Raw genomic sequence first — 46,903 nt, 5'->3', positions numbered from 1 at the left:
ACCACGCGGTTCATCTCTTCAAGGAAGATCTCCTTGCGGGTCTTCTTGGGCAGGGGATCGAACCCCAGCATCTGCTGCTGCTTGTGCGTCATGCTCGCCATCTTGCCTGCGGCTCGCTTCACGCGCCAGTCAGCGGCGGGGTTTTGCAGACCTTCCCTAAGACTGGGACGAAACCCAGGACCAACTCATTGCCGGCCAACAAACTGCGTTGGGTGTGAGCATTCAGGGCATCAGCCTCGCGCAAATGGAAGCCCTCAAAACTCGGATGGAAGCCACCAAGCAGGAGCTGCAGCAAGCCCAGACCGCCCCGCAAGACCAACGGGCCACCATCCTGGCAGGCACGACGGGCGAGAACCTGACGGGCGACCTGCTCACCGCCACGGTCGGGGGCTACTTCGCCAGCCTGCAAAGCCACGGCGCCATTGCATCCAGCCAGGCCCAGACCTTTGACCTGCCCGCCCTCAGCTACGGTCTCTTCCACGCCCAGGTCAAGCCCAACAAGCTCTACGGTATAGTCGCCACCGGAATCAGCTTCCAGGGCCTGAACATGGACATCGGGCACCTGCGGCACATCCGCTGGGTGAAAGACGACAACCCCAGCTCCCCCATTAGCACCAAAGCAGAACTCACAACCAACGGCAGGCCCGCAGCGCAGAACACTGGATTGCCTACAACAAGATGCGAGAGCAGCGCGCCAGCGCCATGGAACACGCCGTGCCAGAGCAATACTGGGTGGACAAAACCCAGTGCCAGTACCAGGATGAGAACGGCTAGACACAGAATCCGGCCAAAGAGGATTGCAAGCAAGGCATCAGCGCAGTGAAGGCCATTGCCATCGCACAGAGCCAGGGGCAGAAGATCAACACCGTCAACGAAAACAACCGGGACACGGCTTTACCCCAGCTCACCGTAAGCGGAGCCGGGGAAGAGATCAGAAGCGCCATCCAGGCGGGCAAAGAGGTCACCTTCCATGAGCCTTGGCAGGCTTCATCGACGACCTGCTGCCCAGCAAGGACGCCAGGTGATGGTGCGCATCCTCGTGCTCAAGCTCCTGTACCGGTGTGGCCGGGGCGATCTGTACAACAGAGGCTCACTACAGCGACGTCCGCAACCGCCAGATCTCCGGGAACAGCACCACGTCCAGCATCTTGCGCAGGTAGCTCACCCCGCCCGTGCCGCCGGTGCCGCGTTTGAAACCGATCACGCGCTCCACGGTGGTCACGTGGCGGAAGCGCCAGAGGCGGAAGGCGTCCTCCAGGTCGGTGAGTTCCTCGCCCAGCTGGTAGAGGTCCCAGTGCGTCTGCGGGTCGCGGTATACGGTCAGCCAGGCCTGCTTGACGGCGTCGCTCTCCGCATACGCCTGCGTCCAGTCGCGCTCGGTGTGGCTGGCAGGCACCGCGATGCCGCGCCGGGCCAGCAGGCGCAGGGCCTCGTCGTAGAGCGAGGGCGCGGCGTAGGCGGCCTGCACCTGTTCCAGCAGGTCGCTGCGGTGCTCGTGGGGTTTGAGCATGGCGCGGTTCTTGTTGCCGAGCGAAAACTCGATGCTGCGGTATTGATAGCTCTGGAAGCCGCTCGACTGGCCCAGGTAGGGCCGCATGGCGCTGTATTCGGGCGGCGTCATGGTGGCCAGCACGTCCCAGGCGTGCACCAGCTGTTCCATGATCTTGGAGACACGTGCCAGCATCTTGAAGGCCGGCTGCAGCTCGTCGCGCGCCACGTGGGCGATGGCCGCGCGCAGCTCGTGCAGCATGAGCTTCATCCAGAGTTCGCTGGTCTGGTGCTGCACGATGAAGAGCAGCTCGTCGTGCGCGGGCGAGAGCGGCTTTTGCGCGGTGAGGATGGCGTCGAGCTGCAGGTAGTCGCCATAGCTCATGCTGCGGCTGAAGTCGAGCTGGGCGCGTTCCTCGTGCACCACCGATTCCGGCGAGCCGGCAGGCGGGAGTGGCGCGGCAGTGGCCGAGGCGGCCGATGCGGCAGGGGTGGGGGCGTGCGGGTACATGCTCAGGTCACCGCATGCTGGCGGTTGAATTCGGGGCGCTGCCATTCGGCCGTCTCCAGCACCTGGCGCAGGTGCTCGACCGCATTCCACACGTCCTCGAAGCCGATGTAGAGCGGCGTGAAGCCGAAGCGCAGGATGTCCTTGTGCCGCCCGGCGCCGCCATCGCTGTCGCCCTTGCGAAAATCGCCAATCACCTTGCGGGCGATCAGCGCCTGCACGATGGCATAGGCACCGGTGTCGCGCGCCAGGCACACCTGCGATCCGCGGGTGGCGTGCTCTCGCGGGGTGGCCAGCTCCAGCCCGTGGCCGCCGCAGCGCTCCTCCACCAGCGCGATGAACAGGTCGGTCAGCGCCAGCGACTTGGCGCGCAGCGCGGCCATGCCGCCCAGGCTCTGCGCCGCCGTGAACACATCCAGCCCGCACTGCAGGGCCGACAGGCTGATGATGGGCTGCGTGCCGCAGAGGTAACGCGCCACGCCGGGAGCGGGCTGGTAGTCGGGCGTGAACTGGAACGGCGCCGCATGGCCCCACCAGCCCGACAGCGGCTGCCAGAAGCGTTCGGCATGGCGCGGGTGCACCCAGACGAAGGCTGGGGCACCCGGGCCGCCGTTGAGGTACTTATAGCCGCAGCCGATGGAAAAGTCGGCGCCTGCGCCGTTCAGGTCGACCGGCACCGCGCCGGCGCTGTGCGCCAGGTCCCAGACGCACAGAATGCCGGCCGCATGGGCCTGTGCGGTGACGGCCGCCATGTCGTGCATGGCGCCCGTGCGGTAGTTGACATGGGTCAGCATCAGCACCGCCACCTCTGGGGTCAGCGCGGCGCCGATCTGCTCGGGTTCCACCAGCACCAGCTCCAGCCCGCGCTCCTTGCACAGGCCTTCGGCGATGTAGAGGTCGGTGGGGAAGTTGCTGCGCTCGCTGACGATGCGACGGCGACCGGGCGCGTCGGCGCGGGCGATGTTCAGCGCGGCGGAGAGCACCTTGTAGAGGTTGATCGACGTGCTGTCGGTGCAAACCACCTCGCCCGCCCGCGCGCCGATGAGCGGCGCCAGCTGATCGCCCAGCCGCTGGGGCAGGTCGAACCAGCTGGCGCTGTTCCACGACTGGATCAGGTCCTGGCCCCATTCGCGCGTGACCACGTCGGCGATGCGGCCAGCCGCGGCGCGGGGCAGCACGCCCAGCGAATTGCCGTCCAGGTAGATGACGCCGGGCGGCAGCGTGAAGTGGTCGCGCAGGCCGCGCAGCGGGTCGGCGTCGTCGCGTGCCTGGCAGGCCTGCAGGGTGATGGGTTCGGTCATGGTGATTTCTCTTTTGCTATTGATTTTGTAGCTGTCTGCGCTAGTCAATCAAGCGCTGCAGGCATAAATGATTCGGAAGGTTAAGGCAGACCCTCAGCCCAGCGACCGCAGCACGGCGCGCACCGGCGAGGCGTCGGCGGTGGTCAGCTTCAAGGGCAGGGCGATGAGTTCGTAGTCGCCCTCGGGCACGTCGTCGAGCACCAGGTTCTCCAGCACGCGCAGCCCCCTGCGGCGAATCACCTGGTGGCTGGGGAGCTGCTTGCTGTCGGCCGGGTCGATGCTGGCCGTGTCGATGCCGACCAGCACCACGCCTTCATCGGCCAAGCGTTCGATGGTGGCGGGCGCAAAGGCCGCCAGCTGCCCGTCCCAGCGGTCCACCGGCATGCGTTCGTAGGTGCGCACCAGCACGCGGGGCGGAAAGCGCGCTTCGCCGGTGCGCCCGGGCTGCACCGCGTGGGCGATGTGGTCCCAGGTGATGAGCGGCCCCTGGCCGATGGCGTGGATCACGCGGCAGAGCCCGATGAACGCATCGAGCGGCACGGCACCGATGGCCTCGCCCCCGGCGTCGTAGTGCAGCGGCGCGTCGGCATGCGTGCCCACATGCGGCGACAGCGTGATGGCGCTCACGTTCACCGGGCAGCCGGGGCCGATGGTGGCGCACCACTGCTGCGTGTAGGCCGTGTCGCCGGGGAAGACCGGGGCGGCGCTGTGGACGGGGGCGGAGATGTCCCAGAGGCGGGATGGTGGTGGCAAGGTCATGCGGCAGGCTTTCGCAGCGGAGCGAGCGTGTCGGCGGCTGGGCGATGGCGGTATTTCAGCGCATACACCACCGACAGCACGGCCAGGAAGGGAATGCCCGTCAGCAGCGTGAGCCGGAATGCGGGCGTGAACAAGGTGGTCAGCATGGCGGCCAGCATCAGGCCAGCGCCCAGCAGCGTCAGTGCCGGAAATCCCCACATGCGGAACACCAGCCGCTGCCCGCCTTCGCGGTTCCACCGCCGGCGGAAGAAGAGATGCGTCACGAAGATCATGAACCACGTGAACATGGCGCCGAACATGGAGACGGCAATCATCCACATGAAGGATTCCTCAGGCCTCCAGAGGTTCAGGCCCGTCGCCAGCGCGATGCCCGCGCACGACAGCACCAGCGCCGGCAGCGGCACACCGCGCGCGTCCAGGCGCCCCAGTGCGGTGGGCGCATGGCCGGCGCGCGAGAGGCTGAACATCATGCGTGTGGTGATGTAGAGCTGGCTGTTCATGGCCGAGAGCGCCGCCACCAGCACGACGAAGTTGATGACGCCGGCAGCGCCTGGAATGCCGATGATCTCCATCACCGCGACGAACGGGCTCTTGTCGGTGCCCGCCTGCTGCCAGGGCACGATGGCCAGCATCAGCGTGATGGTGAGCAGGTAGAACACCACGAGCCGCACCATGGTCGAGCGGAAGGCGCTGGTGATGGCGCGTTGCGGGTCGCGCGCTTCGCCAGCCGCGACGGCGATCATCTCGATGCTGAGATAGCTGAAGATGGCGATGATGACCGCCGTCCAGGTGCCCCAGAGGCCCTTGGGGAAGAAGCCGCCATCCGCCACGTACAGATGAAAGCCGACGCCCGGCTGGCGCGCGCCGAACACCACGAAGGAGCCTATCAGGATGAAGGCCACGATCGCCGCCACCTTGATCGCCGAGAAGCCGTACTCGACGGCCCCGAAGGTTTTCACGCTCGTCGCGTTCACGCCCACCAGCACCGCCGAGAAGACCAGCACCCAGATCCAGCGCGGCACTTCGGGAAACCAGTAGCCCATGTAGACGCCCACGGCAGTCACCTCGGTTCCCACCGCCAGCACGATGGCCGCCCAGTAGGCATAGCGGACCAGAAAGCCTGCCCAGGGTGCGATGTAGTGCTCGGCATAGGCGCCGAACGAGCCCGAAGTGGGATGGGCCACGGTCATCTCGGCCAGGCAGCCGATCAGCAGCAGGGATATGAGCGCGCCGATCGCGTAGCTCACCAGCACGCTGGGCCCGGCGAAGCTGATGGCGAAGCCGCTGCCCAGAAAGAGCCCGGTACCGATCGCCCCGCCTATGGCGATCATGCCCATCTGGGCGGCGCTCAGATGGCGATGCAGGCCTTGCTCACGTTGAACGATGTCATCGAATGCCATGGTGGTCCCTGGTGGTGGAGTGGTGTGTTCGGCGCGCCATGCTATGCAAGAGCATGCTTCAAAGACCGCTGGTTATCCCTCGATTGCGACTAAATTGAATAAACCATTCTGAAAATGCCAAAAGGAGAAAAAATCATGCACGCAGATCTCGATAGAACCGATCGGCAACTCGTCCAGGCGCTGCAGGACAACGCGCGCCTCACCTCGGCAGAGCTGGCGCAGATGGCGCACCTGTCGCAGTCGCCCTGCTGGCGGCGCGTGCGCAGACTGGAGACGGAAGGCGTCATCAGCGGCTACCACGCGGCGCTGGACCGCCGTGCGCTGGGCTGGGGCGTACTGGCTTTTGTGATGGTGGGCATAGACCACCAGACCGAAAGCCTGTCGGTCGCCTTCGAGGAAGCGGTCTGCGCCATTCCCGAGGTCGTGATGTTCCACGGCATCTCCGGCCCCGAGGACTTCATGCTCGTCGTGGTGGCGAAAGACTTGGACGACTATTCCGCGCTGCTGCAGCGACGGCTGCACCGCCTGCCTGGCGTGCGCCATGTGCACACCTATTTTTCGCTACAGGAATTCAAGGGCCAGGTAGGCGGGCTGCCAGTGCCCGCACCGCATACCTTGCGCGATCAGGCCAGCGTGGCTGCGTCGCCTTCCAGCGGCGGCAGCTGATGGCGCCGGCGCGCGCGCTGGCAGGCCTCGCTGCCGGCGGCGAACTCGCGGCAGGGCGAGGGGCGCCACTCGTAGATGCCGCAAGCGGCCCGCGTGCCGATGCGGCCCGTCAGCGCCGCGCAGCGCGGCTGGGCATGGTCGGTGCCGCGCATGCGGGCCGTGTGATCGGTCACCTCCACCGCCAAGCCATCAGGCACGTCGCCGCCGCCAGCCTGCGTTTCATGCACCGAGAAATCGACGCGGAAGCTGGCGCAGCAGGCGCCGCAGGACAGGCAGGGATGCTGGGGCGGGGCGGTGGTCACGGTCGGTGCGGAGGTCTGGCGGGCCGGATCGGCGGGGCTGCAGCATAAGCCAGCCGGCGACCCGCGATGACCCATGTCAGCGGTCGGCCTTCGCTGCGCCGTAAAATGAGAATTAATATCATTTCAAACAGGTTCCCATGACAACCTCCCAGGACGGCCTTTCGGCCCCCCTGGCGCCGGCCGCCGCATGCGCGCCGTCCGTCGGACTCGATACGCTTGCGCGCCAGACGCCCGCCGTCGTCACCGGCCTGCGCACGGCCAGCGACGCCACCCAGCGCGACATGGTGCTGCGCCTGATGGAGATCGGCTTCCTGCCCGGAGAGCCCGTGCGCGTGGTGGCCAGCGGCCTGCCCGGCGGCGACCCCATCGCCGTGCGCGTGGGCCAGGCCACGTTCGCCCTGCGCCGCCATGAGGCCGCCCTGGTGCAGGTGCGGCCCGAAGGAGCCCGCGCATGAATACAGCCAACACGGCCAACACTGCCACCACGGCCACCACGGCCACCACGGCAGACACGACTGGCACGACTGGCACGGCGCGCACCTCAGCGCCGCCGCCCTCCGGTCAGCCGCTGCGCATCGCACTGCTGGGCAACCCCAACTGCGGCAAGACGGCGCTGTTCAACCTGCTGACCGGCGCCCGCCAGAAGGTCGCCAACTACGCGGGCGTGACCGTCGAGCGCAAGGAAGGCTCGCTCGTCACCGGCAGCGGCCGGCGCGTGCGCGTGCTCGACCTTCCTGGTGCCTACAGCCTGCATGCCCAGAGCGCGGACGAGGCCGTCACGCGCGACATCGTCACCGGCCGCCGCGCGGGCGAGCCCGCTCCCGAGCTGCTGGTCTGCGTGACCGATGCCACCCACCTTCGGCTGAACCTGCGACTGGTGCTGGAGGCGCGCTCCCTCGGCTTGCCGATGGTGCTGGTGCTGAACATGACCGACATGGCCGAACGCCAGGGCATCGCCATCGACCGCGACATGCTGGCGCGCGAGCTGGGGATGCCGGTGATCGCCACCGTTGGCGTGAAGAGCGGCGGGGCGCATGAGCTCGTGCGCTGGCTGGACACCGTGCAGCCGGCCCTGCTGGCCTCGCTGGCCCCGCGCGCTGCGGCATCCACGCTGGCCGGGGCCGATCCGCAGCAGCAGGTGCTGCAGCTGCACCAGGAAGTGCGCCGCGTGATGGACCTGGCGGTGCGCGAGCCGCAGACCAGCCTGCGCCGCGACGACCGCATCGACGCGGTGGTGCTGCACCCGGTCTGGGGCCTGCTGCTGCTGGCCGGCACCCTGTTCCTGATGTTCCAGGCGGTGTTCAGCTGGGCCGCCACGCCCATGGACTGGATCAAGGCCGCGACCGAAGCGGCGGCCGCGACGGTGAACGGCGCGATGGCCGAGGGCCCGCTGCGCAGCCTGCTGACGGACGGCGTCATCGCCGGCGCGGGCGGCGTGATCGTCTTCCTGCCGCAGATCCTGATCCTGTTCTTTTTCATCCTGGTGCTGGAAGACTCGGGCTACCTGCCGCGCGCGGCCTTTCTGCTCGACCGCGTCATGGGAACGGTGGGCCTGTCGGGCCGCTCGTTCATCCCGCTGCTCTCCAGCTTTGCCTGCGCCATTCCCGGCATCATGGCCACGCGGTCGATTCCGCACTGGCGCGACCGGCTGGTGACGATCATGATCGCGCCGCTCATGACCTGCTCGGCCCGCCTGCCGGTCTATGCGCTGCTGATCGCAGCCTTCATTCCGGAGCAGACGGTGGCCGGCTTCTTCAACCTGCAGGGCCTGGTGCTGTTCGCGCTGTACGTGGGCGGCATCGTGAGCGCCATGGGCGTGGCGTGGGTGGCCAAGCTGCTGCGCAGCGGCGGCGGCGTCACCCCGCTGCTGATGGAGCTGCCCACCTACCGCTGGCCCAGCGCACGCGGCCTGGCCATCGGCCTCTGGGAGCGCGCGCTGATCTTCCTGCGCCGCGTGGGCGGCATCATCCTGGCGGTCACGGTGCTGCTGTGGTTCCTGTCCTCGTTCCCGGGCGCGCCCGAGGGCGCCACCGGGCCGGCCATCGAGTACAGCTTCGCGGGCACCATCGGCCGCGCGCTCGAAGTGATCTTCGCGCCCATCGGCTTCAACTGGCAGATCTCCATCGCGCTGGTGCCGGGCATGGCGGCACGCGAAGTGGCGGTGGGGGCGCTGGGCACCGTCTATGCGCTGTCGGCCACCGGCGAGGAAACCGCCGCGCAGCTGGGCCCGCTGATCGCGCAGAGCTGGTCGCTGGCCACGGCGCTGTCGCTGCTGGTGTGGTTCATCTTCGCGCCCCAGTGCATCTCCACCATCGCCGCCGTGCGTCGGGAGACCAACAGCTGGCGCTGGCCGCTGGTCATGACGTCATATCTTTTCGGGCTGGCGTACCTGGCCAGCTTCATCACCTACCGCGTGGCGCTGGCGTTCGGCGCCGGAGGATGAACCCATGGCGCAGAACCTCATCGTCGGGCTGATCGTGGCGGTGGCCGCGCTGTACGTGCTGTGGCGCTACCTGCCACAGCGCTGGCGCGGCCGGCTGGGGCGCGTGCATGCCAGCCTCGCGAAGTCGCCCGGATGCGGCAGTGGCAGCGACGGCGCATGCGCGAGCTGTGGTTCGTGCGGCAGCGCGGGCGGTGCGCCGCTGCCCGATACCAGGGAAAAGCCGGTGGCGATGCCGTCGTCCCACCGGTCAGGAGGTTGAATGCCTCCCCGATCGCTATGTAATCCATAGCTCATTGCGCCGAGGGATCGAGCGCGGCAGCCCAGGGGCTCCCAGGCTGCGGCCGGCGGAACGGCGAAGGCCGTGCGACGGTCTCAGGTCGAACGGCTCCCCCCTTGGGGCGGGTAGGTCATGCCACCCGGCCGAGCAGCAGGTACTCCATGAGTGCCTTCTGCGCATGCATGCGATTCTCGGCCTCGTCCCAGACGACCGATTGCGGGCCGTCGATGACGTCGGCCTCCACCTCCTCGCCGCGGTGGGCGGGCAGGCAGTGCATGAAGAGCGCGTTCGGCTGGGCGACGGCCATCATTTCCGTGTCCACGCACCAGTCGGCGAAGGCCAGGCGCCGGGCCTCGTTCTCGGCTTCGTAGCCCATGCTGGTCCAGACGTCGGTGGTGACGAGGTCCGCGCCCCGGCAGGCGTCCATCGGGTCCTTGAAGACCTTGTAGCAGCCGCTGCGGGGCGTGCGGCCGCCGAAGGCGAGCTTCTCGTCGATCTCGTAGCCGCCGGGCGTGCTGACGTGCACGGTGAAGTCGAGCAGGTCGGCCGCCTGCAGCCAGGTGTTGGCCATGTTGTTGCCGTCGCCCACCCAGGCCACCACCTTGCCCTGGATGGAGCCGCGGTGTTCGATGTAGGTGAACAGGTCCGCCAGGATCTGGCAGGGGTGGAACTCGTTCGTCAGCCCGTTGATGACCGGCACGCGCGAGTGCTGCGCGAAGCGTTCGATCTTCGCCTGCTCGTACGTGCGGATCATCACCAGGTCGGTCATGCGGCTGATGACGCGGGCGCTGTCCTCGATCGGCTCGGCGCGGCCCAGCTGGCTGTCGCCCGTGGTCAAGTGCACCACGCTGCCGCCCAGCTGGTACATGCCGGCCTCGAAGCTCACGCGCGTGCGGGTGCTGGCCTTCTCGAAGATCATGGCCAGCGTGCGGTCGGCCAGCGGGTGGTATTTCTCGTAGCTCTTGAACTTGCCCTTGATGAGCGCAGCGCGGCCGAAGAGGTAGGCGTATTCGTCGGCGGTGAGGTCGTTGAATTGCAGGTAATGCTTCATGGGGGCATTCAGTCAGTCAAGGGGTCATTCGGCGAGCAGCGCCTTGACCAGCGGAACCAGCAGGGCGACGATTTCGTCGGCTTCTGCCCGGGTGAGGATGAGCGAGGGCACCATGCGGATCACGGTGTCCGCGGTGACCGACAGCAGCAGGCCGGCCTCGGCCGCGCGGCCCACCAGCGCGCCGCAGGGCCGGGTCAGTTCGATGCCCAGCATCAGGCCCTGGCCGCGGATCTCCTTCACGCCGGGCAGGCCGCCCAGTTCACGTTCCAGCGCCGCCTTCAGGTGGGCGCCCACGTCGGCCGCGTTCTGCAGCAGGCCTTCTTCTTCCATGATGCGGATGGTTTCCACACCGGCGCGCATGGCCAGCGGGTTGCCGCCGAAGGTGGTGCCGTGGTTGCCGGGCCCGAAGATGGTGGCGGCCTTGGGGCCGGCCACCACGGCGCCGATCGGCACGCCCGAGCCCAGGCCCTTGGCGAGCGGCATCACGTCGGGCTGGATGCCCGCCCATTGGTGCGCGAACCACTTGCCGGTGCGGCCCATGCCGCACTGCACCTCGTCGATCATCATCAGCCAGTCGCGCTCATTGCACAGCTGGCGCAGCTGCTGCAGGTATTCGATGCGCATCGGGTTCACGCCGCCTTCGCCCTGGATGGTCTCGAAGAACACGGCGACGACGTTGGGGTTGCCCTCGGTGGCGCGCTTGATGGCCTCGATGTCGTTCATCGGCACGCGGATGAAGCCTTCCACCAGCGGGCCGAAACCGGCCTGCACCTTCGGGTTGCCGGTGGCCGACAGGGTGGCGATGGAGCGGCCGTGGAAGGCCTTCTCATAGACCACCACCACGGGCTTGTCGATCCCCTTGTCGTGGCCGTACTTGCGGGCCAGCTTGAGGGCAGCCTCGTTGGCCTCCAGGCCGGAGTTGCAGAAGAAGACGTTGGTGAGGCCCGAGCGCTCGACCAGCATCTTCGCAAGCTCTTCCTGCAGCGGCACGTGGTAGTAGTTGGAGCTGTGGATCAGCTTGGCGATCTGGTCCTGCAGGGCCGGCACCAGCTTGGGATGGTTGTGGCCCACCGTGTTGACCGCGATGCCGCCCAGGGCATCGAGATACTGCTTGCCGTTCACGTCCCACACGCGCACGCCTTCACCGCGTTCCAGGGCAATGGGCAGGCGGCCGTAGGTGTTCATCACGTGGGGGGAAGCGGCCGTGGCGGTAGCGGTCATTCGTCAATCTCCAGACAGAGCGGTTGCGGGCTAGAAGCGAAGCACGATTCTAGGGTGTGCTGCATGGCACCTTGTTGACGATTGCGCATCACTGCCATGCGGGGCACGGGGGCGGGCCGGGCCGCCGCCAGCGCGTTCCGTGCATGAATGCCCGCCGCCGGCAGCGCGGCCGCTGGCCGGCACGGCGGAGGGTCTTGGAGGCTGGCTCTTATATAAGAGTTAGAATGCGCGTTTGCCGGCATCCCCCGCCTCGAGCCTTCAAAGACCCCGAACCCGATGGTTTCTCCCTCCTCCAAAGAAGTCTTCATACAAGGCATCACCCAAGACGGGAAAACCTTCCGCCCCAGCGATTGGGCGGAGCGTCTGGCAGGGGTCATGAGCCAGTTCCGCCCCGGCGGCGCGCGGCCCGGCAGCCACCTGAGCTATTCGCCCTGGTGCGTGCCCACCACCATCGACGGCGTCAAGTGCGTGGTCGTGCACCGCGACCTGCAGGGCCACGAGCCCATGGCCTGGGACTTCGTCATCAATTTCGCGCGCGACAACAACCTGCAGGTGGCCGAGGCCTGCCTGCTGCCCGACGAACTGCCCAAGAAGTGAGCAGGCGGGCGCCGGCCCGCGGGTGTCCGGCCTGGCGCGTCGGCCCGGGCCCTGGGGAAGGGCGCCGCGCGAGCGCAGCCCCCGCGTTCGCCACCGCCGCCACCTCCGCCGCCTCCGCCGCGTCCTGATTTCCCGCTTCCACCAGGCCGACCGCGCCCGTCCCCGCACGGCGGCGCCTGTCCTCCGCGCGCGTGGCAGCGCCCGGATGGTTATTGAAAACGCACGCGCCGCGCCCATCTGCTGGCCTCCACCGTCCCTGCATCACAACAACGCCTAGAGCGCAGGACTTCGCCGCAGGCGCGCCCCGGCGCCCCGTGGTTTCCACCTCTCTCTTGGAAAGCCCTTGCCCATGCAGCCAGAACACACCCGTGCCGTCATGAACATCAGCCTGATGGCCGCCTTTGCCGACGAACACAAGGACGAGCGCGAACGCGACCACCTGCGCGAGATGGCCGAGTCCCTCAGCGCCGGCAGCGGACTGGACCTGATGAAGCTCTACCAGGACGTGCTGCTCAAGCGCGTGCGCCTGGAAGACGCCACGGCCGCGCTCGACACGCCCGAGCTGCGCCAGCTCGCCTACGAGATGGCGGTGGGCGTGTGCGATGCGGACGGCGTCTGCAACGCTGCGGAAAAAGCCTTCCTGCAGCGCCTGGCCACCGCGCTGCAGTTGCCGGCCGACCAGGCGGAGCAGGTGGTGAGCCAGGCCGATGCGCTGGCCGATGCCCCGCTGCGGGCCGAGCCCGTGCAGGCCGAGGCGTGGGGCCGGGCGCCCGGTGCGGCAGGCGCTACCGCAGCCGCAGGCGTCGCCGCCACCGCAGCCACCGTGGCCACCGCCGCTTCTGCCGCTGCGGCCGCCCCGGCACCTGGCGCCGGCATCACCCTCAACGCCGCTTCGGTCAGCGACGCCGAGATCGATTCCATGATCCTCAACGCGTCCATCCTGAACGGCGCACTGGAACTGCTGCCCCAGTCGCTCGCCTCCATGGCCATCATCCCGCTGCAGACGCGGCTGGTGTACCGCGTGGGCAAGGTCTACGGCTACGAGCTGGACAAGCGCCACATCGCCGACTTCCTCGCCACCGTCGGTGTCGGCCTCACCTCGCAGTACGTCGAGCAGTTCGGCCGCAAGCTGGTGGGCGGACTGCTGGGCAAGGTGATGGGCGGCATGGGCCGGGCCGTGGGCAGTGCGGCCACCGGCTCCGCTTTCTCGTTCGCCAGCACCTATGCGCTGGGCAAGGTCGCGCAGCGCTACTACGCGGGCGGCCGCACGCTCAGCACCGACTCGCTCAAGGCCTCGTTCTCCCGCACGGTCGAGGAGGCGAAGGGGCTGCAGCAGCGCTACGTGCCGCAGATCCAGGAAAAGGCCAAGGGGCTGGATGTGGGGCAGTTGATGCGCGAGCTGCGCGCCTGAGGTCGCGCGCGGACGACGGGGCTTTTGCGGCCCCGGCCCGCCGGGCGGGTGCCGGCAAGCGCCGTCCGCGCTTCGACAGGCTCAGGGCGAACGGTCATGGCGCTTTTTTCTCCCGCAGTCCTCGCCAGGCGTTCTGCCCGAGCCTGTGGAGGCCAGGGCGCGGTCCCGCTTCGATGGCCTGTTGATGCTATTAATAATATAGCAACAGGTCGTTGATTGACAAGCGCTGGAGGCCTGAAACGCTTGGATTTTCAGGCTGCGTGCGCCCCGCGCGGCTGCCCGGCGAACGCTCAGGGTGCCGGCGTCTTGGGCCGGTAGTCGCACCACGGCGCCACCACGCATTCCCAGCAGCGCGGCTTGCGGGCCTGGCAGACATAGCGGCCCAGCAGGATCAGCCAGTGGTGCGAGTCCACCGCGTAGGCGGGCGGCACGCGCTTCATCAGCTGCAGTTCCACCGCCAGCGGCGTCTTGCCGGGCGCGAGCCCCGTGCGGTTGCTGACGCGGAAGATGTGCGTGTCCACCGCCATGGTGGGTTGCCCGAAGGCCACGTTCAGCACCACGTTGGCGGTCTTGCGGCCGACGCCGGGCAGGGCCTCGAGTTCTTCGCGCGTGCGGGGCACGACGCCCCCGTGGCGTTCAACCAGCAGCCGGCACGTCTCCATCAGATGGCGCGCCTTGCTGCGATAGAGGCCGATGGTCTTGATGTAACCCTCCAGTCCGTCCAGCCCCAGATCGAGGATCGCCTGCGGTGTGCCCGCGACGGGAAAGAGCCGCCGCGTCGCCTTGTTCACGCCCACGTCGGTGGCCTGTGCCGACAGCAGCACGGCGGCCAGCAGCTCGAACACGGTGGTGTATTCCAGCTCCGTGTTCGGCAGCGGATTCGCGGCCTTGAGGGCGGCGAAAAAGGGTTCGATGTGCGCGGTTTTCATGCGGGGAGAGTGGCCCTTCGCGGGCATGGTGGTTGGCGCGCAGCCAGGGCGGGAGCCCGGTGCAGTTGCGGTGCTTTCTGCCGAATATATGCGGGCAGGCCCGGTCTTTACACCATGTTGACGGGGCGATTCCTAGAGTCATGCCGTGTTCACCAACCGGGTCAGAGGGCGGCTCCCCGGCGCCCCCACCCCCAGCACCATGTTCGATCGCTCGACCGCTGCCGCGCTGCACCGCGCGCTGCCACAACCCTTCCCGCCGCAGCCTGCCGGCTCGCCTCTGGTGGTGCTGCCGCTGCGCCTGCCCACCACCGACACGCTCGCCTGTCGGCGCGCGTTGCACGGTCTGCTGGGCAGGCGCCTCGCGAGCTACTGCATGCGCGTGGACACCGCACGCAACGCGCTCTGCGTGGACCTGAACGTGCACCGCTGCGACGTGGCGCAGTGCATGTGCCTGCTGGTGGCCGGCCTCACCCGCGCGGAATTCGGCCATGTCGAAACCCTGCGGCAGCCGGCCAGCGGCGCGGCCCGGCCATGACGCTGCCGTGGACGGAGGTGGCGCTGCCCATGGCGCTGGCCCTGCTGGTGGTGTTCGTGCCGCTGCTGCTGGCCTGCTGGCTCACGGCCGACCCCGATCGCGCCGCGCTGCGCCCGCCGCCCCGCTCGCCGCGCGGCGTGGCGGCCCGGCACAGGCGCGCCGGGCGCGCTCTGCCGGAGGATGCCTGCCCGTCTGCGGCGATGGCGCGACGATGGCGCGACAATGGCGCTTTCCACTGACCGCTGCGCGTTCCTTCCATGCAATTCGCCGACCGCCTGAATAACGTAGAAACCTCCGCCATCCGCGAGCTGTTCAAGCTCCTGGGCAAGCCCGGCATCATCAGCTTTGCCGGCGGTTTTCCCGACAGTGCCATGTTCGACGTGGAGGGCCTGCGCGCCGCCAGCGCCCAGGCCCTGGAAGAAGAGCCCGGCGCGGCCCTGCAATACGGCGCCACCGAAGGCTACAACCCGCTGCGCGAGCAACTGGCCGCGCTGATGGCCGCCAAGGGCGCGACGGGCGTGGCGCCGGGCGACCTCATCGTCACCACCGGCAGCCAGCAGGCGCTGGACCTGCTGGGCAAGACCCTGATCAGCCCCGGCGACAAGGTGATCGTGGAAGGCCCGACCTTCCTGGCCACCATCCAGTGCTTTCGCCTGTACGGCGCCGAGCTCATCAGCGCGCCGATCGACGGCGACGGCGTGCAGACCGATGCGCTGGAAAAGCTCATCGCCGAGCACCGCCCGAAATTCGTCTATCTCATCCCCACGTTCGGCAACCCCAGCGGGGCCACGCTCAGCCTGGAGCGGCGCCGCGCGGTGCTGGAGATGGCGGTGCGCCACAACACCGTGATCGTGGAGGACGACCCGTACGGCGACCTGTATTTCGGCGAGGCGCCCCCGGCCAGCTTGCTGAACCTGTCGGCCAGCGTGCCGGGCAGCCGCGAGCTGCTGGTGCACTGCGGCTCGCTCAGCAAGGTGCTGTCACCCGGCCTGCGCGTGGGCTGGATGATCGCCCCGCCCGAGCTGCTGGCCAAGGCCACCATGTGCAAGCAGTTCAGCGACGCCCACACCAGCACCTTCGCCCAGGCCACGGCCGCGCAATACCTCAAGGCCGGCCGCATGCCCGCCACGCTGGACCACGTGCGCGGCGTCTACGCCGAGCGCGCCCAGGCCATGGGCGATGCGCTGCGCAGCGAACTGGGCGACGCCGTCACCTTCGTGCAGCCGCGCGGCGGACTTTTCTTCTGGGCTCGGCTCACTGGCGCCGGTGGCAAGGTGGCCGACGGCAACGTGCTCGCCAAGCGCGCCATCGACAAGGGCGTGGCCTTCGTGCCCGGCACGCCGTTCTTCTGCGCCAACCCGGACCACGCCACGCTGCGCCTGTCTTTCGCCACCGCCGACGTGGACCGCATACGCGAAGGCGTGGCGCGGCTGGGCCAGGCCGTGGTGGGCTGAGCCTCCGGGGCGCGGGGCACCGATGGGGCATGGGCAGGCCGACGCCGGCGATGGCTCGTGCTCTGCCCTGTTGCCCCCCGCCTGGCGCGTGCGATTCAACAGCAGCCCGGGCGAGGCGCCGCCCGTCCGGGCCCGGGCCGAACCTGTCGACGCCGGGACGCGGCCTGGATGGGCATCGCAGACCCGCACCATCCGGAATGCGTTCCAATAGCCCCATGTCCGAACTTCACCCCACTGAGCAGCGCCTGACCGAGCTGGAGATCAAGGCCAGCTACACCGAAGACCTGCTCGACCAGCTCAACCTCGTCATCTACCGCCAGCAGCAGGAGATCGACGCCCTGGCCCGCACCGTGGCGCTGCTGCGCCAGCAGATGCCGGAAGCCGGCGGCGGCGCGGGCGAGCGCAACCTGCGCGACGAATTGCCGCCGCACTATTGACCCGGGCGAGGGACCGAACCGAGTCGCCTGCGCTCCCCCGGCTTGAACTGAACCACCGTTGAAAGGCTTGGAACCATGCAGTACCGCCATCTGGGCAAGAGCAACCTCAAAGTGTCGGCCCTGTGCCTGGGCACCATGATGTTTGGCGACCAGACCAGCCGCGAAGAGGCTGCCGACATCGTGGCCGACGCGCGCGAGCAGGGCGTCAACTACATCGACACGGCCGACGTCTACACCAAGGGCGCGTCGGAAACCATGGTCGGCCAGCTGTTGCAGGGCCAGCGCCACGAATGGGTGCTGGCCACCAAGCTCGGCAACCGCATGTCGGACGCGGTGAACGAAGTGCATTACTCGCGCAGCTGGATGCTGCGCGAGCTGGACTGCAGCCTGGAGCGCCTGCGCACCGACCATGTGGATGTGCTCTACCTGCACCGCGACTACCCTGGCATGCACCTCGAAGAAGCCCTGTTCGCGCTCGATGCGCTGCTGCGCGCGGGCAAGATCCGCTACTGGGGCGTCTCCAATTTCCGTGCCTGGCGCATCGCCGAGCTGGTGCACGGCGCCCGCCAGCTGGGCATGCCCGGCCCGGTGGTCTGCCAGCCCTACTACAACCTGCTCAACCGCATGCCCGAGGTCGAGATCCTGCCCGCCTGCGAATACCACGGCCTGGGCGTGACGCCCTACAGCCCTGTGGCGCGCGGCGTGCTGACAGGCAAGTACCTGCCCGGCCAGGCGCCCGGCGAAGGCACGCGCGCGGCCCGTGGCGACCGGCGCATGAACCAGACCGAGTTCCGCGAGGAGTCGCTGGCCATCGCCCAGCAGCTCAAGCACCATGCCGAAGCCCGCGGCGTGACGCTGGCGCAGTTCGCCACGGCCTGGGTGCTGGCGCACCGCGCCGTCAGCGCGGTCATTGCCGGCCCGCGCACGCTGCAGCAGTGGCAGGACTACGCACCCGCGCTGGACTACCAGCTCACCCCGGAAGACGAGGCCCTGGTGGATGCGCTGGTGGCACCCGGCCATCCGTCCACGCCCGGCTACACCGACCCGGGCTACCCGCTGCCCGCCCGCGTGCTGTCTGCCGCGAGCCGCGGCGGCGATCTTTACTGAGCCTCAAAACCCGCTCCAGCGCTGCATGATTCAGCGCTGGCTGCTATGAAAAGCAGAGTGAGGCAGGGGCGTGCCGCGGGTTACGATCGGGCATGCGAAAGACTTATCAGCTCCAACTCGAAGGCAAGAACCGCGACCGTCTGCTGGACGCGGCCCGCCATGACATCCACCGCTACCTGCGCCGCGAGCGCCGCCGCGCCCTGCCGGAAGGGGCGCGCTTCTGGGACTTCGCCTGCCGCTTCGGCACGACCGAGCAGGACTCCGCACCCGTGCGCGAGGAAGACCTCACCCGCCTGATCGACGGCGTGGCCGCCTCGGGCGCAGCGCAGTTCTATGTCGAGATCGTCGCCCGGCCGGGCGAGGGCGAGCCGCCCAAGCGCTACCAATCGAACGGGGGTTCTGACCACCATGAAGACGACGGCGACGCCGGCAGCGATGGGAATGGTGGTGACGGCGGAGGCGACGGGGGTGGTGACTGAGTCTTCGAGCGCTTGTTTAGAGCGCCCTGGTAGATCGCGTTGTTAGAGCGCCTTGTTGGAGCGCCTGGGCAGCCTGCGGCATGCCCGACTCCCGGCCGCGCTTTTGCAGGGTGGCGGAGGACCATCCCGGCCACAGGGCTCAGCGTGAGCCCGTCAGTAGCGCCTACCGGTACTTCCTGCAGATTCCGGAGCCTCCTCCCACCCATCGGCCTATGGTCCGCATCCATCACGGTCATGGAGGTCAACGATGGAAGCAAACTCCCGCAGTCTCGTCGGCGCGGCGATGCAGGTGCTTGGGCTGGCAGCCCTTTGGATGGGGTGCGTCATTCCGCTCGGCGCGGTCGATTACCTGGGCCATTTCCTGGGGCTCTCCATGGCGGGGTCCGTGTCCGGCTGGATCGGTCTCGGCCTCTGCCTGACCGGGGTGGGGCTGTTTCATCAGGCCAGGGCGGTGCCGCCCCCCACCGCGCCGTCGTCTCACGGGGCGCCTTTGCGCTTCACCCCTGGCTGGACGGCGCTGGCGTTTTCGGCATCGCTACTGGTCTTCCTGGCTGGGTCCTGGCTGAGCCATCGTTCCGCCAGCGGCCTGGTCGCGAGTGCCGTGATCGGCACGATGTGCGGCGTTCTGCCCGGGCTGGCGCCCGGCCGGTTTGCCTGCTTGAAGGCGGTGCTGTTGACCGGCTTGCTGGCCCTGGTCGCGGGCGGCATGCAATGGGCCTACTCCCATTGGGGCAGTAGAGCGACCGACTTTCCCGGATTCCGCGGTGCCGTCAGCGTGGCCCTGTTGTCAGGCCTGCTGTTGCTGCCGACGGTGCTGCTGGGCTTTGGCCTGGGCCGCCTGGTGCGGTGGAAGCTGCTCTAGTGGCTGCGGTGACGGGTAGCGGGTGACGGCAGGTCGGCTTCTGCCCACGTGCTGCGCCGGAACGCGCTGCGCCCGCTCAGCCTTCTGCTCCGTCGGGGCCCCGGGCGGTTGCCGCAGCCGCAGCAGCGGCAGCCCGCAGCTTGTCCTTCTTGCTCGGCCGCGACCCCTTCACCCCGCCTGTCCCGGGCGGCAGCTTGCCCGGCCGCTGCGGCGCCCCGGGGGCCGATGAGGCGGATGAGGCCGATGGATTCCCAGCGGGCGGTGACCCGGCAGGCGCCTCCGGCAGCGCCGTCTCGAAGCCGGCAACCTGCTCGATCGGCAGCCCGCTCAACGCCTGCTTGCGTGCGATCAGCTGCCAGTGCGGATGCGACTGCGGCGTGATGAAGGTGACCGCCGCGCCGCTGGCCCCCGCTCGGCCCGTGCGGCCGATGCGGTGCACGTAGTCGGCTGCGGCGCGGGGCAGGTCGTAGTTCACCACGGCGGGCAGGTCGGCGATGTCGATGCCGCGCGAGGCAAGATCGGTCGTCACCACCACCTGCCAGCGCTCGTCCTTGAACTCCTGCAGCACCTGGCGACGCGCGCCCTGGCTCAGGCCGCCGTGGAAGGGTGACGCGTAGATGCCGGATTTGTAGAGCTTTTCCGCCACATGTTCGGCCGCGTACTGCGTGGCGACGAACACCAGCACGCGGCTCCAGCCGGCGTCCTGGATGAGCTGCTTGAGGAGCTGCGTGCGGCGCTTTTCGTCCACGGCAATGGCGCGTTGGGCGATGTCGGGCGCGGTGTCGGGTTCCTGCGGCACTTCCACGCGCACCGGGTCGCGCAGCAGGGCCTGGGCCAGGTGCGTCACGTCGTCCGGGAAGGTGGCGGAAAAAAGCAGGTTCTGGCGCTGCGCGGGCAGCAGGCCCAGCACACGGTGCAACTCGTCCGCGAAGCCCAGGTCCAGCAGCCGGTCGGCTTCGTCGAGCACCAGCGTCTGCACCTGCGCCAGGGACAGGGCGGTGTGGTCCACCAGGTCCAGCAGACGGCCCGGCGTGGCGACCATCACGTCGGCGCCCCCGCGCAGCGCCATCATCTGCGGATTGATCGATACGCCGCCGAAGGCCACGGCCACCTTCAGCCGTGCCGCTGGCAGGTGGCGGGCGAGTTCACGCAACACCTCGCCCACCTGCGCCGCCAGCTCGCGCGTGGGCACCAGCACCAGCGCGCGCACACGGCGGGGGCCGTCCGCTGCGTTGCCGACCTGCGCGTGGGGCAGGGCCTGCTGCAGCAGTGGCAGACCAAAGGCGGCCGTCTTGCCCGAGCCGGTCTGCGCGCAGCCCAGCAGGTCCCGACCCTCCAGCACCACGGGAATGGCCGCCGACTGGATGGGGGTGGGCGCGGAAAAGCCCATCGCCTCGGCGGCGTGAACGAGGGCAGGAGAGAGGCCGAGGGCTGCGAATGGCATGGAAGAAGGCTGCGGTGAGGGCCCGGCACGGCGGCGGGGCGGAGAACGACGGACGGTGAAGGCGCGATTGTGGGGCACGCGCTGCGGGTGTGGTTGCGGGTGCGGTGCCGGGCCGGATGGCCCAGGGCAAGCGGCGCCGGGGTTCGTGCAGCCCTGGCCCGGTGCAGCCTGGCCCACGCGGCCGGATAATCGGCGGCTTCTCCACCCTCTGACCGCGCTGCGCCATGCCTCTCGTTTTCGCCTTCACCCACCGGAGCCTGCCATGCGCCTGAGCGACCTCGGCGGCCTCGTCTACAGCACCGATGCCGGCCGAATGTGCCCGGACTGCCGCAGGCCGGTGGCGCAGTGCTCCTGCGCGGCCGACCGCGCCGCCGCGGCGGTGCCTGCGGGCGACGGCATCGTGCGGGTGTCGCGCGAGACGAAGGGGCGGGGGGGCAAGGCGGTGACGCTGGTGAAGGGGGCGCCTCTGCCGGCGGCGGAACTGGCGCAACTCGGCAAACAGCTCAAGGCGGCCTGCGGTACTGGCGGCACGGTGAAGGACGGCGTGATCGAGGTCCAGGGCGACCATGTGGAGCGCGTCATGCAGTCGCTGCAGTCCCAGGGCTACAAGGTCAGACGGTCGGGTGGCTGAAGCGTTGCGACGCCCGCAGGACAACGCATGAACCCCGAGCAACTCGAGCGGCTGCTGACCGTCACCATGCCGTATGGCAAGCACAAGGGCATGGCCATCGCCGACCTGCCGGGCAACTACCTGAACTGGTTCGCGCGCGAAGGCTTTCCTGCCGGCGACCTGGGCCGGTTGCTGGCGCTGATGCACGAGATCGACCACAACGGTCTGAGCGACCTGCTTGCGCCGCTGCGTGCCGCGCGGCGGGGGCTGGCATAGCGCAGCGTTGGTGCGGGCGGGAGCCCTCATGGCCCGCTGGAGCGGCTTCCAGCATCAAATTGCCCGTTGGCGCAGGCAGAGTCTGGTGCTGTAGCTATAACTTAAATAGCAAATCGTGCCCGCAGGCCGCTCCACCCGTCCTTACGCGCCTTCGCCCAGCCAGCGATGCGCTGTCTCCATCACGCAGCGCGTCAGCCGCTCCAGACCGGCCTGGGCACTGCGCAGGTGCGCCCAGTACATCGGCACTTCCAAGGTCAGGCCGTGCGCGAAGTCCACCAGCCTGCCTTCGGCCAGCTGTTTGGCGATCAGCACCGTGGGGTGCATGCCCCAGCCCATCCCCCGCTCGCAGGCCTGCACATAGGCGAAGTTGCTGGGCAGGAAGTGGCGCGGCGGCGGCCGGCGCGGCAGGGCGAGGCCGTGCTTTTGCAGCCACTGGTCCTGCAGCCGGTCCTTGCGGTCGAAAGCCATCAGCGGGGCATCGGCCAGGGCTGGGGCGGTGGGGCCTTCGGCGAAATGGCGTGCGACGAAGGCGGGGCTGGCCGCCGCCACATAGCGCATGGTGCCCAGGGGCCAGGTGTTGCAGCCCGCAATGGCCGTGCCGGTGGCGGTGACGGCGGCCAGCACTTCGCCGTCGCGCAGCCGCTGCGCCGTGTGTTCCTGGTCGTCGATGCGGATGTCGAGCAACTCGTTGCCCCTGGCCGTGTACGCATGCATCGCCTCCAGGAACCAGGTCGACAGCGAGTCGGCATTCACTGCCAGCTTCACTGCGGGAGCCGGCACCTCATGGTCGGGCATCAGCGCGGGATTGGCGCGGCGCAGCTCGTTCTCCAGCAGGGCCACCTGTTCCAGATGCACGCAGAGCCGCCGGCCGGCGTCGGTGCCGGTGCAGGGAGTACCGCGCAGCACCAGCACCTGTCCGGCACGTTCTTCCAGCTGCTTCACGCGTTGCGAGACCGCCGAGGGGGTGACGTGCAGCTTGCGCGCCGCGCGCTCGAAACTGCCCTCGTTCACCACGGCGGCCAGGGCCTGCAGGCCTGCATAGTCGAGCATTCAGTTTTGCTTCACATTACTTAGGAGTTTTAAGTTTACTTAAAGCTGCCGCCTTTTCACAATCGGCGGCATGTGGAATCTTCTCGCTCCCTCCGTTTCCGCCTCGTGGCTGGCCGGCTTCACGGTGTGCCTGTCGCTGCTCGTTTCCATCGGCGCACAGAACCTCTATGTGCTGCGCCAGGCGGTGCAGGGCCGGCATGTGCATGCCTGCGTGGCTTGGTGCGTGATGAGCGACGCGGTGCTGATCGGCGTGGGCGTGGGCGGCATGGCGCAACTGTTGGGCGCATCGCCCGTGCTGGCCTACTACCTCACGCTGGGCGGCGCCATGTTCCTCTTCGCCTATGGCTGCTTCGCCTGGCACCGCGCCTTCTTCGCGCCCCAGGCCGGCCTGCGGGCGACGGGCCTGGCGGAGCGCAGCGTGGTCGGCGTGCTGGGCGCACTGGCCGTGATCACGCTGCTGAACCCGCATGTCTACCTGGACACCGTGGTGCTGATCGGCTCCATCGGCGCGCGGCAGGACGGCAGCCTGAAGTGGGTGTTCGTTGCGGGCGCGGCCTGCGCCAGCCTGCTGTGGTTCGTGCTGCTGGCCGTGGCCGGGCGGCGCTTGCAGGGCGTGTTCGCCAATCCGCTCGCCTGGCGTGTGCTGGACCTGATCACCGGTGCCACCATGTTCGCGCTGGCCTGGTGGGTGGGCAGCGGCCTGGCGGACAGGCCGCCATGAAAAAAGCGCCGTGGATCGCACGGCGCTGGAGGGGGGGAACGGGCGCGCCGCCTGGGCCGCGCGCCGTGCTCAGAAGGCGGGGACGATGGCGCCCTGGTACTTGTCCTGGATGAACTTCTTCACCTCGGGCGTGTGCAGCGCCTTCACCAGCTTCTGGAGGCTCGGGTCGTTGATGCGGTCGCGGCGGGCGGCCACCAGGTTGGCATAAGGCGAGTCGCCCGACTCGATGAACAGCGCGTCCTTCACCGGGTTGAGCTTGGCCTCGATGGCGTAGTTGGTGTTGATCAGCGCCAGATCGACATCGTCCAGCGCACGGGGCAGCAGGGCCGCCTCCAGCTCGCGGAACTTCAGCTTCTTCGTGTTCTTCACGATGTCGATGGGCGTGGACGTGATGACGCGCGGGTCCTTCAGTGTGATCAGCCCCTGCTTTTGCAGCAGCAGCAGAGCCCGGCCGGCATTCGACGGATCGTTCGGGATGGCGATGGTGGCGCCGTCCTTCAACTCGCTGATCGACTTGATCTTCCTGGAGTAGGCGCCGAAGGGCTCCACATGCACCTTGCCGCCCGGCACGGGGACGATGCTGCTCTTGCGGTCCTTGTTGTAGCTGTCCAGGTAGGGTTGGTGCTGGAAGAAGTTGACGTCCAGCTGCTTGTCTTCCACCGCCGCATTGGGCTGGATGTAGTCGCTGAATTCGCGAACCTGCAGATCCACGCCCTGGGCCTTGAGCTGGGGTTTCACGAAGTTCAGGATCTCGGCATGCGGCACGGCGGACGCTGCCACCTTCAGCACCGCGTCGGCGGCATGGGCGCCCAGGGCCAGAGAGGCGAGGGCGATGGCGGAGAGGGCTTTCTTGAGGGACATGTCGGCTTTCAAAAAACGGCTATCAGGGGGCAAGTCTATGGCCCCCGGAACAGGTAGACCAGGTTTTTATTGTCATATTGATATAACAGGGCACAACTTTATGCCGGATGGGTCGATCCGGGCGCTGGCGCCGTGTGGTGCTTGAATCAGCGCCAGTGCTCCCTGCGGCTGGCAGGGCTGCGAGTTAAACCCAGCGGTGCTCTCCCTGAATCGACGGCAACTCGGCTCGGCGCCGGTGCCGCCGCTTTTAGCGCAGCACTTCCAGCAACCGATCCAGCCCGCCTTCGTTGATCGCCACCTTGGCCTGCGCGCGCACCGCGGGCTTGGCGTGGAAGGCGACCGAGAGGCCGGCCACGCCCATCATGGGAAGGTCGTTGGCGCCGTCGCCCACGGCGATGGCCTGCGCCGGATCGATGCCCATCAGCGAGGCCACTTCCAGCAGCGTGCGGCGCTTTTCCGCGCCGTCGCAGATGTCGCCCCAGGCCTGGTCCAGCATGCGGCCCGTGAGCTGGCCGTCCTGGACTTCCAGCCGGTTCGACCGCGCCAGGTCGATCCCCAGGCGCGCCTTCACCCGGTCAGCGAAGAAGGTGAAGCCGCCGGAAACCAGCAGCGTGGTCAGGCCCGCAGTCTTGGCGGCGGCCACCAGTTCCTGTGCGCCCGGGTTCAGGCGCAGCCGTTCGGCGAATACCTGCTCCATGTGCTGCACCGTCACGCCCTTGAGCAAGGCCACGCGCTGGCGCAGGCTTTCCTTGTAGTCGGTGATCAGGCCCTGCATCGCGGCTTCGGTGATGGCGGCGACTTCAGCCTTGCGGCCGGCGGCGTCCGCGATCTCATCGACGCATTCGATGTTGATCAGCGTCGAGTCCATGTCGAAGGCGATGAGCTTGTAGTGCGACAAAGGGTGCAGGGTGGCATTGGCCTGCACGACAAGACCTGGGGCGAATTCGGTGGCGGCGTTCATGGGGAATGGAGAAGGAATGACGGGGCGGATTATCCCCGCCGCGCCGCCATGCCCGCTCCCTCTTAGGCTGGCGCTGGCTCTGGCTCTGGCGCTACTGCGGGGTCAGTCCGGCGGCCCTGACCAGATCGGCATGGAGCTTGATCTCTGCCGCGATGCTGTCTTTCAGGGACTGGCTGGTGCCCGGCGCTGCCTCCATGCCGCTGGCCTGCAGTTTGGCGACCGTGTCGCCGGCCAGCGCCGCATGGGCCGCGCGCTGCAGCCGCTCGACGATGGGCTGCGGCGTCTTCGCCGGCGCGAACAGGCCCACCCAGGCCGACAGTTCCACCTGCTGCACGCCGCTCTCGGCCATGGTGGGCAGCTGCGGCAGCACGGGCGAACGCTCGGGGCTCATCAGCGCCAACGCCTGCAGCTTGCCTGCCTGGATGTGGGGCAGCGCCTCGGGGAGGACGGCGAACATCATGTCCACATTGCCGGCCAGCGTGTCGTTGATGGCGGGCGCGCCGCCTTTGTAGGGCACGTGCAGCATGTCGGCACGGGTACGGGTGCCGAACATCAGCGCGGCCAGGTGCTGGGGGCTGCCATCGCCGGACGAGGCATAGGTCAGCTGCCCCGGGGCGGCCCTGGCGGCGGCCAGCACGGCAGCGACGTCGGGGAAGCGCTTGCCGTCCTTTACCACCAGCACCATGGGCTGGTTGACCAGGCGGGTGATGGGAACGAAGTCCGCCTGCGGGTCATACGGCAGGGTCTTGAAGATGCTCTTGTTGGTGGTGAGGAACGACGCCGGCGACACCATCAGCGTGTAGCCGTCGGGCGCCGCCCGCGCCACCAGCGGCGTGCCGATCTGCCCGGACGCCCCGGCCTTGTTGTCGACCACGAAGGGCTGGCCGAGCTCGGCGGCCATCTTGGTGGAGACGGTCCGCGCAATCATGTCGGCGCTGCCGCCGGCCGGCAGCGCGACGATCACCTTGACCGGACGGTCGGGGTAGCCAGCCTGGGCGTGCGCGGACGGAAGGCCGCCCCAGAGGGTTGCCCCGCAGGCGGCGAGTGCGCAGGGAAGGGATCGGCTGAAGGCGCGGATGGTGCGCAGCAGGGTCATGGCGGCTCCTGGGTTAAACCAAGTGACTTCGAAGCGCCGTGTGAAGCAAGTACCGCACCCGCTCATCCGCTCAACCGCTCATCCGCGCACCTGCTCACCCGCTCACCGGATGGCCATCCGCTGGAGCCCGTGAATGCCGACACCAGCGTAGGGCCGCGATCCGCCGCACCGCCTGCCTTCCGCCTGGCCGCGCCTTTACGCCGGCACGCCCTGCGCCAGCGGTTGCCCCAGGCTGCGCAGCACGTCGCGCACCAGCTGGGCCCGGTCCTTGGGCTCGGGCAGTTCGCGCTCGATGCGCAGCTTCTCGTTGCCTGCCAGCTTGATGTGCTTGTTCTTCTGGATCAGATGGATGATGGCCATCGGGTCCACCGGCGGCTGGGGCTTGAAGGTGATCGTGATGACGCCGGGCGCCGCGTCCACCTTCACCACGCCATAGGGCTGCGACAGCACGCGCAGGCGATGCACGTCGATCAGCGTCTGCGCCTGCGGCGGCAGCTTGCCGAAGCGGTCCACCAGTTCCTCCAGCAGCCCGTCGATCTGGTCGCTGGTCCGGGCGGTGGCCAGCTTCTTGTAGAACGAAAGCCGCAAGTGGACATCGCCGCAGTAGTCGTTGGGCAGCAGGGCCGGTGCGTGCAGGTTGATGTCGGTGGTGACCGAGAGCGGCGCCAGGAGGTCGGGCTCCTTGCCCGCCTTCAGCGAGCGCACGGCCTCGCTCAGCATCTCGTTGTAGAGCTGGAAGCCCACTTCCAGCATGTTGCCGCTCTGGTTCTCGCCCAGCACCTCGCCCGCGCCGCGGATCTCCAGGTCGTGCATGGCGAGGTAGAAGCCCGAGCCCAGCTCCTCCATCTGCTGGATGGCGTCCAGCCGCTGGGCGGCCTGCTTGGTGAGGCCCTCGACGTCCGGCACCATCAGGTAGGCATACGCCTGGTGGTGGCTGCGGCCCACGCGGCCGCGCAGCTGGTGCAGCTGCGCCAGGCCGAACTTGTCGGCGCGGCTCATGATGATGGTGTTAGCCGTGGGAACGTCGATGCCGGTCTCGATGATGGTCGAGCACAGCAGGATGTTGTAGCGCTGCGCCACGAAGTCGCGCATCACCTTCTCCAGCTCGCGCTCGGGCATCTGGCCGTGCGCCACGGCGATGCGGGCCTCGGGCAATATCTCTTCCAGCTTCTGGCGACGGTTCTCGATCGTTTCCACCTCGTTGTGCAGGAAGTAGCACTGCCCGCCGCGCTTCAATTCGCGCAGCACGGCCTCGCGGATCACGCCCGTGCCTTCGGTGCGCACGAAGGTCTTGATGGCCAGGCGCCGCTGCGGCGCGGTGGCGATCACGGAGAGGTCGCGCAGGCCTTCCAGCGCCATGCCCAGCGTGCGCGGAATGGGCGTGGCGGTGAGCGTGAGCACGTCCACCTCGGCGCGCAGCGCCTTCATCTGTTCCTTGTGGCGCACGCCGAAGCGGTGTTCCTCGTCGATGATGAGCAGACCCAGGTTGTGGAACTTGGTCGATTCGCTGAGCAGCTTGTGCGTGCCCACGACGATGTCCACCGTGCCATCGCCGATGCCCTTGATGGCGGCCGTGATCTCCTTGCCCGAGCGGAAGCGCGAGACCTCGGCGATCTTCACCGGCCACTTGCTGAATCGGTCGATGAGCGTCTGGTAGTGCTGCTCTGCCAGCAGCGTGGTCGGCGCGAGGAAGGCCACCTGCTTGCCGCCCGTGACGGCCACGAACGCCGCGCGCAGGGCCACCTCGGTCTTGCCGAAGCCCACGTCGCCGCAGACCAGCCGGTCCATGGGCTGGGGCGAGATCATGTCCTGGATGACGGCGTGGATGGCGGCGTTCTGGTCGGCCGTTTCCTCGAAACCGAAGTCGTTGGCGAATTGTTCGTAGTCCTGCGGGCTGTAGCGGAAGGCATGGCCTTCGCGGGCGGCGCGCCGGGCGTAGATGTTCAGCAGCTCGGCGGCGGAATCGCGCACCTGCTCGGCCGCCTTGCGCTTGGCCTTTTCCCACTGGCCGCTGCCCAGCTTGTGCAGCGGCGCCTCGTCGGCGGACACCCCCGTGTAGCGGCTGATGAGCTGCAGCTGGCTGACCGGCACGTAGAGCACGGCCTTGTCGGCGTATTCAAGGTGCAGGAACTCCTGCATCGCGGGTGTGCCGTCCGGGTTCTTCTGGCCCACATCCATGTGGATCAGCCCCCGGTAGCGGCCGATGCCGTGCGCGCTGTGCACCACCGGGTCGCCCAGGGTCAGCTCCGACAGGTCCTTGATGAGCGCCTCGACGTCGCTCACCTGCTCCTGCTTCTTGCGGCGGCGCGTGGTGGCGCCGGCGGCGAAGAGTTCGGTTTCGGTGACGAAGTCGATGCCTTCTTCCAGCCAGGCGAAGCCCGTGGCCAGGCCGGCGGTGGCGATGCCGACCTTCTCATCCTCCTGGCCCTGGAACTCGGCCAGCGAATCGAAGGCCGGCGGGTTCACGCCCGAGGCGCGCAGGAAGTCCAGCAGGCTTTCGCGCCGCCCGTCGCTTTCGGCGAGCAGCAGCACGCGGTGCTGCGTGTTGCGGATGTGCCCGTGCAGCCGCGCGAGCGGGTCTTCCGCGCCGCGCACCACCGACAGATCGCCCAGCTTCTGGAAGTGCGGGTTGTCCGCCACGTCGTCCACGCCGGGGCGCAGCGACAGTTGCGCATGCGCGTTGGCGCGGGTGTAGAACTGCTCGATGCCCAGGAACAGGGATTCCGGCGGCAGCGCCGGGCGGTCCGGGTCGCCCTGAACCAGGCGGTAGCGGTCCTTGGTGTCCTGCCAGAAGCGCTGGAAGGCCGGCTCCAGATCGCCGTGCAGCACCACGGTGGCGTCATCGCCCAGGTAATCGAACACGGTGGCCGTCTCCTCGAAGAAGAGCGGCAGGTAGTACTCGATGCCGGCGGTGGCCACGCCGTTGCCCATGTCCTTGTAGATGCGGCTCTTGGTGGGGTCGCCCTCCAGCAGCTCGCGCCAGCGGCTGCGGAATTTGGCCCGGGCTGCGTCGTCCATGGGGAATTCGCGGCCGGGCAGCAGGCGCACCTCGGGCACGGGGTAGAGGCTGCGCTGAGTGTCGGGGTCGAAGGTGCGGATGGAGTCGATCTCGTCGTCGAACAGGTCCACCCGGTACGGCACGGGCGAGCCCATGGGAAAGAGGTCGATCAGGCCGCCGCGCACGGCATATTCGCCGGGGCTGACCACCTGCGACACATGGCTGTAGCCGGCCAGCGTGAGCTGGGCGCGGAACTTGGCTTCTTCCAGCTTCTGCTTGACCTTGAAGTGGAAGGTGTAGGCCGCCAGGAAGGAAGGCGGGGCGACCCGGTAGAGCGCCGTGGTGGCCGGGACCAGCACCACGTCGGCGCCGGTGTCCCGGTCTTTCTGGCTGATGCGCCAGAGCGTGGCCAGGCGCTCGCTGATGAGGTCCTGGTGGGGCGAGAAGGTGTCGTAGGGCAGCGTCTCCCAGTCGGGAAACAGCGCGCAGCGCAGCCCGGGCGCGAAGAACGCCATCTCGTCGATCAGGCGCTGGGCGTCGGTGGCGTCGGCGGTGACGATGGCGACCGTGCGGCGCTCGGCCTTCTCGCGCTCGCCCAGGCGGGCCAGCAGCAGGGCATCGGCGCTGCCCACGGGGCGGGGCAGGGTGAATCGTTTACCGGGGGAGAGTTTGGGCAGTTCCATGCGGAGGTGGGGGCTGGAGGCCGTGGGCGCCGGGGCGCGAAGGTGCGCCCGAGGCGGCGCGACGGCCATCGCCAGATTCTAGGGAATGTCTTGATGACTGACCGGGGCGTGGACATCGGCACACGCCCACTGCTGCAGCGCCACCTGCGCGGTGAATGCGGCAGCGCCAACGCTGTATATGGGGGCGACGCCCGCTGCTGCAATGCGGGCTGGCTCGTAGAATCCGCGCCTCATGACCATCGACCCTCAAGCCGCCTTCACCTCCACCGTGCCCCTGGGTGCCGCGGGCCGTTTCTGGGCGGTGCTGCCCTGTGCCGGCGTGGGCGCGCGGGCGGTGGCCAGCGGCGGCGCGGGCGCAGGCGGCGTGCCATTGCCCAAGCAGTACCAGCCGGTGGCTGGCCATCCGCTGGTGATGCATACCCTGGCCGCCTTTGCCGGCGTGGGCCGGCTGCTGGGCACGCTGGTGGCCGTGGCGCCGGGCGACTCGTTCTTCGAGAGCCACGCCCATGGCCTGACCACCTTCTTCGTGCTGCCCTGCGGCGGCGCCACCCGGGCCGACACGGTGCGGGCCAGCCTGCGGGCACTGCAGGAGCGCGGGGCGGAGGGCGACGACTGGGTGCTGGTGCACGACGCCGCCCGTTGCCTGGTCACCACCGCGCAGATCGATGCCCTGATCGATGCCTGCGCGGGCGACGCGGTGGGGGGCCTGCTGGCGCATAAGCTGGCCGACACGCTCAAGACCGCGACCAAGGGCCCCGGCGGCGTGCGCGTGGCCAGCACGGTGGACCGCAGCGACAAATGGCTGGCACAGACGCCGCAGATGTTCCGCCTCGGGCCGCTGCTGCAGGCACTGGAGCAATTCGGCAACCAGGCCACCGACGAGGCAAGCGCGATGGAGGCCATGGGCCTGCACCCGCGCCTGGTGCCCGGAGGCGCGCAGAACTTCAAGGTCACCTACCCGGACGACTTCGCGCTGGCCGCCGCCGTGCTGGCCCAGCGCATGCACGGCGCTACGCTGGAGCGTTTCGGCGGCCAGCGCGGCGAGGCATCCGCCGTTCCGGCGCGCACCATTTTCTGAAGCAGCCGCCGCGCCTGGAGCGGCGCAGGCGGCCCAGGCGGGCCGGCACGCCGGGCGTCTTCGGGCGGCGACACCACTACCGACATACAAGCGAAGGGCACACATGGATCTGCGAATTGGCGAAGGCTGGGATGTACACGCACTGGTGCCCGGCCGAAAGCTCATCATCGGCGGCGTGGAGATTCCGCACGCCATGGGCCTGCTGGGGCATTCCGATGCCGACGTGCTGCTGCACGCCATCACCGACGCCCTCCTGGGCGCGGCGGCGCTGGGCGACATCGGCAGCCACTTTCCCGACACCGACCCGGAGTTCAAGGGCGCCGACTCGGTCGCCCTGCTGGTGGAGGCCGCACGCCGCGTGCGTGCGCGGGGCTGGGACATCGGCAACATCGACACCACGGTGATCGCCCAGGCGCCGCGGCTGGCGCCCCACATTCCCGGCATGCGTGCGCGCATCTGCGCGGCCCTGGGGCTGGAAGACGACCAGGTCAACATCAAGGCCAAGACGGCCGAGCGCCTGGGCCCGGTGGGCCAGGGCCTGGCCATCGAAGCGCGGGCGGCGACGCTGCTGACGCGGGAGAAGCGGCCCGCTCCAAGCGTGCCGGCGGGCTGAGCAAGGTGGGGTTTGGCTGGGTCGCCTCCGGCCCGGCCAGGCCGAGGCGGGACGGGGCTGCGGCGGTCCCTAGACACGCCCAGGCCAAGGGGCAGTCGGCAGCCCCGACACTGCAAGCGCGCCCCGCACCCCGCAGCCTTCAGGTCAGCGGCCCCACGTCGGTATCGCGCGGCGGCAGATGCCGCTTGATCTGCGGGCGCTGCAGGCGCTGCTTGGGGTCCTTGCCAGCGGGCAGCTCGGCGCGCTGCAGCTGGATGTGCGCCACCAGCCCACCCGAGGACGAGTTGGCCAGCGCGAAGATGCCGCCCATGCGCTGCACCGTCTTGTCGACGATGGACAGACCCAGGCCGGCGCCTGCGGCGGCGGTCCGGGCGGTGTCGCCACGGAAGAAGGGCTTGGTCAGGCTGGCCAGCTGTTCGGGCGGCACGCCGCTGCCGTGGTCACGCATCTTGACCAGCACCCATTTCTCGCGGCCCTTGGCGGCGATGTCCACCGTGGTGGTGCCGGTGTCGGCCGACTTGCCGTAGCGCCGCGCGTTCTCCAGCAGATTGGAGATGACGCGCGCCAGCTCGACCTCGTCGGCCATCACGTTCAGGTCTTCCGGCACGTTCATGGTGATCTGCAGCTCGCGGTGGTTCTGCACCGCATACACGCAGGACGACACCACTCCGTGCAGGTTCACCGGGGTGAGGGTGACATGCTCGGGCCGCGCATAGTCCAGGAACTTGTCGATGGTGGCGTCCAGCTGCACGATGTCGGCCACCATGTGCTCGCGGGCGACATCGTCGTTCACGCTCATCTCGGTTTCCAGCCGCAGGCGGGCCAGCGGGGTGCGCAGGTCGTGCGAGATGCCGGCCAGCATCACGGCGCGGTCCTGCTCCAGCTTGGCGAGTTTCTGCGCCATGCGGTTGAAGCCGATGTTGACCTCGCGGATCTCGCTGGTGACGACTTCCTCGTCGAGCTGGCTGGCCGCGAAGTCGCCGTCGCGCACGCGGTTGGCGGCATACGACAGCTGTTTCAGCGGCCGGTTGATCAGCCGGGCGATGGCCGCCGCACCTGCCAGCGACAGCGCGCCGGCCGTGATCAGCCAGATCAGCCACGTCTTGCCGCCGGCGGCGCTCAGGCGCGAGCGGTCCATCAGCAGCCAGTTCGGGTCGCCATTGATGGTGAAGCCGACCCAGAGGCCGGCTTCGCCGTTCACGTTGTTGGCCACGATGGTGCCGGGGCCCAGGCGCAGCGTCAGCTCTTCGGTCAGGCGCGCACCCAGGGCGGTGGGGTCCAGCAGCTCGAAATGGTCACCGGGCTCGCGCGGCAGGATCCGCACGCCTTCCTGGTCGGCCATGGTCTTGATGAGCGACACGCGGGCGATGGCGTCGGCATGCACCAGGGCGGCGCGGCTCAGGTTGACGAGGGAGGCGATCTGCTGGGCCGTCTGCAGAGTGCGCGGCTCGAATTCCAGCGCCCTCAGCGTCTGCAGCCAGGCCAGGATGCTGCCGACCAGCAGCAACGCCAGCAGGAAGAAGGTCCGCCAGAAGAGGTTCAGCCCGACGCGACCGCGCGACACGCGCGGCGTGGGCGGCGTGTCGAGCGGGGCCGGGCTGGTGGCATCCGAGGATGCTTCGTAGGAGGCGCTCATGCGATGGGGGTGGAAGGGCGGGCGCCGCACGTTCCGCCAGGAGCGCCAGCGGACAGGGCAGGTGCGCCGCGCGCCCGATCGGGTTAGTTGGCGCCGTCCGGCACGAACACGTAGCCCACGCCCCAGACGGTCTGGATGTAGCGCGGTGCGGCGGCGTCCACCTCGACCAGCTTGCGCAGGCGGGAGACCTGCACGTCCAGGCTGCGGTCGAAGGGCTCGAACTCACGCCCGCGGGCCAGGAGGGCCAGCTTTTCGCGCGACAGCGGCTGCCGGGGGTGGCGCACCAGCGCCTTCAACATGGCGAACTCGCCCGTCGTCAGCGGCAGCTCCTCGCCGTTGCGCTGCAGTGCGCGGGTTCCCAGGTCGAACGTGAAGGGGCCGAAGGTGACGACTTCGTTCTCGCCCGAGGGAGCGCCTGGGGCTTCCTGCGGAGGACGGCGGCGCAGCACCGCGTGGATGCGGGCCAGCAGCTCGCGGGGGTTGAAGGGTTTGCCCAGGTAGTCGTCGGCACCCACTTCCAGGCCGACGATGCGGTCCACGTCCTCGCCCTTGGCCGTCAGCATGATGATGGGCGTGCGGTCGTTGGCAGCACGCAGGCGGCGGCAGATGGACAGACCATCCTCGCCCGGCATCATCAGGTCCAGCACGATCAGATCCACCGTTTCGCGCAGCAGGATGCGGTTCAGCGCCTTGCCGTCTTCCGCCACCATGACCTCGAAGCCCTCCTGCGTCAGGTAGCGGCGAAGCAGGTCGCGAATGCGCGCATCGTCGTCCACCACGAGAACTTTGTCGGTACGGTTGGTTGTTGAGGCCATTTCTTTCCCAGGTCCTATTTGTAACAGAGCCGATTCTGACCATGTTGGCGACCAAAGTTCATGTTTTTGGCCACAACAAGACCAACTGTTACAAGTCTTGCGGAGTCGTGCACGACCGCCGATCTCCGTTCACGATCGGTGCGCACAAAGCCGTTTAAGGTGCGACCACCCGGCTCGGATGGAGCTGCAACCTTCCAAGGAAAGCGTTCGATGACACTGAAGATGACTCGCAAATTCATAGCGGCCAGCGCCCTGTTGGCCTGCGCTGGAGCCGCCCTTGCCCAGACCACGGTTCCTGCGCCGGAGAACGTGCTGCAGCTGTCGGCCACCGGCACCGTGGAGGTGCAGCAGGACGTGCTGGTGATGACGTTGGGCACGACCAAGGAGGGCGCAGATGCGAATGCAGTGCAGACACAGCTGAGGCAGGCCATCGACACTGCCTTGACAGAAGCCAAGCGAGACGTAAAGCCGCAGCAGCTGGATGTGCGCACGGGCACCTTCGGCCTGTATCCGCGCTACGGCAAGGATGGCAAGGTCAACGGCTGGCAGGGCCGGGCGGAACTGGTGCTGCAGGGGCGCGACTTTCCTCGCATCACCTCCACCGCCGCGCGCATCCAGACGCTCTCGATCTCGCAGGTCGGCTTCGATCTGTCGCGCGAGGCCCGCGCCCGGGTGGAAGGCGAAGCGCAGACCCGCGCCATCGAGGCGTTCAAGGGCCGCGCCACCGAACTCGCGCGTGGGTTCGGCTTCAACGGCTACACGCTGCGCGAAGTGGCAGTGAACAACAACGAGATGATTCCCGGCCCCCGCATGCCGATGATGGCCAAGGCCGCGTCGGCCATGTCGATGGGCGCGGAGGACAGCGGCATTCCGGCCGAGGCCGGCAAGGCGCAGGTGGTCGTCAACGTGTCGGGCTCGGTGCAGTTGCGCTGATCTCCGGGCAGGCCGCGGCAGGCGCTCTCCTGGCCCCGCCAGGCCCGCGCCCGCTGGCGAAGCCGCTGCGATGGGACTTCCGGTCATTGCCGCCCGGGCGTGTCTCGCGGCGGCCTTTCGACCCACTCAAACAGACTGGCAGGGCTGACAGAGGGTGAAACCGCGGTCGCTGGCCGTGGGAGGTACAGATCTTCAAGGCTTTTTGGGCCCGCTGCGCTCGATCTGCCTGCGCTTGTTGCTATTAAAATAATAGCAAACGGCGCGCCGCCCGCCCAAAGGCCCTACTGCGCCGACCAGGCGCCGTCCATGGCCCAAGCCACGCCGCGCACGTTGGCGGCAGCCGGCGTGCAGAAGAACACCGCCAGTTCGCCCAGCTCTTCGGGCGTGGTGAACTGCATCGAAGGTTCCTTCTCCCCCAGCAGCATTTTCTTGGCGTCCTCGTTGGAGAGCCCGTGCTCAGCCGCCTTGGCGTCCACCTGTTTTTGCACCAGCGGGGTCAGCACCCAGCCGGGGCAGATCGCGTTGCAGGTCACGCCGGTGGTGGCGTTTTCCAGCGCGGTCACCTTGGTCAGCCCGACGATGCCGTGCTTGGCCGCCACATAGGCCGACTTCTGGGCCGACCCGACCAGCCCGTGCACCGATGCGATGTTGATGATGCGGCCCCAGTTCGCCGCGCGCATGGCGGGCAGGGCCAGGCGCGTGGTGTGGAAGGCGCTCGTCAGGTTGATGGCGATGATGGCGTCCCACTTGTCGACGGGGAAGTCCTGCACGCTGGCCACGTGCTGGATGCCGGCGTTGTTGACGACGATGTCCACGCGGCCGAACTGGCTGGCGCTGTACTTCATCATGTCTTCGATGTCGGCGGCGCGGCTCATGTCGGCGCCGTGGTAGGCCACGCGGGCGCCGGCCGACTCGCCGGCGGCCAGCACCTCGGCGCGCGGCCCGTCGACGTCGCCGAAACCGTTGAGCACTACGTTCGCACCTTGCCGCGCCAGCGCCTTGGCGATGCCGAGGCCGATGCCGCTGGTGGAGCCCGTGACGAGGGCGGTCTTGCCGTTCAGCATGAGAGTCGCTTTCCAATGAATTAGGATGACCGCCAGCATATCAAGCACCTTTGACGCACTGCCGTTCGCGCAGCTTTTTTCCATGACCGAACCCACGCTGAACCATGTCCATTGCCCCGGTGTGTCCGCCGCTGACCCAGCGGGGGCGCCCGTCATCCCTGGCAAGGGGCACCGCATGGCGTACTGGGAATGGAATGACACCGGCGACGCGGCGCACCCCCACGTGGTGATCTGCGTGCATGGCCTGTCGCGCCAGGGGCGTGACTTCGACGTGCTGGCCCGTCGGCTGAGCCGGCATGCCCGCGTCATCTGCCCCGACGTGGCAGGCCGTGGCCACAGCGACTGGCTGGCCGACCCGGCGGCCTACCAGGTGCCGGTGTACGCCGGCGACATGCTGGCACTGCTGGCGCAGGTGCATGCCCAGGCCCTCATCGGCACGCTGGACTGGGTGGGTACCAGCATGGGCGGGCTGATCGGCATGGCGGTCTGCGGGCAGCCGGGGTTGCCCCTGCCGGTGCCGGTGCGCCGGCTGGTGCTGAACGATGTCGGCCCGGTGATCGAATGGCAGGCGCTGCAGCGCATCGGAACCTACCTGGGGCGGCCGGTGCGGTTCGACTCCGAGCAGCAGGCGGCCGATGCGCTCTGGGCCATCTCAAGCGGCTTCGGGCCGCATACGCCCGAGCAATGGCTGGCGCTCTCGCGTGGCATGCTGCGCGAAGACCGGCAGGGCGGGCAGGGTGGCTTCACCCTGCATTACGACCCGGCCATCGCGGTCCCGTTCCGCGCCGTGACGCAGGAGGCGGCACGGGCCGGCGAGGCGCTCCTCTGGCAGCTCTACGACCAGATCACCGCGAAGGTGCTGCTGCTGCGCGGCGCCGAGTCCGACCTGCTGTCGCCCGCCACCGCAGCCCTGATGGCCCGGCGCGGCCCGCAGGCCGCCTGCCTGGAGTTGGCCGGTGTGGGCCACGCACCCACGCTGGTAGCCGACGATCAGGTCGAAGCCGTGGCACGGTTTCTGGGCACCGACGCGGCTGGCGACACCGAGGGTGCGCGCGCATGAAGAGCAGCACCATCGGGCAGCCCCTTCCCGGCGGCGGCCACGCGGGCGCACGCGCCGACGGCGTTCCCCAGCTCATTGCCGCGACGGCGCACGCCCTGCCGGAGCAGGCCGACGCGCTGGCCCGCGCCCGCGCCTTCGCCGAACCCCTGCTGACCGGCGAGACGCTGGAAACCGGCGAGAACACGCTGGAACACGCGGATGCGGTGGCCGCCATCCTCAAGGGCATCGGCGGTTCCGAGGCCATGCAGGCGGCCAGCTACCTGGTGCATGCGTCCTCGCACCTGAACAAGCCCGAGGAGGTCATCAGCAAGGCGTTCGGCGAGCATTTCGCCGCCCTGGCGGTGGAGACCACCAAGCTCATGCGCGTGCAGCAGCATGCCCGCGAGGCGCAGCTGTCGGGCGTGCAGGTGGACGACCCCGCCACGCAGACCGAGAACGTGCGCAAGATGCTGCTGGCTTTCTCGCGCGACCTGCGCGTGGTGATGCTGCGGCTGGCATCGCGCCTGCAGACGCTGCGCTTCTATGCGGCCTCCAAGCGGCCGGTGTCGCCCGGCATCGCCCGCGAGGCGCTGCAGGTGTTCGCCCCGCTGGCCAACCGGCTGGGCATCTGGCAGATGAAATGGGAGCTGGAAGACCTGTCGTTCCGGTTCCTCGAACCCGACACCTACAAGCAGATCGCCCGCCTGCTGGATGAAAAGCGCGCCGAGCGCGAGCTGTACATGGAGCAGTTGCGGGGCCGCGTCGAGTCGGAGCTGCGGGCGCGCAGCATCAGCGCCAGCGTGCAGGGCCGGCCCAAGCACATCTACAGCATCGTCAAGAAGATGCGCGGCAAGGCGCTCGACTTCGATCAGGTGCTCGACATCCGTGCGCTGCGCGTGGTGGTGCCCTCCGTGAAGGACTGCTATGCGGCGCTGTCGTGGGTGCACCAGCAGTTCCGCCCGCTCGAGGCCGAATTCGACGACTACATCGCCCGGCCGAAGCCGAACGGATACCAGTCGCTGCACACCGTGGTGCGCGACGATGCCGGCAAGCCGATCGAGATCCAGATCCGCACCCAGGCCATGCATGACCATGCCGAACACGGCGTGGCGGCGCACTGGGCTTACAAGGAGGCCGGCACCAAGGGCTACGCCGGGGTATCGGCCAGTGGCGAGTACGACGCAAAGATCGCCGTGCTGCGGCAGCTGCTGGCGTGGGAGCGCGACCTGGCAGGTTCCGCGCGGCACAGCGGCCTGTTCGAGGACCGCATCTACGTGCTGACGCCGGACGCCGCCGTGATTGAACTGCCCCAGGGCGCGACGCCGGTCGACTTCGCCTACACCGTCCACACCAGCGTCGGCCACCGCTGCCGTGGCGCTCGGGTGGACGGGGTGATGGTGCCGCTGAACACGCCGCTGCAGAACGGGCAGACGGTGGAAATCACCACCGTGAAGGAAGGCCGCCCGTCGCGGGACTGGCTGAATGCCGAACTCGGCTACCTCACCAGCCACCGCGCCAAGGCGAAGGTTCGCGCCTGGTTCAACGCCCAGGCCACCCACGAAACGGTGGCGCGCGGTCGCGAAGCCGTGGAAAAGCTGCTGCAGCGCGAAGGCCGCACCGCCATGAAGCTGGACGACCTGGCCGTGCAGCTGGGGTTCAAGACGGCCGATGCCCTGTTTGAGGTGGTGGGCAAGGACGAGTTTTCGCTGCGCACCATCGAGACGCTGCTGCGGCCGCCGGAGCCCGCCGGCCAGGCCGACGAGTATTCGCCGATCAAGAAAGCCCGGGCTCCCGACGCCAGCGGCAAGGGCGGCGTGCTGGTGGTCGGCATCGATTCGCTGATGACGCAGTTGGCCAAGTGCTGCAAGCCAGCCCCTCCTGACGCCATCCGCGGCTTCGTCACGCGCGGCAAGGGCGTCAGCGTGCACCGCGCAGACTGCAGCAACTTCCGCGAAATGGCGGCGCGCAGCGGCGAGCGGGTGATCGAGGTCGAATGGGGCCGCCCCAAGACTTCGGCGACCCCTGCGGCCCCGGCTGCCGTCTACCCGGTGGACGTGTCGGTCGAAGCTTCCGATCGCCAGGGGCTGCTGCGAGATGTCTCGGAAGTCTTTGCGCGAGAGAAGACCAACGTGATCGGCGTGCAGACCCAGTCCGTGAAGGGCACGGCGTGGATGACGTTCACCGTGGAGGTTTCCGACTCGGGGCGGCTGGGCAAGGTGCTGGCCATCGTGGCCACCGTGCCGGGCGTGCGTTCGGCCCGGCGGCGATGACGAGGATGACGGTGGCGATCCAGGTCTTCGCAACGGCCGCCACCGATCTTTCTGAGAAAAAAGCCACGCGATATTTCTGGAGGCGCTTTTCTTGGTGCTAGAATCGCATTCTCGAATACAAACAGGCGCGTAGCTCAGCTGGTTAGAGCACCACCTTGACATGGTGGGGGTCGTTGGTTCGAGTCCAATCGCGCCTACCAACTAACCATTGGTAAAAAAGCCTTCTAGACCTTGGTCTAGGAGGCTTTTTCTTTTCCGGCGTCGGTTCCAGCCCTTGGGTCTCGCCAGGCCCTGCCCAGTCCCTATTGGGGGTGCGCCGGGGCGGTCGACTCGGCAAGGACCTCGGTGGGCAGCACTCCTTCCCGCAAGGGCGGGTGCCTCCCCCCCCCCCCGCGCACTGTCAGCTGAGTCCTGTGACCGGCAGCGAGGCACCGTGGATGGCGCGGGCCTGCTCGGATGCGAGGAACACGATCGCTGCCGCCAGATCGCCCGGCGCCACCCAGCGCGCAGGGTCCGCGTCCGGCATCGCCGCGCGGTTTTCGGCGGTGTCGATGATGGTGGGCAACACGCAGTTCACGTTGATGCCACGCTCCTTCAGTTCTGCCGACGCGGCCTCGGTGACCCGCGCGAGCGCGCTTTTCGATGCCGTGTAGGCGCCCATTCCCGCAACGCCGCGCATCGCCGCATGGGCGCCCACATTGACGATGCTGCCGCGCTGTTGCGCCAGCATGGTGGGCACGGTGGCTTCCATCATGTGCACGGCGGTTCGCAGGTTCACGGCGAACAGGAAGTCCCAGTCGCCGACCGGTGTTTCATGCACGGCCGGGCCCATCCTGAAGCCGCCGGCCAGGTTGCACAGCACGTCGACGCGGCCCCACTGCGCCATGGTCTTTTCCACCGCCGTGCGAGCGCCGGCCTGGGTCGTGAGGTCCGCCGCGACGAGAAGGCGGTTGGCGTTCGATGGCCCGAAGGAACGCTCCAGTGCCTCCTGGTGCAGACCGACCAGCGCCAGCCGCCCGCCCGCATCGGCAAACGCCGTTGCCACGGCCTGGCCCAGGTTGCCTCTGGCGCCGGTGATGAGAACGACCTTGTTCTTGAATGTCATTGCGCAGATCCTTGGGCTTTGCGTTGCCCGTGATGGTAGGTGCCCACGCCGCGGGTGATGACCCGGTCGGCCGGCAGAACGTCACCCGGTTCGTAGTCGGGTCGGCCGTCCACCTCGCGGTAGACCGGACCGAAATCGATGCGGGCCAGATCCAGCAGCTGCTCGAGGTTGTCGACGACGAAATACGTTTCCTGGAAGTCGTCGATACGGTATCTGGTCTGCATGACCCGCGCGAGGTCGAAGGCGATCCGGTTGGGTGAGTCGGAATCGAGCGAGAACACGCTTTCCGTATAAGAGCTGGCAATACCGGCGCCGTAGATGCGCAGGCCGTCCGTCTGCTGCACCAGACCGAATTCCACCGTGTACCAGTAGACCCGGGCCAGATGGTCCAGCACGCCGAGGCTTTGCGCCCGCAGGCCGCCCTGGCCGTAAGCCTGGATGTAGTCGGCGATGGCCGGGTTCATGAGCATGGGCACATGGCCGAATACGTCGTGGAAGACATCGGGTTCTTCCAGGTAATCCAGTTCATGCGGCTTGCGGATGAACTGGCCGGCCGGAAAGCGTCGATGGGCCAGATGGTCGAAGAAGACCTCGTCCGGCACCAGGCCCGGAACGGCAACCACCTCCCAGCCGGTCTGCTTGACCAGCATGTCGCTCAGGCGCCGGAAGTCCGGGATTTCGTCCGGGCCCATCGGCAGACGGGCCATGCCGTCGACGAATTCGTCGCAGGCCCGGCCCGCGAGCATCCTGGCTTGCCGCTCGAACAGCGTTTTCCAGGTCGCATGGTCTTCGGCGGTGTACCGCTCCCATCCCTGTTCGATGGTCCAGTCGGCGCGGGCGGGTTTGAACTCGGCGCCGGCGGCGAGCCCATGTTTGACTTCAGCATCCACGGTGGCGGATTTCATCGTTGCACCTCCGGCAGCGGGCCGTGCCTGTCTCCGTCGCCTGGCGCGCGTGAGGAGGTCATCTTGTCTCGCTGGGTTCTTTGGGTGAGGACGCTCCGCAGTGCTGCAGACGGGCCGCGGCACTGCGCAACGCAGGATGGCGAGCGGCCCGTGGCCGCCAAGCCGTGAGGAGGTGGAGCGAAGCGCCGCGTCAGGCGGCCTGGAGCACGCCACGCTCGATCTGATCGCGTTCCAGCGACTCGAACAGGGCCTTGAAATTGCCCTCGCCGAATCCTTCGCGATAGTCGCCCTTGCGCTGGATGAACTCGAAGAACACGGGGCCCATGACGGTGCCCGAGAAGATCTGCAGCAGCAGACGGGGCGTGCCGTTTTCCGTGGTGCCGTCCAGCAGGATGCCGCGGGATTTCAGCTCGTCGGCGTTCTCGCCGTGTCCCGGCAGGCGGCCGTCCAGCATCTGGTAGTAGGTGTCCGGGGGGGCCTTCATCAGCGGCACGCCGGCGTCGCGCAGGCTGTCTACCGCCGAGAGCAGGTCGTCGGTCAGCAAGGCGATGTGCTGAATGCCTTCTCCGTTGAACGCCATCAGATATTCCTCGATCTGGCCCGAACCCTTGGCGGATTCTTCGTTCAACGGGATGCGGATCATCCCGTCCGGTGCGGTCATCGCCTTCGAGGTCAAGCCCGTGTATTCGCCCTTGATGTCGAAATAGCGGATCTCCCGGAAGTTGAAGAACTTCTCGTAGAACGATGCCCAGTAGGCCATGCGCCCACGGTACACGTTGTGCGTGAGGTGGTCGACGATCTTGAAGCCGTGTCCGCGCGGCTTGCGATCAACGCCTTCGATGAATTTGAAGTCGATGTCGTAGATCGACTGCCCCTCCTCGAACCGGTCGATGAGGTAGAGCGGCGCCCCGCCAATGCCTTTGATGGCAGGAAGGCGCAGCTCCATGGGACCGGTCTGCACATCCACCGGCTGAGCGCCGAGTTCGATCGCCCGGTTGTACGCCGCATGCGCGTCTCGCACCCGGAAGGCCATGCCGCAGGCGGACGGACCATGCTCCGCCGCGAAATAGGCGGCAGGGCTCTGTGCCTCGCGGTTGACGATGAAGTTGATGTCGCCCTGGCGGTAGAGATCGACGTTCTTCGATCGATGGTGGGCCACCAGCGTGAACCCCATCTGCTCCAGAACGGGTTCCAGAACACCTGGGGTGGGGGAGGCGAATTCGACAAACTCGAAACCCATCAAACCCATTGGATTGTCAAAAAGATCCGCCATCGCCATGTCTCCGAATTAGTGGTGAAGATGCCATCGATGGTAGACAGCGTGCCCCGCATGTTTCATGCAGATTGAGCATTGGCGCGAGCGTACGCGCGGGAAACCTGTGAATCTGCTGGCTCATGTGGAGGCACGGTGCGTCGTAGCCTTTTATTGCGCGTGCTTCAAGCGCCTGTTGAGGTGAGGTCCTTCGCATTGCGCCCTGCGGCCGACGCGGCCATCTGACGGACTGGTGGGCGCTTTCGGGGAAAGAAAGTCGCATGCGAAACAGCTTGCTGGATGCCTGTTCATGCTGTAAATTTAAACAGTATCAAGGAGCCTGTAATGCAACCATTCGACCAAGCCCCCTATCTCGTCAGACTCTGCGATGCCCCGTCATCGCTGCCTCATGATGCAAAAGCCGCCGCAGAGGCCCGATATGCCCGCGAACTCGAACGGCTGCTGGGCGGTCCTTACGAGGTGACTGCGGCATTCGACATCATGTCCGGCCTGGAGTATGCCGACACGGTGTCGGATGTGGAGAAGGCCGTGGCTCTGCGATGGCAGCGCGCCGCATCCACTGCCCGCGACCGTGCGCTGTCCCCGATCGGCGACGCAGAGGAAGCGTACTTCGAGCTGCGGCCGAACTGATGGATCAGGTCGCCATTGCGGTGCTGGGGGCCGTCGCAGTGTGGCTTTCTCAAAGCCGCCATGCGTCCCGCCGCCGGTGGGCTTGCGTCTTCGGCCTGTTGGGCCAACCCTTCTGGTTCTACGCGGCCTGGCAGGGCCAGCAGTGGGGCATCTTCGGCGTGTGCCTGATGTACTCGCTTGCCTGGATACGGGGCTTCTGGATCCACTGGATTGCTCCGCAGGCGCCCTCGGGTCTTGGAACGATTCAGATCACGCCAGGGCGGCAGCGCTGAAAGACGGTTCCGCCTGGGGCGCCCCACATCCGGGCAGTGAGGGCTTGGCGCACTCGCTGGCGAAGGGCGGGAGGCAAAGGGCCGAGGGCCTAGGGCGCTGGCGGAGGGCGGCCGTGACGCAGCGATCTTGTCCGACGCGGCACAGGGGCGGTCCTGGTGGAAGTTGGCTGCTCACAACTTCAGGAGCACCCCATGGACACTACCAAGGACAAGGAAACAGGTCGGCCCGATCTGCCTACGCACACCCGCCGCGCGCCTGCGGGCCAGGATCGTCGCCGGGGCGCCTGGATCATCATTGCTGTCGTGCTGGTGGCCGTGGTGGTCAGTGCGGTTTCCAGCATCTTTCCGATCTGGTGAGGCCCTGACATGGACACAACAAGCGTTGGTGGCTCGGACACGGCTCATGTTCGATTCCGCGCCGGGATGGGACCGGGGCACGCAGTGCTAGGCGAAGTGGGCCGCTGGGCTGCAGCACAGGCTCGACAGTGGAAGTCCTACACCTTTCGAGCGGCAGGGCCCACAGGGCTCTTCACCGCTCGGGCTTAGCTTCAAGGTCTCAACTTTGAAGGAGACTCTCCCATGGTCAACAAGCAACTTCTCGCGGCCCTGTGTGCATCTGGTGCTCTGATGCTCGGACCGGCAATGGCCCAGTCGGGCGGCGGCACTGGCTCCGGCTCTGGCGGCATGGGCGGGGGCGCGGGCAGCTCGGTGAGCGGCTCCGGTTCCTCCTCTTCCTCGACTGGCGGCACGACCGGCTCGTCAGCTACCGGCACGGGTGCCACCTCGGGACAGGGCGCCGGCTCGGCCACGCACGGCTCGGGTGCCGCACACGGCGGGGCCATGGGCTCCGGTTCCCACAGCGGCAGTGGCGCCAAGAGCGGCATGGACAGCTCCAAGTCCGGCTCCAAGGCCACGGGCTCTGACAAGACGCGCGTCAACCCCGGCGTGGGTGACCGCGCCTCGGCCACCATGCCATCCACCCAGACGGGCAGCGCGCCCAACGGCGGCAAGGACGGCAAGTAATCACATGGGGTGACCCGCCCCGTTTGAATGGACGGGGCGGTGCCCGCCGTGGATATCCGTCAGAAGGTGCAGAGCGGGCTCTGCACTTTTTTTCGTCTGTAGGTCCGGAAGGCCCCGCGTGGCGCATCTCGAGCGGGTTCGGAGCGGATCACGAAACCAGCTACGTGAGGCAGGTGTGTCATGTGCGCCGGGCTTTGGGCGGCCGGCCTCTGCCGGTCCAGGGGCGGATCAAAACCCCCTAAGCACCTGAACCTGCCGGCCCAACGACGCCTCCATAAGGCCAGTCACCCAGAAAACCCGCGTTATCTGCCTCGGAAAAAAGAAACCCGCCACGAGGGGCGGGTGAACTTGCGAATGTTCGCAAGGGAGGGAGGTGTCGAGGGGGTATCGACAAAACTGAGTATGAGGTATGGGCAAAGAGCTTGCCGTAGGACTGTGCGCCATCGTGTTGGCAGCTTCGGGGCTCTCGAATCGCGGCGCAGTGAGGCCTCCACTGTCATCAGTCGGTGTCTGACAAGCTGTTGCCATTCGAATCGATACCTTACGAACTACAGCCATGCATTGATCGGCTGAGTTCGTCCAAGGAGGACCGCATGCGAAACCCCGTAGGGCACATGATTTCCGGCCATCGCACTGGCCTGGCGCACGCCGAAGATGGCATGGGAGACGTCCGGGTATTCTGGCTTGCGGCGGCGATCGCGGTATTGGCCGTGGTCGCAGTCGTGGCGGTCAAACTCAATGGACGGGACGTCCGCTCTGCCCTTTTCGGCAACGTATGGACGTGGAGCCAACCAGTGCGGTCCGCGCCTGCCGTGGCCGTGGTCACTTCCGGGCGCGATGCGGCGTTCAAGCTCGAGCCGAACTCCGCCCAACTGGCACGCTGACCGCTTGCGGTGGTGGGTTCTGGCCCCGCCGTGGCCAGACCCGGTGGTCTGTGCCACGGTCGGCCACCGGCCCGCTCGCACATCCATGAGGTCCAGGTTTTCGAAGCGAGGCGACGAACGCAGCGTCTGCAATCAGGCCGCGGAGCAAGCGGCCTTGTGGCTACCGGGCACCGGCAACCCCTCTCAATAGCCTGCGCCGCGCTGCGGGGCCACGGCTGGCCCGGCGCCCGCGAACTCCGCTCGCAACCGCCGAGCAGCGCCCACAAACATCAGCACATCCACCCCCACGGCCACGAAGGTGCAGCCCAGATCCAGGTAGCGGCGCGCCAGAGCAGGGTCAGACGTCAGCGTGCCAGCCGCCTTGCCGCTCGCGACGATGGTGCGCATGGCGTCTTCGATGGCGGCTTGCACGTCGGGGTGGCCGGGGTTGCCCCGGTGCCCCATCGACGCCGCAAGGTCGGCCGGACCGATGAAGACGCCATGAACACCTTCCACCGCGCAGATCTCGGGCAGGCTGCGGAGGGCCGCCACGGTCTCTGCCTGAACCAGCAGGCAGACCTCTTCGTCGGCCACCGCCAGGTAATCGGCACGGCCGCTCCATTGCGACACACGTCCGACAGCGCTGCCCACGCCCCGAATGCCGTGCGGCGGGTACTGGGTGGCAGCGGCGATGGCGCGGGCCTGTTCGGGCGTGTCGACCATCGGCACGAGGAGGGTGCGCGCACCGATGTCCAGCACCTGCTTGATGAGCGCCGTGCTGCCTTCGGCAATGCGGACCACGGGTTGTGAAGGGTAGGGCGCCACGGCCTGCAGCGCGCCGAGCGTGCTGCGCAGGTCGTTGGGCGCGTGCTCGCCGTCGATCAGCAGCCAGTCGTAGCCCGTGGTCGCGGCGGCCTCGGCGAGGTAGGGGTCGGCCATCGAGAGCCACAGGCCGACCTGCGGCTGGCGGGCGGCAAGGGCTGCCTTGAAGGGGTTGTGTGCGGGCATCTGGGTGTTCTCTGGTCGCGTGCGAAGGATGGGGTGGGCTGCGGAGTGCGAAAGGTTGCGGCCGGCGGAACCGACCGGCGGCATCAGTCGACGCCGCCCTGGCAAAGGTACTTGGTGTGCAGATAGTCGTCCAGCCCATGGGTGGAGCCTTCCCGCCCATAGCCCGACTCCTTCACGCCGCCGAAGGGCGCGGCCTCGGCCGCGAGCGCGCCTTCATTGACGCCCACGATGCCCGTCTCCAGCAACCCCGCCACCCGCCAGATCCGCCGCACGTCCTGGCTGTAGAAGTAGGCGGCCAGCCCGAAGGGCGTGTCGTTGGCCGCGGCGATGACTTCCGCTTCGCTCTCGAACACGGTGAGCGGCGCCACCGGCCCGAAGGTTTCCTCGCACGCGCAGGCCATGGTGGCGTCCGCCCCCGTGAGCACGGTGGGCGCGTAGTAGGTGGCGCC

The 46,903-nt window shown here is 68.1% G+C and carries 49 protein-coding genes and 1 tRNA gene; 28 read left to right on the top strand and 22 right to left on the bottom strand.

Annotated elements, in window-relative coordinates; all coding sequences use genetic code 11:
* Nucleotides 1-244: 244 nt before the first annotated feature.
* Entirely contained in the window at nucleotides 245-823 is a 579-nt protein-coding gene (locus ASF94_RS10225; RefSeq protein WP_156382497.1) for a hypothetical protein, read from the top strand.
* A gap of 270 nt (nucleotides 824-1,093) precedes the next feature.
* Here ASF94_RS10225 and kynA read toward each other — a convergent pair whose 3' ends face one another.
* The 4 genes from kynA to ASF94_RS10205 form a co-directional block, all read right to left on the bottom strand.
* Nucleotides 1,094-1,999, bottom strand: a complete 906-nt coding sequence (gene kynA, locus ASF94_RS10220; protein ID WP_056665444.1) for a tryptophan 2,3-dioxygenase — start codon at nucleotides 1,997-1,999, stop codon at nucleotides 1,094-1,096.
* A 2-nt stretch (nucleotides 2,000-2,001) separates the two neighbouring features.
* Nucleotides 2,002-3,297, bottom strand: coding sequence for a kynureninase (gene kynU, locus ASF94_RS10215; RefSeq protein ID WP_056665441.1), 1,296 nt, complete (start codon nucleotides 3,295-3,297; stop codon nucleotides 2,002-2,004).
* Between the two features lie 93 nt (nucleotides 3,298-3,390).
* Entirely contained in the window at nucleotides 3,391-4,056 is a 666-nt protein-coding gene (kynB, locus tag ASF94_RS10210; RefSeq protein ID WP_056665439.1) for an arylformamidase, read from the bottom strand.
* Nucleotides 4,053-5,456 carry an amino acid permease gene (locus tag ASF94_RS10205; protein ID WP_056665436.1) on the bottom strand — a complete coding sequence of 468 codons (1,404 nt, stop codon included), beginning with the start codon at nucleotides 5,454-5,456 and terminating at the stop codon, nucleotides 4,053-4,055. Before ASF94_RS10205 ends, kynB begins: the two co-directional genes overlap by 4 nt.
* 135 nt (nucleotides 5,457-5,591) lie before the next feature.
* Here ASF94_RS10205 and ASF94_RS10200 point away from each other — a divergent pair, with 135 nt between their 5' ends.
* Nucleotides 5,592-6,122, top strand: a complete 531-nt coding sequence (locus ASF94_RS10200; protein WP_056665432.1) for an Lrp/AsnC family transcriptional regulator — start codon at nucleotides 5,592-5,594, stop codon at nucleotides 6,120-6,122.
* Here the strand turns inward: ASF94_RS10200 and ASF94_RS10195 are convergent.
* The gene (locus ASF94_RS10195; RefSeq protein ID WP_056665430.1) at nucleotides 6,080-6,424 is read right to left on the bottom strand and encodes a YkgJ family cysteine cluster protein; all 345 of its coding nucleotides are present in this window, start codon (nucleotides 6,422-6,424) and stop codon (nucleotides 6,080-6,082) included. The genes ASF94_RS10200 and ASF94_RS10195 overlap by 43 nt on opposite strands.
* A gap of 137 nt (nucleotides 6,425-6,561) precedes the next feature.
* Here ASF94_RS10195 and ASF94_RS10190 point away from each other — a divergent pair, with 137 nt between their 5' ends.
* Genes ASF94_RS10190 through ASF94_RS10180 form a run of 3 tightly spaced genes read left to right on the top strand, consistent with a single transcriptional unit; the run spans nucleotide 6,562 to nucleotide 9,126 of the window.
* On the top strand, nucleotides 6,562-6,879 hold the full coding sequence (locus tag ASF94_RS10190) for a FeoA domain-containing protein (protein WP_056665427.1): 318 nt from the start codon (nucleotides 6,562-6,564) through the stop codon (nucleotides 6,877-6,879).
* Nucleotides 6,876-8,867, top strand: coding sequence for a ferrous iron transporter B (locus ASF94_RS10185; protein WP_082493155.1), 1,992 nt, complete (start codon nucleotides 6,876-6,878; stop codon nucleotides 8,865-8,867). Before ASF94_RS10190 ends, ASF94_RS10185 begins: the two co-directional genes overlap by 4 nt.
* Nucleotides 8,868-8,871: 4 nt before the next feature.
* Nucleotides 8,872-9,126: a hypothetical protein gene (locus ASF94_RS10180; protein ID WP_082493153.1), complete on the top strand. Its 255-nt coding sequence runs from the start codon at nucleotides 8,872-8,874 to the stop codon at nucleotides 9,124-9,126.
* Between the two features lie 148 nt (nucleotides 9,127-9,274).
* On the opposite strand, the gene argF is transcribed toward ASF94_RS10180, so the two are convergent.
* Together argF and ASF94_RS10170 are read right to left on the bottom strand one after the other, a co-directional pair.
* Complete coding sequence (argF, locus tag ASF94_RS10175; RefSeq protein WP_056665424.1) at nucleotides 9,275-10,195, bottom strand: ornithine carbamoyltransferase; 921 nt, start codon at nucleotides 10,193-10,195, stop codon at nucleotides 9,275-9,277.
* A 24-nt stretch (nucleotides 10,196-10,219) separates the two neighbouring features.
* The gene (locus ASF94_RS10170; RefSeq protein ID WP_056665421.1) at nucleotides 10,220-11,416 is read right to left on the bottom strand and encodes an aspartate aminotransferase family protein; all 1,197 of its coding nucleotides are present in this window, start codon (nucleotides 11,414-11,416) and stop codon (nucleotides 10,220-10,222) included.
* Between the two features lie 276 nt (nucleotides 11,417-11,692).
* Between ASF94_RS10170 and ASF94_RS10165 the strand changes: the two genes are divergently transcribed.
* Nucleotides 11,693-12,013, top strand: a complete 321-nt coding sequence (locus ASF94_RS10165) for a DUF3579 domain-containing protein (protein WP_056665418.1) — start codon at nucleotides 11,693-11,695, stop codon at nucleotides 12,011-12,013.
* 349 nt (nucleotides 12,014-12,362) lie between these two features.
* A complete protein-coding gene (locus ASF94_RS10160) occupies nucleotides 12,363-13,424 on the top strand; it encodes a YcjF family protein (RefSeq protein ID WP_056665415.1) in 1,062 nt (353 codons plus the stop codon).
* A 290-nt stretch (nucleotides 13,425-13,714) separates the two neighbouring features.
* Here the strand turns inward: ASF94_RS10160 and nth are convergent, their stop codons facing one another.
* Nucleotides 13,715-14,353 (bottom strand): endonuclease III, encoded by a 639-nt coding sequence (gene nth, locus ASF94_RS10155; protein ID WP_056665412.1) that lies wholly within the window; start codon nucleotides 14,351-14,353, stop codon nucleotides 13,715-13,717.
* Nucleotides 14,354-14,552: 199 nt separating this feature from the next.
* Between nth and ASF94_RS10150 the strand changes: the two genes are divergently transcribed.
* The 7 genes from ASF94_RS10150 to ASF94_RS10120 all read left to right on the top strand — a co-directional run bounded on the left by ASF94_RS10150 (nucleotide 14,553) and on the right by ASF94_RS10120 (nucleotide 19,227).
* On the top strand, nucleotides 14,553-14,888 hold the full coding sequence (locus ASF94_RS10150) for a hypothetical protein (RefSeq protein WP_056665410.1): 336 nt from the start codon (nucleotides 14,553-14,555) through the stop codon (nucleotides 14,886-14,888).
* The gene (locus ASF94_RS10145; RefSeq protein WP_056665407.1) at nucleotides 14,885-15,127 is read left to right on the top strand and encodes a hypothetical protein; all 243 of its coding nucleotides are present in this window, start codon (nucleotides 14,885-14,887) and stop codon (nucleotides 15,125-15,127) included. The genes ASF94_RS10150 and ASF94_RS10145 overlap by 4 nt, the downstream gene beginning before the upstream one ends.
* Before the next feature lie 18 nt (nucleotides 15,128-15,145).
* The gene (locus tag ASF94_RS10140; RefSeq protein ID WP_056665404.1) at nucleotides 15,146-16,342 is read left to right on the top strand and encodes a PLP-dependent aminotransferase family protein; all 1,197 of its coding nucleotides are present in this window, start codon (nucleotides 15,146-15,148) and stop codon (nucleotides 16,340-16,342) included.
* Nucleotides 16,343-16,557: 215 nt separating this feature from the next.
* The gene (locus ASF94_RS10135; protein WP_056665402.1) at nucleotides 16,558-16,779 is read left to right on the top strand and encodes a SlyX family protein; all 222 of its coding nucleotides are present in this window, start codon (nucleotides 16,558-16,560) and stop codon (nucleotides 16,777-16,779) included.
* 75 nt (nucleotides 16,780-16,854) lie between these two features.
* Nucleotides 16,855-17,886 (top strand): aldo/keto reductase, encoded by a 1,032-nt coding sequence (locus ASF94_RS10130; RefSeq protein ID WP_056665399.1) that lies wholly within the window; start codon nucleotides 16,855-16,857, stop codon nucleotides 17,884-17,886.
* 92 nt (nucleotides 17,887-17,978) lie between these two features.
* On the top strand, nucleotides 17,979-18,365 hold the full coding sequence (locus ASF94_RS10125) for a DUF6172 family protein (RefSeq protein WP_056665396.1): 387 nt from the start codon (nucleotides 17,979-17,981) through the stop codon (nucleotides 18,363-18,365).
* A 247-nt stretch (nucleotides 18,366-18,612) separates the two neighbouring features.
* Nucleotides 18,613-19,227: a hypothetical protein gene (locus ASF94_RS10120; RefSeq protein ID WP_056665394.1), complete on the top strand. Its 615-nt coding sequence runs from the start codon at nucleotides 18,613-18,615 to the stop codon at nucleotides 19,225-19,227.
* 76 nt (nucleotides 19,228-19,303) lie between these two features.
* On the opposite strand, the gene ASF94_RS10115 is transcribed toward ASF94_RS10120, so the two are convergent.
* Nucleotides 19,304-20,671, bottom strand: coding sequence for a DEAD/DEAH box helicase (locus ASF94_RS10115; protein WP_056665391.1), 1,368 nt, complete (start codon nucleotides 20,669-20,671; stop codon nucleotides 19,304-19,306).
* Between the two features lie 262 nt (nucleotides 20,672-20,933).
* Between ASF94_RS10115 and ASF94_RS10110 the strand changes: the two genes are divergently transcribed.
* Both ASF94_RS10110 and ASF94_RS10105 read left to right on the top strand, forming a co-directional pair.
* Nucleotides 20,934-21,302, top strand: coding sequence for a translation initiation factor Sui1 (locus ASF94_RS10110; RefSeq protein WP_056665388.1), 369 nt, complete (start codon nucleotides 20,934-20,936; stop codon nucleotides 21,300-21,302).
* Nucleotides 21,303-21,329: 27 nt separating this feature from the next.
* The gene (locus ASF94_RS10105; protein ID WP_056665385.1) at nucleotides 21,330-21,557 is read left to right on the top strand and encodes a DUF3820 family protein; all 228 of its coding nucleotides are present in this window, start codon (nucleotides 21,330-21,332) and stop codon (nucleotides 21,555-21,557) included.
* 141 nt (nucleotides 21,558-21,698) lie between these two features.
* Here ASF94_RS10105 and ASF94_RS10100 read toward each other — a convergent pair whose 3' ends face one another.
* Nucleotides 21,699-22,607 (bottom strand): HTH-type transcriptional regulator ArgP, encoded by a 909-nt coding sequence (locus ASF94_RS10100; protein WP_056665382.1) that lies wholly within the window; start codon nucleotides 22,605-22,607, stop codon nucleotides 21,699-21,701.
* Nucleotides 22,608-22,677: 70 nt separating this feature from the next.
* Here ASF94_RS10100 and ASF94_RS10095 point away from each other — a divergent pair, with 70 nt between their 5' ends.
* The gene (locus ASF94_RS10095) at nucleotides 22,678-23,328 is read left to right on the top strand and encodes a LysE/ArgO family amino acid transporter (protein ID WP_056665379.1); all 651 of its coding nucleotides are present in this window, start codon (nucleotides 22,678-22,680) and stop codon (nucleotides 23,326-23,328) included.
* A 69-nt stretch (nucleotides 23,329-23,397) separates the two neighbouring features.
* Here ASF94_RS10095 and ASF94_RS10090 read toward each other — a convergent pair whose 3' ends face one another.
* The 4 genes from ASF94_RS10090 to mfd form a co-directional block, all read right to left on the bottom strand.
* Complete coding sequence (locus ASF94_RS10090; protein WP_056665376.1) at nucleotides 23,398-24,189, bottom strand: MetQ/NlpA family ABC transporter substrate-binding protein; 792 nt, start codon at nucleotides 24,187-24,189, stop codon at nucleotides 23,398-23,400.
* Between the two features lie 247 nt (nucleotides 24,190-24,436).
* A complete protein-coding gene (gene serB, locus ASF94_RS10085; RefSeq protein ID WP_056665375.1) occupies nucleotides 24,437-25,150 on the bottom strand; it encodes a phosphoserine phosphatase SerB in 714 nt (237 codons plus the stop codon).
* Nucleotides 25,151-25,241: 91 nt separating this feature from the next.
* Nucleotides 25,242-26,246: a tripartite tricarboxylate transporter substrate binding protein gene (locus ASF94_RS10080; protein WP_082493152.1), complete on the bottom strand. Its 1,005-nt coding sequence runs from the start codon at nucleotides 26,244-26,246 to the stop codon at nucleotides 25,242-25,244.
* 195 nt (nucleotides 26,247-26,441) lie between these two features.
* Complete coding sequence (gene mfd / locus ASF94_RS10075; protein WP_056665373.1) at nucleotides 26,442-29,927, bottom strand: transcription-repair coupling factor; 3,486 nt, start codon at nucleotides 29,925-29,927, stop codon at nucleotides 26,442-26,444.
* A gap of 232 nt (nucleotides 29,928-30,159) precedes the next feature.
* Here mfd and ASF94_RS10070 point away from each other — a divergent pair, with 232 nt between their 5' ends.
* Nucleotides 30,160-31,005 (top strand): 2-C-methyl-D-erythritol 4-phosphate cytidylyltransferase, encoded by an 846-nt coding sequence (locus tag ASF94_RS10070; RefSeq protein ID WP_056665370.1) that lies wholly within the window; start codon nucleotides 30,160-30,162, stop codon nucleotides 31,003-31,005.
* A gap of 103 nt (nucleotides 31,006-31,108) precedes the next feature.
* A complete protein-coding gene (ispF, locus tag ASF94_RS10065) occupies nucleotides 31,109-31,618 on the top strand; it encodes a 2-C-methyl-D-erythritol 2,4-cyclodiphosphate synthase (protein ID WP_056665367.1) in 510 nt (169 codons plus the stop codon).
* Between the two features lie 139 nt (nucleotides 31,619-31,757).
* On the opposite strand, the gene ASF94_RS10060 is transcribed toward ispF, so the two are convergent.
* Nucleotides 31,758-33,254 (bottom strand): sensor histidine kinase, encoded by a 1,497-nt coding sequence (locus tag ASF94_RS10060; RefSeq protein ID WP_056665364.1) that lies wholly within the window; start codon nucleotides 33,252-33,254, stop codon nucleotides 31,758-31,760.
* 83 nt (nucleotides 33,255-33,337) lie between these two features.
* Nucleotides 33,338-34,069, bottom strand: a complete 732-nt coding sequence (ompR, locus tag ASF94_RS10055; RefSeq protein ID WP_056665362.1) for a two-component system response regulator OmpR — start codon at nucleotides 34,067-34,069, stop codon at nucleotides 33,338-33,340.
* Between the two features lie 210 nt (nucleotides 34,070-34,279).
* Between ompR and ASF94_RS10050 the strand changes: the two genes are divergently transcribed.
* Nucleotides 34,280-35,002: an SIMPL domain-containing protein gene (locus ASF94_RS10050; protein WP_056665359.1), complete on the top strand. Its 723-nt coding sequence runs from the start codon at nucleotides 34,280-34,282 to the stop codon at nucleotides 35,000-35,002.
* Between the two features lie 281 nt (nucleotides 35,003-35,283).
* Here the strand turns inward: ASF94_RS10050 and ASF94_RS10045 are convergent, their stop codons facing one another.
* Entirely contained in the window at nucleotides 35,284-36,066 is a 783-nt protein-coding gene (locus tag ASF94_RS10045) for a 3-hydroxybutyrate dehydrogenase (RefSeq protein ID WP_056665358.1), read from the bottom strand.
* 82 nt (nucleotides 36,067-36,148) lie between these two features.
* On the opposite strand from ASF94_RS10045, the gene ASF94_RS10040 reads away from it, so the two are divergent.
* The 3 genes from ASF94_RS10040 to ASF94_RS10030 all read left to right on the top strand — a co-directional run bounded on the left by ASF94_RS10040 (nucleotide 36,149) and on the right by ASF94_RS10030 (nucleotide 39,575).
* Nucleotides 36,149-37,126 (top strand): alpha/beta fold hydrolase, encoded by a 978-nt coding sequence (locus ASF94_RS10040; RefSeq protein ID WP_056665453.1) that lies wholly within the window; start codon nucleotides 36,149-36,151, stop codon nucleotides 37,124-37,126.
* On the top strand, nucleotides 37,123-39,375 hold the full coding sequence (locus ASF94_RS10035; RefSeq protein WP_056665355.1) for a bifunctional (p)ppGpp synthetase/guanosine-3',5'-bis(diphosphate) 3'-pyrophosphohydrolase: 2,253 nt from the start codon (nucleotides 37,123-37,125) through the stop codon (nucleotides 39,373-39,375). The genes ASF94_RS10040 and ASF94_RS10035 overlap by 4 nt, the downstream gene beginning before the upstream one ends.
* A 123-nt stretch (nucleotides 39,376-39,498) precedes the next feature.
* Nucleotides 39,499-39,575 (top strand) — tRNA-Val (locus tag ASF94_RS10030).
* A gap of 200 nt (nucleotides 39,576-39,775) precedes the next feature.
* Here ASF94_RS10030 and ASF94_RS10025 read toward each other — a convergent pair.
* The 3 genes from ASF94_RS10025 to hppD form a co-directional block, all read right to left on the bottom strand.
* Nucleotides 39,776-40,480 (bottom strand): SDR family NAD(P)-dependent oxidoreductase, encoded by a 705-nt coding sequence (locus ASF94_RS10025; RefSeq protein ID WP_056665354.1) that lies wholly within the window; start codon nucleotides 40,478-40,480, stop codon nucleotides 39,776-39,778.
* Entirely contained in the window at nucleotides 40,477-41,385 is a 909-nt protein-coding gene (gene phhA / locus ASF94_RS10020; RefSeq protein WP_056665350.1) for a phenylalanine 4-monooxygenase, read from the bottom strand. Before phhA ends, ASF94_RS10025 begins: the two co-directional genes overlap by 4 nt.
* A 190-nt stretch (nucleotides 41,386-41,575) precedes the next feature.
* Nucleotides 41,576-42,658: a 4-hydroxyphenylpyruvate dioxygenase gene (hppD, locus tag ASF94_RS10015; protein WP_056665450.1), complete on the bottom strand. Its 1,083-nt coding sequence runs from the start codon at nucleotides 42,656-42,658 to the stop codon at nucleotides 41,576-41,578.
* A gap of 324 nt (nucleotides 42,659-42,982) precedes the next feature.
* Here hppD and ASF94_RS10010 point away from each other — a divergent pair, with 324 nt between their 5' ends.
* The 5 genes from ASF94_RS10010 (at nucleotide 42,983) to ASF94_RS21240 (ending at nucleotide 45,467) form a co-directional block, all read left to right on the top strand.
* Nucleotides 42,983-43,288 (top strand): hypothetical protein, encoded by a 306-nt coding sequence (locus tag ASF94_RS10010; protein ID WP_056665348.1) that lies wholly within the window; start codon nucleotides 42,983-42,985, stop codon nucleotides 43,286-43,288.
* Complete coding sequence (locus ASF94_RS10005) at nucleotides 43,288-43,560, top strand: hypothetical protein (protein ID WP_056665345.1); 273 nt, start codon at nucleotides 43,288-43,290, stop codon at nucleotides 43,558-43,560. The genes ASF94_RS10010 and ASF94_RS10005 overlap by 1 nt, the downstream gene beginning before the upstream one ends.
* A 192-nt stretch (nucleotides 43,561-43,752) precedes the next feature.
* The gene (locus ASF94_RS21245) at nucleotides 43,753-43,917 is read left to right on the top strand and encodes a hypothetical protein (protein WP_156382496.1); all 165 of its coding nucleotides are present in this window, start codon (nucleotides 43,753-43,755) and stop codon (nucleotides 43,915-43,917) included.
* A 222-nt stretch (nucleotides 43,918-44,139) separates the two neighbouring features.
* Nucleotides 44,140-44,583, top strand: a complete 444-nt coding sequence (locus tag ASF94_RS10000) for a hypothetical protein (RefSeq protein WP_156382495.1) — start codon at nucleotides 44,140-44,142, stop codon at nucleotides 44,581-44,583.
* A 593-nt stretch (nucleotides 44,584-45,176) separates the two neighbouring features.
* On the top strand, nucleotides 45,177-45,467 hold the full coding sequence (locus tag ASF94_RS21240; protein ID WP_156382494.1) for a hypothetical protein: 291 nt from the start codon (nucleotides 45,177-45,179) through the stop codon (nucleotides 45,465-45,467).
* A gap of 183 nt (nucleotides 45,468-45,650) precedes the next feature.
* Here the strand turns inward: ASF94_RS21240 and ASF94_RS09995 are convergent, their stop codons facing one another.
* Together ASF94_RS09995 and ASF94_RS09990 are read right to left on the bottom strand one after the other, a co-directional pair.
* Nucleotides 45,651-46,454, bottom strand: a complete 804-nt coding sequence (locus ASF94_RS09995; protein ID WP_056665340.1) for an aldolase/citrate lyase family protein — start codon at nucleotides 46,452-46,454, stop codon at nucleotides 45,651-45,653.
* A gap of 83 nt (nucleotides 46,455-46,537) precedes the next feature.
* Nucleotides 46,538-46,903, bottom strand: a 366-nt coding sequence (locus tag ASF94_RS09990) for an aldehyde dehydrogenase family protein (protein ID WP_156382493.1), incomplete at its 5' end; no start/stop codon positions are given.

This window comes from Acidovorax sp. Leaf160, from assembly GCF_001424265.1.
Lineage (GTDB): Bacteria > Pseudomonadota > Gammaproteobacteria > Burkholderiales > Burkholderiaceae_C > Paracidovorax.
Note: the sequence above shows the minus strand (reverse complement) of the source record. Positions and strands in the feature narration are given on the sequence as shown.

What these genes read in the sequence shown, in the direction of transcription:
- ASF94_RS10225 (WP_156382497.1), top strand. Translation starts at nt 245, where the DNA reads ATGGAAGCCCTCAAAACTCGGATGGAAGCCACCAAGCAGGAGCTGCAG.
- kynA (WP_056665444.1), bottom strand. Translation starts at nt 1,999, where the DNA reads ATGTACCCGCACGCCCCCACCCCTGCCGCATCGGCCGCCTCGGCCACT.
- kynU (WP_056665441.1), bottom strand. Translation starts at nt 3,297, where the DNA reads ATGACCGAACCCATCACCCTGCAGGCCTGCCAGGCACGCGACGACGCC.
- kynB (WP_056665439.1), bottom strand. Translation starts at nt 4,056, where the DNA reads ATGACCTTGCCACCACCATCCCGCCTCTGGGACATCTCCGCCCCCGTC.
- ASF94_RS10205 (WP_056665436.1), bottom strand. Translation starts at nt 5,456, where the DNA reads ATGGCATTCGATGACATCGTTCAACGTGAGCAAGGCCTGCATCGCCAT.
- ASF94_RS10200 (WP_056665432.1), top strand. Translation starts at nt 5,592, where the DNA reads ATGCACGCAGATCTCGATAGAACCGATCGGCAACTCGTCCAGGCGCTG.
- ASF94_RS10190 (WP_056665427.1), top strand. Translation starts at nt 6,562, where the DNA reads ATGACAACCTCCCAGGACGGCCTTTCGGCCCCCCTGGCGCCGGCCGCC.
- ASF94_RS10185 (WP_082493155.1), top strand. Translation starts at nt 6,876, where the DNA reads ATGAATACAGCCAACACGGCCAACACTGCCACCACGGCCACCACGGCC.
- ASF94_RS10180 (WP_082493153.1), top strand. Translation starts at nt 8,872, where the DNA reads ATGGCGCAGAACCTCATCGTCGGGCTGATCGTGGCGGTGGCCGCGCTG.
- argF (WP_056665424.1), bottom strand. Translation starts at nt 10,195, where the DNA reads ATGAAGCATTACCTGCAATTCAACGACCTCACCGCCGACGAATACGCC.
- ASF94_RS10170 (WP_056665421.1), bottom strand. Translation starts at nt 11,416, where the DNA reads ATGACCGCTACCGCCACGGCCGCTTCCCCCCACGTGATGAACACCTAC.
- ASF94_RS10165 (WP_056665418.1), top strand. Translation starts at nt 11,693, where the DNA reads ATGGTTTCTCCCTCCTCCAAAGAAGTCTTCATACAAGGCATCACCCAA.
- ASF94_RS10160 (WP_056665415.1), top strand. Translation starts at nt 12,363, where the DNA reads ATGCAGCCAGAACACACCCGTGCCGTCATGAACATCAGCCTGATGGCC.
- nth (WP_056665412.1), bottom strand. Translation starts at nt 14,353, where the DNA reads ATGAAAACCGCGCACATCGAACCCTTTTTCGCCGCCCTCAAGGCCGCG.
- ASF94_RS10150 (WP_056665410.1), top strand. Translation starts at nt 14,553, where the DNA reads ATGTTCGATCGCTCGACCGCTGCCGCGCTGCACCGCGCGCTGCCACAA.
- ASF94_RS10145 (WP_056665407.1), top strand. Translation starts at nt 14,885, where the DNA reads ATGACGCTGCCGTGGACGGAGGTGGCGCTGCCCATGGCGCTGGCCCTG.
- ASF94_RS10140 (WP_056665404.1), top strand. Translation starts at nt 15,146, where the DNA reads ATGCAATTCGCCGACCGCCTGAATAACGTAGAAACCTCCGCCATCCGC.
- ASF94_RS10135 (WP_056665402.1), top strand. Translation starts at nt 16,558, where the DNA reads ATGTCCGAACTTCACCCCACTGAGCAGCGCCTGACCGAGCTGGAGATC.
- ASF94_RS10130 (WP_056665399.1), top strand. Translation starts at nt 16,855, where the DNA reads ATGCAGTACCGCCATCTGGGCAAGAGCAACCTCAAAGTGTCGGCCCTG.
- ASF94_RS10125 (WP_056665396.1), top strand. Translation starts at nt 17,979, where the DNA reads ATGCGAAAGACTTATCAGCTCCAACTCGAAGGCAAGAACCGCGACCGT.
- ASF94_RS10120 (WP_056665394.1), top strand. Translation starts at nt 18,613, where the DNA reads ATGGAAGCAAACTCCCGCAGTCTCGTCGGCGCGGCGATGCAGGTGCTT.
- ASF94_RS10115 (WP_056665391.1), bottom strand. Translation starts at nt 20,671, where the DNA reads ATGCCATTCGCAGCCCTCGGCCTCTCTCCTGCCCTCGTTCACGCCGCC.
- ASF94_RS10110 (WP_056665388.1), top strand. Translation starts at nt 20,934, where the DNA reads ATGCGCCTGAGCGACCTCGGCGGCCTCGTCTACAGCACCGATGCCGGC.
- ASF94_RS10105 (WP_056665385.1), top strand. Translation starts at nt 21,330, where the DNA reads ATGAACCCCGAGCAACTCGAGCGGCTGCTGACCGTCACCATGCCGTAT.
- ASF94_RS10100 (WP_056665382.1), bottom strand. Translation starts at nt 22,607, where the DNA reads ATGCTCGACTATGCAGGCCTGCAGGCCCTGGCCGCCGTGGTGAACGAG.
- ASF94_RS10095 (WP_056665379.1), top strand. Translation starts at nt 22,678, where the DNA reads ATGTGGAATCTTCTCGCTCCCTCCGTTTCCGCCTCGTGGCTGGCCGGC.
- ASF94_RS10090 (WP_056665376.1), bottom strand. Translation starts at nt 24,189, where the DNA reads ATGTCCCTCAAGAAAGCCCTCTCCGCCATCGCCCTCGCCTCTCTGGCC.
- serB (WP_056665375.1), bottom strand. Translation starts at nt 25,150, where the DNA reads ATGAACGCCGCCACCGAATTCGCCCCAGGTCTTGTCGTGCAGGCCAAT.
- ASF94_RS10080 (WP_082493152.1), bottom strand. Translation starts at nt 26,246, where the DNA reads ATGACCCTGCTGCGCACCATCCGCGCCTTCAGCCGATCCCTTCCCTGC.
- mfd (WP_056665373.1), bottom strand. Translation starts at nt 29,927, where the DNA reads ATGGAACTGCCCAAACTCTCCCCCGGTAAACGATTCACCCTGCCCCGC.
- ASF94_RS10070 (WP_056665370.1), top strand. Translation starts at nt 30,160, where the DNA reads ATGACCATCGACCCTCAAGCCGCCTTCACCTCCACCGTGCCCCTGGGT.
- ispF (WP_056665367.1), top strand. Translation starts at nt 31,109, where the DNA reads ATGGATCTGCGAATTGGCGAAGGCTGGGATGTACACGCACTGGTGCCC.
- ASF94_RS10060 (WP_056665364.1), bottom strand. Translation starts at nt 33,254, where the DNA reads ATGAGCGCCTCCTACGAAGCATCCTCGGATGCCACCAGCCCGGCCCCG.
- ompR (WP_056665362.1), bottom strand. Translation starts at nt 34,069, where the DNA reads ATGGCCTCAACAACCAACCGTACCGACAAAGTTCTCGTGGTGGACGAC.
- ASF94_RS10050 (WP_056665359.1), top strand. Translation starts at nt 34,280, where the DNA reads ATGACACTGAAGATGACTCGCAAATTCATAGCGGCCAGCGCCCTGTTG.
- ASF94_RS10045 (WP_056665358.1), bottom strand. Translation starts at nt 36,066, where the DNA reads ATGCTGAACGGCAAGACCGCCCTCGTCACGGGCTCCACCAGCGGCATC.
- ASF94_RS10040 (WP_056665453.1), top strand. Translation starts at nt 36,149, where the DNA reads ATGACCGAACCCACGCTGAACCATGTCCATTGCCCCGGTGTGTCCGCC.
- ASF94_RS10035 (WP_056665355.1), top strand. Translation starts at nt 37,123, where the DNA reads ATGAAGAGCAGCACCATCGGGCAGCCCCTTCCCGGCGGCGGCCACGCG.
- ASF94_RS10025 (WP_056665354.1), bottom strand. Translation starts at nt 40,480, where the DNA reads ATGACATTCAAGAACAAGGTCGTTCTCATCACCGGCGCCAGAGGCAAC.
- phhA (WP_056665350.1), bottom strand. Translation starts at nt 41,385, where the DNA reads ATGAAATCCGCCACCGTGGATGCTGAAGTCAAACATGGGCTCGCCGCC.
- hppD (WP_056665450.1), bottom strand. Translation starts at nt 42,658, where the DNA reads ATGGCGGATCTTTTTGACAATCCAATGGGTTTGATGGGTTTCGAGTTT.
- ASF94_RS10010 (WP_056665348.1), top strand. Translation starts at nt 42,983, where the DNA reads ATGCAACCATTCGACCAAGCCCCCTATCTCGTCAGACTCTGCGATGCC.
- ASF94_RS10005 (WP_056665345.1), top strand. Translation starts at nt 43,288, where the DNA reads ATGGATCAGGTCGCCATTGCGGTGCTGGGGGCCGTCGCAGTGTGGCTT.
- ASF94_RS21245 (WP_156382496.1), top strand. Translation starts at nt 43,753, where the DNA reads ATGGACACTACCAAGGACAAGGAAACAGGTCGGCCCGATCTGCCTACG.
- ASF94_RS10000 (WP_156382495.1), top strand. Translation starts at nt 44,140, where the DNA reads ATGGTCAACAAGCAACTTCTCGCGGCCCTGTGTGCATCTGGTGCTCTG.
- ASF94_RS21240 (WP_156382494.1), top strand. Translation starts at nt 45,177, where the DNA reads ATGCGAAACCCCGTAGGGCACATGATTTCCGGCCATCGCACTGGCCTG.
- ASF94_RS09995 (WP_056665340.1), bottom strand. Translation starts at nt 46,454, where the DNA reads ATGCCCGCACACAACCCCTTCAAGGCAGCCCTTGCCGCCCGCCAGCCG.